Annotated in this window: 52 protein-coding genes (1 of these 52 running past the window's edge); 21 read left to right on the top strand and 31 right to left on the bottom strand. The window is 71.9% G+C overall.

The annotated features are described in order from the left end of the window. From AB0M80_RS04380 to AB0M80_RS04370, 3 genes are all read right to left on the bottom strand, one after another. On the bottom strand, positions 1–959 hold the 5' portion of the coding sequence (locus AB0M80_RS04380) for a cystathionine beta-synthase (protein ID WP_364558725.1). 412 nt of this gene lie to the left of the window's left edge; 959 of the gene's 1,371 nt are visible here — the first part of the coding sequence; its start codon is at positions 957–959; the stop codon falls past the left edge of the window. Between the two features lie 126 nt (positions 960–1,085). Beyond that, positions 1,086–1,247 carry a hypothetical protein gene (locus AB0M80_RS04375; RefSeq protein WP_364558722.1) on the bottom strand — a complete coding sequence of 54 codons (162 nt, stop codon included), beginning with the start codon at positions 1,245–1,247 and terminating at the stop codon, positions 1,086–1,088. Between the two features lie 53 nt (positions 1,248–1,300). Then, positions 1,301–2,245 (bottom strand): pentapeptide repeat-containing protein, encoded by a 945-nt coding sequence (locus tag AB0M80_RS04370; protein ID WP_364558719.1) that lies wholly within the window; start codon positions 2,243–2,245, stop codon positions 1,301–1,303. Positions 2,246–2,362: 117 nt separating this feature from the next. Here AB0M80_RS04370 and AB0M80_RS04365 point away from each other — a divergent pair, with 117 nt between their 5' ends. Next, positions 2,363–3,583, top strand: a complete 1,221-nt coding sequence (locus AB0M80_RS04365; RefSeq protein WP_364558716.1) for an acetyl-CoA C-acetyltransferase — start codon at positions 2,363–2,365, stop codon at positions 3,581–3,583. A gap of 52 nt (positions 3,584–3,635) precedes the next feature. On the opposite strand, the gene AB0M80_RS04360 is transcribed toward AB0M80_RS04365, so the two are convergent. From AB0M80_RS04360 to AB0M80_RS04340, 5 genes are all read right to left on the bottom strand, one after another. Continuing rightward, positions 3,636–3,965 carry a hypothetical protein gene (locus AB0M80_RS04360; RefSeq protein WP_364558713.1) on the bottom strand — a complete coding sequence of 110 codons (330 nt, stop codon included), beginning with the start codon at positions 3,963–3,965 and terminating at the stop codon, positions 3,636–3,638. 9 nt (positions 3,966–3,974) lie between these two features. Further along, a complete protein-coding gene (locus tag AB0M80_RS04355) occupies positions 3,975–4,283 on the bottom strand; it encodes an MFS transporter (protein ID WP_364558712.1) in 309 nt (102 codons plus the stop codon). 50 nt (positions 4,284–4,333) lie between these two features. Beyond that, positions 4,334–5,602, bottom strand: coding sequence for a YeeE/YedE family protein (locus tag AB0M80_RS04350; protein ID WP_364558709.1), 1,269 nt, complete (start codon positions 5,600–5,602; stop codon positions 4,334–4,336). A gap of 179 nt (positions 5,603–5,781) precedes the next feature. Next, positions 5,782–6,534, bottom strand: a complete 753-nt coding sequence (locus AB0M80_RS04345; RefSeq protein WP_364558706.1) for a hypothetical protein — start codon at positions 6,532–6,534, stop codon at positions 5,782–5,784. A 155-nt stretch (positions 6,535–6,689) separates the two neighbouring features. Continuing rightward, positions 6,690–7,523 (bottom strand): Bax inhibitor-1/YccA family protein, encoded by an 834-nt coding sequence (locus tag AB0M80_RS04340; protein ID WP_364558703.1) that lies wholly within the window; start codon positions 7,521–7,523, stop codon positions 6,690–6,692. A gap of 319 nt (positions 7,524–7,842) precedes the next feature. On the opposite strand from AB0M80_RS04340, the gene AB0M80_RS04335 reads away from it, so the two are divergent. From AB0M80_RS04335 to AB0M80_RS04320, 4 genes are all read left to right on the top strand, one after another. Then, on the top strand, positions 7,843–9,303 hold the full coding sequence (locus AB0M80_RS04335; protein ID WP_364558701.1) for a hypothetical protein: 1,461 nt from the start codon (positions 7,843–7,845) through the stop codon (positions 9,301–9,303). Positions 9,304–9,308: 5 nt separating this feature from the next. Beyond that, positions 9,309–10,127, top strand: coding sequence for a class F sortase (locus tag AB0M80_RS04330; RefSeq protein WP_364558699.1), 819 nt, complete (start codon positions 9,309–9,311; stop codon positions 10,125–10,127). 101 nt (positions 10,128–10,228) lie between these two features. Then, on the top strand, positions 10,229–12,223 hold the full coding sequence (locus AB0M80_RS04325) for an SDR family oxidoreductase (RefSeq protein WP_364558696.1): 1,995 nt from the start codon (positions 10,229–10,231) through the stop codon (positions 12,221–12,223). A gap of 118 nt (positions 12,224–12,341) precedes the next feature. Continuing rightward, positions 12,342–13,535 (top strand): cell division protein DivIVA, encoded by a 1,194-nt coding sequence (locus AB0M80_RS04320; RefSeq protein ID WP_364558693.1) that lies wholly within the window; start codon positions 12,342–12,344, stop codon positions 13,533–13,535. A 135-nt stretch (positions 13,536–13,670) separates the two neighbouring features. Here the strand turns inward: AB0M80_RS04320 and AB0M80_RS04315 are convergent, their stop codons facing one another. From AB0M80_RS04315 to AB0M80_RS04300, 4 genes are all read right to left on the bottom strand, one after another. Further along, positions 13,671–14,996 (bottom strand): amidase family protein, encoded by a 1,326-nt coding sequence (locus AB0M80_RS04315; protein WP_364558690.1) that lies wholly within the window; start codon positions 14,994–14,996, stop codon positions 13,671–13,673. A 69-nt stretch (positions 14,997–15,065) separates the two neighbouring features. After that, positions 15,066–15,668 carry a response regulator transcription factor gene (locus AB0M80_RS04310; protein ID WP_364558687.1) on the bottom strand — a complete coding sequence of 201 codons (603 nt, stop codon included), beginning with the start codon at positions 15,666–15,668 and terminating at the stop codon, positions 15,066–15,068. Positions 15,669–15,692: 24 nt separating this feature from the next. Continuing rightward, positions 15,693–15,965, bottom strand: a complete 273-nt coding sequence (locus AB0M80_RS04305) for a hypothetical protein (RefSeq protein WP_364558684.1) — start codon at positions 15,963–15,965, stop codon at positions 15,693–15,695. Further along, positions 15,962–16,219, bottom strand: a complete 258-nt coding sequence (locus AB0M80_RS04300; protein WP_364558681.1) for a WXG100 family type VII secretion target — start codon at positions 16,217–16,219, stop codon at positions 15,962–15,964. Before AB0M80_RS04300 ends, AB0M80_RS04305 begins: the two co-directional genes overlap by 4 nt. A 172-nt stretch (positions 16,220–16,391) precedes the next feature. Here AB0M80_RS04300 and AB0M80_RS04295 point away from each other — a divergent pair, with 172 nt between their 5' ends. Continuing rightward, on the top strand, positions 16,392–19,652 hold the full coding sequence (locus AB0M80_RS04295; RefSeq protein WP_364558678.1) for a BTAD domain-containing putative transcriptional regulator: 3,261 nt from the start codon (positions 16,392–16,394) through the stop codon (positions 19,650–19,652). Positions 19,653–19,849: 197 nt separating this feature from the next. Then, the gene (locus AB0M80_RS04290; RefSeq protein ID WP_364558675.1) at positions 19,850–23,479 is read left to right on the top strand and encodes a BTAD domain-containing putative transcriptional regulator; all 3,630 of its coding nucleotides are present in this window, start codon (positions 19,850–19,852) and stop codon (positions 23,477–23,479) included. Here AB0M80_RS04290 and AB0M80_RS04285 read toward each other — a convergent pair. The 5 genes from AB0M80_RS04285 to AB0M80_RS04265 are packed head-to-tail and all read right to left on the bottom strand — an operon-like array spanning position 23,438 to position 28,407. Continuing rightward, positions 23,438–24,832, bottom strand: coding sequence for a GH1 family beta-glucosidase (locus tag AB0M80_RS04285; protein WP_364558672.1), 1,395 nt, complete (start codon positions 24,830–24,832; stop codon positions 23,438–23,440). The two genes, AB0M80_RS04290 and AB0M80_RS04285, sit on opposite strands and share 42 nt — an antisense overlap. Further along, positions 24,829–25,653, bottom strand: coding sequence for a carbohydrate ABC transporter permease (locus AB0M80_RS04280; RefSeq protein ID WP_364558670.1), 825 nt, complete (start codon positions 25,651–25,653; stop codon positions 24,829–24,831). Before AB0M80_RS04280 ends, AB0M80_RS04285 begins: the two co-directional genes overlap by 4 nt. Next, positions 25,650–26,555 carry a sugar ABC transporter permease gene (locus AB0M80_RS04275; protein WP_364558667.1) on the bottom strand — a complete coding sequence of 302 codons (906 nt, stop codon included), beginning with the start codon at positions 26,553–26,555 and terminating at the stop codon, positions 25,650–25,652. Before AB0M80_RS04275 ends, AB0M80_RS04280 begins: the two co-directional genes overlap by 4 nt. Before the next feature lie 6 nt (positions 26,556–26,561). After that, positions 26,562–27,818 carry an extracellular solute-binding protein gene (locus tag AB0M80_RS04270; RefSeq protein ID WP_364558664.1) on the bottom strand — a complete coding sequence of 419 codons (1,257 nt, stop codon included), beginning with the start codon at positions 27,816–27,818 and terminating at the stop codon, positions 26,562–26,564. A gap of 10 nt (positions 27,819–27,828) precedes the next feature. Beyond that, a complete protein-coding gene (locus AB0M80_RS04265; RefSeq protein ID WP_364558662.1) occupies positions 27,829–28,407 on the bottom strand; it encodes a LuxR C-terminal-related transcriptional regulator in 579 nt (192 codons plus the stop codon). Positions 28,408–28,589: 182 nt separating this feature from the next. On the opposite strand from AB0M80_RS04265, the gene AB0M80_RS04260 reads away from it, so the two are divergent. The 5 genes from AB0M80_RS04260 (at position 28,590) to AB0M80_RS04240 (ending at position 33,559) form a co-directional block, all read left to right on the top strand. After that, a complete protein-coding gene (locus tag AB0M80_RS04260; RefSeq protein WP_364560314.1) occupies positions 28,590–29,738 on the top strand; it encodes a glycoside hydrolase family 3 N-terminal domain-containing protein in 1,149 nt (382 codons plus the stop codon). Positions 29,739–29,795: 57 nt separating this feature from the next. Further along, a complete protein-coding gene (locus tag AB0M80_RS04255; RefSeq protein ID WP_364558659.1) occupies positions 29,796–31,220 on the top strand; it encodes a serine hydrolase domain-containing protein in 1,425 nt (474 codons plus the stop codon). A 24-nt stretch (positions 31,221–31,244) separates the two neighbouring features. Further along, entirely contained in the window at positions 31,245–31,958 is a 714-nt protein-coding gene (locus AB0M80_RS04250; protein ID WP_364558657.1) for a MerR family transcriptional regulator, read from the top strand. A 279-nt stretch (positions 31,959–32,237) separates the two neighbouring features. Continuing rightward, entirely contained in the window at positions 32,238–33,107 is an 870-nt protein-coding gene (locus tag AB0M80_RS04245; RefSeq protein ID WP_364558654.1) for an oxidoreductase, read from the top strand. A gap of 44 nt (positions 33,108–33,151) precedes the next feature. Further along, positions 33,152–33,559, top strand: coding sequence for a hypothetical protein (locus AB0M80_RS04240; RefSeq protein ID WP_364558652.1), 408 nt, complete (start codon positions 33,152–33,154; stop codon positions 33,557–33,559). 7 nt (positions 33,560–33,566) lie between these two features. Here AB0M80_RS04240 and AB0M80_RS04235 read toward each other — a convergent pair whose 3' ends face one another. Further along, positions 33,567–34,913 carry an MFS transporter gene (locus tag AB0M80_RS04235; RefSeq protein ID WP_364558650.1) on the bottom strand — a complete coding sequence of 449 codons (1,347 nt, stop codon included), beginning with the start codon at positions 34,911–34,913 and terminating at the stop codon, positions 33,567–33,569. Positions 34,914–35,023: 110 nt separating this feature from the next. On the opposite strand from AB0M80_RS04235, the gene AB0M80_RS04230 reads away from it, so the two are divergent. Further along, positions 35,024–35,971, top strand: coding sequence for an AsnC family transcriptional regulator (locus AB0M80_RS04230; RefSeq protein ID WP_364558647.1), 948 nt, complete (start codon positions 35,024–35,026; stop codon positions 35,969–35,971). Between the two features lie 7 nt (positions 35,972–35,978). Here AB0M80_RS04230 and AB0M80_RS04225 read toward each other — a convergent pair whose 3' ends face one another. Together AB0M80_RS04225 and AB0M80_RS04220 are read right to left on the bottom strand one after the other, a co-directional pair. After that, a complete protein-coding gene (locus AB0M80_RS04225) occupies positions 35,979–36,620 on the bottom strand; it encodes a methyltransferase domain-containing protein (RefSeq protein ID WP_364558646.1) in 642 nt (213 codons plus the stop codon). Positions 36,621–36,664: 44 nt separating this feature from the next. Then, positions 36,665–36,841, bottom strand: a complete 177-nt coding sequence (locus AB0M80_RS04220) for a zf-HC2 domain-containing protein (RefSeq protein WP_364558644.1) — start codon at positions 36,839–36,841, stop codon at positions 36,665–36,667. 314 nt (positions 36,842–37,155) lie between these two features. On the opposite strand from AB0M80_RS04220, the gene AB0M80_RS04215 reads away from it, so the two are divergent. Beyond that, positions 37,156–37,404, top strand: a complete 249-nt coding sequence (locus tag AB0M80_RS04215; protein WP_364558643.1) for a hypothetical protein — start codon at positions 37,156–37,158, stop codon at positions 37,402–37,404. A gap of 567 nt (positions 37,405–37,971) precedes the next feature. After that, entirely contained in the window at positions 37,972–38,988 is a 1,017-nt protein-coding gene (locus AB0M80_RS04210; RefSeq protein WP_364560311.1) for a glycoside hydrolase family 19 protein, read from the top strand. 58 nt (positions 38,989–39,046) lie between these two features. Here AB0M80_RS04210 and AB0M80_RS04205 read toward each other — a convergent pair whose 3' ends face one another. From AB0M80_RS04205 to AB0M80_RS04175, 7 genes are all read right to left on the bottom strand, one after another. Beyond that, positions 39,047–39,793: an alpha/beta fold hydrolase gene (locus AB0M80_RS04205; RefSeq protein ID WP_364558641.1), complete on the bottom strand. Its 747-nt coding sequence runs from the start codon at positions 39,791–39,793 to the stop codon at positions 39,047–39,049. Between the two features lie 115 nt (positions 39,794–39,908). Beyond that, positions 39,909–40,727 (bottom strand): carbohydrate-binding protein, encoded by an 819-nt coding sequence (locus AB0M80_RS04200; protein WP_364558639.1) that lies wholly within the window; start codon positions 40,725–40,727, stop codon positions 39,909–39,911. Between the two features lie 78 nt (positions 40,728–40,805). Next, the gene (locus AB0M80_RS04195; protein WP_364560308.1) at positions 40,806–41,633 is read right to left on the bottom strand and encodes an AraC family transcriptional regulator; all 828 of its coding nucleotides are present in this window, start codon (positions 41,631–41,633) and stop codon (positions 40,806–40,808) included. Positions 41,634–41,826: 193 nt separating this feature from the next. Beyond that, positions 41,827–42,957 (bottom strand): Cys-Gln thioester bond-forming surface protein, encoded by a 1,131-nt coding sequence (locus tag AB0M80_RS04190; RefSeq protein WP_364558637.1) that lies wholly within the window; start codon positions 42,955–42,957, stop codon positions 41,827–41,829. A gap of 212 nt (positions 42,958–43,169) precedes the next feature. Further along, complete coding sequence (locus AB0M80_RS04185; protein ID WP_364558634.1) at positions 43,170–43,982, bottom strand: serine hydrolase; 813 nt, start codon at positions 43,980–43,982, stop codon at positions 43,170–43,172. A gap of 133 nt (positions 43,983–44,115) precedes the next feature. Next, positions 44,116–45,630 carry a cellulase family glycosylhydrolase gene (locus AB0M80_RS04180; RefSeq protein WP_364558632.1) on the bottom strand — a complete coding sequence of 505 codons (1,515 nt, stop codon included), beginning with the start codon at positions 45,628–45,630 and terminating at the stop codon, positions 44,116–44,118. A 233-nt stretch (positions 45,631–45,863) separates the two neighbouring features. Next, complete coding sequence (locus AB0M80_RS04175; protein WP_364558629.1) at positions 45,864–46,784, bottom strand: aminoglycoside phosphotransferase family protein; 921 nt, start codon at positions 46,782–46,784, stop codon at positions 45,864–45,866. A gap of 83 nt (positions 46,785–46,867) precedes the next feature. Here AB0M80_RS04175 and AB0M80_RS04170 point away from each other — a divergent pair, with 83 nt between their 5' ends. From AB0M80_RS04170 to AB0M80_RS04160, 3 genes are all read left to right on the top strand, one after another. Next, positions 46,868–47,947 carry a HAMP domain-containing sensor histidine kinase gene (locus tag AB0M80_RS04170; RefSeq protein ID WP_364558626.1) on the top strand — a complete coding sequence of 360 codons (1,080 nt, stop codon included), beginning with the start codon at positions 46,868–46,870 and terminating at the stop codon, positions 47,945–47,947. Between the two features lie 128 nt (positions 47,948–48,075). Then, entirely contained in the window at positions 48,076–49,359 is a 1,284-nt protein-coding gene (gene eno, locus AB0M80_RS04165) for a phosphopyruvate hydratase (RefSeq protein ID WP_364558623.1), read from the top strand. Positions 49,360–49,870: 511 nt separating this feature from the next. Then, a complete protein-coding gene (locus AB0M80_RS04160) occupies positions 49,871–51,022 on the top strand; it encodes a N(5)-(carboxyethyl)ornithine synthase (RefSeq protein ID WP_364558621.1) in 1,152 nt (383 codons plus the stop codon). Between the two features lie 9 nt (positions 51,023–51,031). On the opposite strand, the gene AB0M80_RS04155 is transcribed toward AB0M80_RS04160, so the two are convergent. Continuing rightward, the gene (locus AB0M80_RS04155) at positions 51,032–52,633 is read right to left on the bottom strand and encodes a GAF domain-containing protein (protein WP_364558619.1); all 1,602 of its coding nucleotides are present in this window, start codon (positions 52,631–52,633) and stop codon (positions 51,032–51,034) included. A 172-nt stretch (positions 52,634–52,805) separates the two neighbouring features. On the opposite strand from AB0M80_RS04155, the gene AB0M80_RS04150 reads away from it, so the two are divergent. Further along, positions 52,806–53,708, top strand: coding sequence for a hypothetical protein (locus AB0M80_RS04150; RefSeq protein ID WP_364558618.1), 903 nt, complete (start codon positions 52,806–52,808; stop codon positions 53,706–53,708). On the opposite strand, the gene AB0M80_RS04145 is transcribed toward AB0M80_RS04150, so the two are convergent. After that, positions 53,668–54,348, bottom strand: coding sequence for a response regulator transcription factor (locus tag AB0M80_RS04145; RefSeq protein ID WP_364558615.1), 681 nt, complete (start codon positions 54,346–54,348; stop codon positions 53,668–53,670). The two genes, AB0M80_RS04150 and AB0M80_RS04145, sit on opposite strands and share 41 nt — an antisense overlap. A 255-nt stretch (positions 54,349–54,603) precedes the next feature. On the opposite strand from AB0M80_RS04145, the gene AB0M80_RS04140 reads away from it, so the two are divergent. Beyond that, entirely contained in the window at positions 54,604–55,104 is a 501-nt protein-coding gene (locus AB0M80_RS04140; protein WP_364558613.1) for a GNAT family N-acetyltransferase, read from the top strand. A gap of 24 nt (positions 55,105–55,128) precedes the next feature. Here AB0M80_RS04140 and AB0M80_RS04135 read toward each other — a convergent pair whose 3' ends face one another. Further along, the gene (locus AB0M80_RS04135) at positions 55,129–55,299 is read right to left on the bottom strand and encodes a hypothetical protein (protein ID WP_364558610.1); all 171 of its coding nucleotides are present in this window, start codon (positions 55,297–55,299) and stop codon (positions 55,129–55,131) included. A gap of 56 nt (positions 55,300–55,355) precedes the next feature. Between AB0M80_RS04135 and AB0M80_RS04130 the strand changes: the two genes are divergently transcribed. Next, entirely contained in the window at positions 55,356–55,952 is a 597-nt protein-coding gene (locus AB0M80_RS04130) for a hypothetical protein (protein ID WP_364558607.1), read from the top strand. Between the two features lie 2 nt (positions 55,953–55,954). Here the strand turns inward: AB0M80_RS04130 and AB0M80_RS04125 are convergent, their stop codons facing one another. After that, positions 55,955–56,611: a phosphoribosyltransferase family protein gene (locus tag AB0M80_RS04125; protein WP_364558604.1), complete on the bottom strand. Its 657-nt coding sequence runs from the start codon at positions 56,609–56,611 to the stop codon at positions 55,955–55,957. Positions 56,612–56,870 lie beyond the last annotated feature (259 nt).

Raw genomic sequence — 56,870 nt, 5'->3', positions numbered from 1 at the left:
TCGGGCGGCAGGAAGCCGTAGGAGGACATCCAGGTGTCGTTGAACACCTTCGTCAGGTAGCCGCGGCCGCCGTCGGGCAGCAGCACGACCACGACGTCGTCCTCGGTGAGCCGCTCGGCGAGCTTCAGCGCGGCGGCGACGGCCATCCCGCAGGACCCGCCGACCAGCAGGCCTTCCTCCAGCGCGAGGCGCCGGGTGACCTGGAACGAGTCGGCGTCGGAGACCGGGATGATTTCGTCGGCGATGTTCCGGTCGTAGGTGTCCGGCCAGAAGTCCTCGCCGACGCCTTCGACGAGGTACGGGCGTCCGCTGCCGCCGGAGTAGACCGAGCCTTCGGGGTCGGCGCCGACCACCTGCACGGCGCCGTCGCTGACCTCCTTGAGGTACCGGCCGGTACCGGAGATCGTGCCGCCGGTGCCGACGCCCGCGACGAAGTGGGTGATCTTGCCCTCGGTCTGCTTCCACAGCTCCGGGCCGGTCGAGCGGTAGTGGCTCTCCGGGTTCTGCGGGTTGGCGTACTGGTTGGGCTTCCAGGCGCCGTCGATCTCGCGGACCAGCCGGTCGGAGACGTTGTAGTAGGAGTCCGGGTGCTCGGGCGGCACCGCCGTCGGGCACACCACGACGCGGGCGCCGTACGCCTTGAGCACGTTGCGCTTGTCCTCGCTGACCTTGTCCGGGCAGACGAACACGCACTGGTAGCCCTTGCGCTGGGCGACGATGGCCAGCCCGACGCCGGTGTTGCCGGACGTCGGCTCCACGATCGTGCCGCCCGGGCGCAGCTCACCGGAAGCTTCGGCGGCTTCGACCATGCGCAGCGCGATGCGGTCCTTGACCGAGCCACCCGGGTTCAGGTATTCGACCTTGGCCAGCACGAGCGGCTTGAGCCCCTGGGTCAACGAATTCAGCTTGACCAGGGGGGTGTTGCCCACGAGGTCGGCGATGTGCTCTGCGTACTCCACGACCGCCAGCCTAAACGGCGCACCGGTGGCGTTGTCCACTCGTGCGGGATCGAGGCCCGGCGGCCTCCGGGTGCGCGTCGGCGATGCCGGGGCAGCGAGCGCGAGGTCGGACCGCCGGCGAAGACCTCAGGCGGCCACCAAGCCGCGCGTCCACACCGGTGCCGGCCCGAGGGCCGCGGCACGCTGAGCCGTCATCCCGTCCCGGAGGTCCCGCCCGGCGTCGATGACCGTGCGGCACCCCGTCTTCAGGGCGAAAGACGCCCAGTAGGCGGTCCGACCGATAAGCATCGCCAGTTCACCTCCCGTGTGGAATGGCGACTTCGTCTCTTGGTGGGACGATCCTAGCGGGCCGCCGGTTGCCCCGGTTCGTCCTTTCGTGTCAATTGTGCCCGGTCCGGACGATCGGCGATCGGCCGTTCTTCCCAGCCCGGCGGCCAGGTCCGGGGAAACCCCAGCTGTGCCTCGGCGCCCGCGAGCCGAGCCGCGGACTTCTTCCCGAAATCGGCCGGACCTGCGAAAACGGCGCCGTTGAAACTCTCGAGCTCGCCGCCGAAAACGGTGCCGCGGAAATCGGCCCGGTCGCGGAACTCCGCCTTGTTGAAGTCGGCTTTGGTGCGGAATTCGGTGCCGCGGAACGAGGCCAGTTCGAGAAACTTCGCGCCGTAGCAGGTGATCGACCGGATCGAGCAGTGCGTCAGGGTGAGCCCGACGAGCGTCGCCCCGGAGAAGTCGAGGTCGATGCCGGGCCAGAAACCGCTGTTCGGCTCCCCCTCCGAACCGGGGCGCAGGTGCAGCAGCAGGATGCGCTGGGCGGTCTTGCGGACCTGCAGCTCCTCGTCGTCCTTCCCGTGCTTGTACGGCATCCGCAGGTAGGCGCAGAGGACGTTGACGATCGTCTGCCGGTGCTCTTCGTACCCGCCGGCCAGCCGTTCGAGGGCGTACAGCCCGGCGAGGCGGACCGGGGCCTTGTCGCTGCCGAGCTGGTCGGCGGCCTTGCCGTAGATCTCGGTGATCCGGCGCTCGGTGGCGTCGTGGTCCTTCTGCACCAGGTCCAGCTCGGCCGACCGCTGCCGCCGCGCGGCGAGCAGCAGGGCGGCGGCGCCCCCGGTGCCGACGACGATGCTGGCGGCGGTCCGCAGGGCGTCCAGCCGGGCCGTGTCCTCCGGGCGGCCACCGCCCAGCAGCGTCAGCAGCGCGGCGGCGGCGATCCCGGCCACCACCAGCAGCCCGGCGCTCCACAGCACGATCGTCCTGGTCCGCAGCACCCGGTGCAGCTCGTTCCCCACCCCGCCGATCCTGCCAGCCGCCGGAGAAGCTCACACCTGCTTCGGCTTTCTCCCGGGCGCGGGACGCGGCAGTATGTGAGCAACCGCTTAGCTCGCGATACGAGGATGTGTCACGTCATGCCCGAAGCCGTCATCGTCTCCACCGCGCGTTCGCCGATCGGCCGCGCCAACAAGGGTTCGCTGGTCAGCATGCGGCCCGACGACCTGACCGTGCAGATGGTCCGAGCGGCGCTGGCCAAGGTGCCGCAGCTCGACCCCGCCGACATCGACGACCTGATGCTGGGCTGCGGCCTGCCGGGCGGTGAGTCCGGGTTCAACATGGGCCGCGCGGTCGCCGTCGAACTGGGCTACGACCACCTGCCCGGCTGCACCATCACCCGGTACTGCTCGTCCAGCCTGCAGACCACCCGGATGGCGTTCCACGCGATCAAGGCGGGCGAGGGTGACGTCTTCATCTCGGCCGGCGTCGAGACCGTCTCCCGGTTCTCGAAGGGCAGCTCGGACTCCTGGCCCGACACGCACAACCCGCTGTTCGCCGACGCCGAGCAGCGCACCGCCGCGACCGCCGAGTCGGGCGCCGACAGCTGGACCGACCCGCGCACCGAGGGCAACGTCCCGGACGTCTACATCGCGATGGGCCAAACCGCGGAGAACCTGGCGCGACTGAAGGGCGTCACGCGCGAGGAGATGGACGAGTTCGGCGTCCGCTCGCAGAACCTGGCCGAGAAGGCCATCGCGGACGGCTTCTGGGCCAAGGACATCACCCCGGTGACGCTGCCGGACGGCACGGTCGTCTCGAAGGACGACGGCCCGCGCGCCGGCGTCACCGTGGAAGGCGTCTCCGGCCTGAAGCCGGTGTTCCGCCCGGACGGCCGGGTCACGGCGGGCAACTGCTGCGCGCTCAACGACGGCGCGGCGGCGCTGGTCGTCATGTCCGACACGAAGGCGCGCGAGCTGGGCCTGACGCCGCTGGCGCGGATCGTGTCCACCGGCGTCACCGGGCTTTCGCCGGAGATCATGGGCTACGGCCCGGTCGAGGCGTCCAAGCAGGCACTTTCGCGCGCGGGGCTGTCGATCGGCGACATCGACCTGGTCGAGATCAACGAGGCGTTCGCGGCGCAGGTCATCCCGTCGTACCAGGACCTGGGCATCGACCTGGACCGGCTGAACGTCAACGGCGGCGCGATCGCGGTGGGCCACCCGTTCGGCATGACCGGCGCCCGGATCACCTCGACGCTGATCAACTCCCTGCAGCACCACGACAAGCAGTTCGGCCTCGAGACGATGTGCGTCGGCGGCGGCCAGGGCATGGCGCTGATCATCGAGCGCCTTTCCTGACCCCGTGACGTCGAAGGCCACCACCGGAAGTTCCCGGTGGTGGCCTTCGACGTCAGTGGAGCATGACCGGCGGGGTGATTTCGTCCTCCGATGCGGTGGCCGGGGCGGCCGGGCGCAACTTCGGGAGGAACAGCGCCGGGATCACGCACAACACCACCAGTGACCAGAAGAACGTCGTCGAGAACGCGTCCGCGGCCAGGCCCGTCGCCGCTTCGTGCGACGCGGGGTTCATGATCGCCGCCGTCGCCGCCAGCTGGCCCTGGGCCGTCGGGACGCCGAACTTGCCCGCCGGCAGGGCCGCCAGGATCGTCGCCATCACCGCCGAGCCGATCGCGCCCGCCGTCTGCTGGACGATGTTCGTCGCCGTGGACGCGCGGGCCATGTCCTTCGGCTACAGGGTCTGCAGGGCCGACGTCGTGATCGGCATCATCGTGCGGCCCATTCCGAGCCCCATCACGAACAACGCCGAGAGCAGGATCCAGTACGGCGTGGTCGCGGTGACCTGGGTCAGCATCGCCATCGAGCCGACGAGCAGCACCATGCCCGGCAGCACGATCCTCCGCGCCCCGACCCTGTCGGCCGGTGCACCGGTGAGCGGCATCATGATCATCGCGCCGAAGCCCTGCGGAGCCAGCAGCAGCCCGGCGTGCAGGGTCGTTTCGCCGCGCACCAGCAGGAAGTACGTCGGCAGCAGCATCATCCCGCCGAGTCGCAAGAGTACTGGGGGACCCCGACAAGAACCGCAGGGTTTCAGCAGACGCTGTCGGCCGGCTCCGGGTTCGCCAGCCCGAACAGCGGGCGCAGCTTCAGGCCGATCCACGTGCCGCCGAGCGCGAACACGCCCCACAGCCAGCCGTGCAGGCTGCCGGTGGAGATGCCGCCCAGGTACGCGCCGATGTTGCAGCCGCCCGCCATGCGCGCGCCGACGCCCATCAGGACGCCGCCGAGGAGCGCCGCGGCCGCCGTGCGCCACGGGATCGAGCTGTGGATCTTCCACGCGCCCGCGGCCGCGGCGGCCACCGCGGCGCCGATCATGATCCCGATGTCGGTGAGGCTGGTCTTGTCCCGCCAGATCGGGCCGGCCAGCGAGGTCGCGTTGGCCTTCTGCCGCCAGAACTCCCACGTCTCCGGGTGCAGGCCGAACACCTGCAGGATTTTCGCGCCCCACAACGAAAACGCGCTCGTGACGCCCCAGATCCCCCCGGAGACGAGGAACACCGCGCCGGCCAGCACGCCCAGCACGACGGCACCGACGAGCATCGGCCAGGAGCCGCGGAAGATCCGGGCGAAGCCGTGCGCGGTCGGGACGGCGTCCACCGGCGGCGGCGTGCGGCGGCGCTGCACCGCGCGGGTCACCAGCACGATCGCGGCGAGCACGGCGATCGTGATCGCCCACGAGCCGAACCAGCCGACGTGCTCGGCCAGCAGCACGCCCTTCAGCTCGGGCCAGCCGGACAGCACCGGGTACGCCCACGTGTAGAGCACCGAGCCGGCGATGAAGCCGCCGAGGGTCAGCACGATCGCCGACTGCCCGGAGCCGACCGCGAACAGCGTCCCGGACGCGCACGCGCCGCCGAGCTGCATGCCGATCGCGAAGAGCGTCGCGCCGACGAAGAGGGCGAGGCCGAGCGCGCCCGCCGTCGGCGCCGGCTTGCTGCCGAAGAGCCCGCTGCCGGTGCCCGCGATCAGCGCGATGAGCGTCGCGGCGGTGCCGAGCAGGAGGGTGTGGGCCCGCAGGCCCTGGCCGTTGCCGACGGCGATCAGCTGCCGCCACGCCGACGTGAAGCCGAACCGCGAGTGGAACAACGCCAGCCCGAGCCCGAGGCCGAGCAGCAGGAGCACGCCGAACTTGGCGCCTTGGCTCGCCCAGACGTACCAGGTCAGCCCGGCCGCGAGGACGCCCGCGACGGCCAGCGGGACCACGCGGACGGGATCTTCGGGCCGCGGCACGGGCGCGGCGCAGGACGTGGGGAAATCGAGGAACTTCTTGTCACCGATCGGGGATTCGGTCGTCGCCACCGGTACTCCAGGCTCGGGCGGGCAGGACGATCAAAGTTATGTCCGGTGACGGGCCCGTCGCAGCCCGTCGCACAGTGTGGGACGAACACACTGTGCGACCAACGGAGCAATCCGGTACCCCTGAACGCGGCGAAGGCCCCCTCGCCGGCGTGGCGAGGAGGCCTTCGTGAAGCCGGTGGTTATTCGTTCGTTTTGACGCACATCGTCGTCGCGGGCTCCGGGTACACCGCGACGCGCGTGGCGTCGGTGCCCTCGCAGACGTTCTTGTCGGCTTGACCCGCCACGACCTTGACGAGCTCACCGTCCTTGCTCGGGTCGGTGCACGGCACCTTCAGGTAGCCCTTGGTCTGCGACGTGAAGTTCGCCAGGCAGTCGCCCTGCTTCGCGTTGATCATCAGGCACAGCTTGTACGAGCTGCGGCCGCTGACCGAGTAGGTGTCGTAGCCGCCGCCGGAGCCGCCGGGGCAGTCGTCGGAAGCGCTGTCCAGCTTCTTGGCGATCTTCACGTTCGCCTTGGGGTCGTTGCAGTCGGCCTTCGCCGGGTCGTCGCCGCCCTGGGTGAACTCGGTGATCGTGAGGCAGTCACCGGCGTTGGAGGTGGCGGGCGACTTCATGAAGGAGACGATCCCCACGATGACCAGCGCGATCACCACGATCGCGCCGATGCCACCCACGATCAGCTTGACCTTCGAGCGCTTCGGCGGAGCCGGCGGCGCGGGCGGGAACCCCTGCTGGCCGGGCGGGAAGCCGGGCTGCCCGGGCGGGAACTGGCCGGGCGGCGGACCGTACTGGCCGGGCTGACCCTGCGGCGGCGGGCCGTACTGGCCCGGCTGGCCGTACTGCTGCTGCGGCTGGCCGCCCGTGGGCGGACCGTAAGGATCGGGCTGACCCACCGGCTGCTGGCCCCCGGGGGCCGGAGGGGGAACGCTCACTGTGAACCTCACACATGTGAAATGAAAACCGACCCGGCACATCAAACACGCAGGGTGAGCGCGGGCGGCAGCGGGGTCCACAAAAGCACGAACTACCGACAGAAAAGGCGCCCCGTCGGTTACGGAGCGCCTTCACTGCGGAACTGTGAGCCAGGTTACTCGCGGAAGTACGAGAGCAGCCGGAGGATCTCCAGGTACAGCCAGACCAGCGTCGTCATCAGGCCGAACGCGGTGTACCAGGCCCACTTCGACGGCATGCCCTCGCGGATCATCCGGTCCGCCTGGTCGAAGTCGAGCAGGAAGCTGAAGGCCGCGATGCCGATGCAGAGGAGGCTGAAGGCGATGGCCAGCGGACCGCCGTCGCGCAGCGGGTTGAAGCCGAAGACCAGCGAGCTGATCAGGTTGAACAGCATCAGGATCGCGACACCGACGACGGCACCGACGATCCACTTGGTCAGCTTGGGCGTGACCTTCACCGCGCCGGTCTTGTAGACCACCAGCATGCCGATGAAGACCCCTGCGGTGCCGATGATCGCCTGCAGCGCGATGCCGGGGTAGATCACCTCGAACACGCCGCTCAGCGCGCCGAGGAAGAGGCCTTCGGCGGCCGAGTACGTCAGCGTCAGGGCGCCGCTGGGCTTCTGGCGGAAGATGATGACCAGCGAGATGACGAGCCCGACGATGAGGCCACCGAGCATCGCGCCGATGAGCGCGCCGGACAGCCGGCCGGTTTCGGTCAGCTCGGTCTGCGCCCAGATCGCCGTGATCACTCCGACGAGCAGCGCGACGCCGAGGGACATGCCCGTCTTGACGACGACGTCGTCGACGGTCATCGGGCGGTCGCCTTCGCCGGAGGCGGTCTGCCCGGGGCCGTACCCGGGCACGCCGCCCTGGGGTTGGTTGAAGCCCACCGGGGGCCCGTACTGCCCATAAGTCTGGGTTCCGCCGTGGGGCAGGTTGCGGAACGCCGGGTTGCTACTGGAACGCACCTGATCCTCCTGGATCTGCTGCTTCGTGGATCATCGCTGCATCGGGTTCAACGACCGCCGGGGACAAGCGGTTCCCGTCGAGTAAAGACGACTTTACTCGACGGACGCCCACCGGCTCCGGCAGACACGGTAAGCGACGCGGGTCACGGCCGTTCGGCGACAGCCACCCGAAGAGCGGTAGACAGTCCCACCCCCTTGGCGCGACGCTCACTTCGCGTGCTCGGACGTTCACCGAATGCGTGTCGGGGACCTGATCAGTCGTGTGACCTGCAGAGACGCGCGGGCGCTCCCGCGCGTCGAACGAAGGAGCATTGACACCATGGGGTGGTCAACACGCCCGCGCGCGGGCGTCCGCGCGCTCACCGGCCTGGTCGCCGCGACCCTGCTCGGCACGCTTTCCGCCACGGTAGGCGCCGCCCCGGCCGCGGCCGCCGGCCAGGAAGGCATCGGCTACCCGGTCGAACCGGGCCAGGACATGCACCCGCGACCGGACCACGACTGGCTCGGCTCGTACGTCCTCGGCGGGGAGCAGGTCTTCTGCGTGAGCTTCCAGCTGCGCGCCCCCGACACCGACGAGCCGTACAAGCCGGGCGACGAGCTGCTCACGAAGTGGGGCACGAAGCTGCCCGCCGACCAGGCGGCGAACATCTCCTACCTGCTGCTGCGCTACGGCGCCACGAAGAAGCCGGACGAAGCCGCGGCGCTCGCCCACCTGCTGCACTCGTGGACCGCCGCCCCGCGCACGCCGGCCGACCTGGACTCCTCGCTCACTTACGACAAGATCGGCTACGACGCGAACTACCACCTCGAGCGGCTGCCCGCGGACGCCAAAGCGGCCGTCGAGCGGATGCGCACCGAGGCCGAGGCCGGGCGCGGCCCGTGGACCGCGTCGATGACCACGCCGAAGGGCGACCAGCACCCCGGCGAGGCCGCCGAGTGGACGGTCACCGTGAAGAACGCCAAGGGCCGGGGCGTCCCGGACGTCCCGGTGAAGCTGACCGCGACCGCCGCCACCCTCGGCGACGAGAAAGCGGATTCCGCCGCCGGGAACTCGAGCCCGCAGGGCGCCGCCAAGAGCGTCACGCTCAAGACGGACGCCGACGGCACCGTGCGGGTGAAGCTGACCCCGGCCGGCGACAAGCCGAGGCTGAAGGCGTCCCTGTCCGCTCCGGCCGACCGGCCCTACGTGCGGGTGCCCGTCGACATCAAGACCCAGCGCGTCGTCTCCACCGGCGGCGAGAAGGAACTGACGGCGCAGGGCGTCGTCGCGATCGCCAAGCCGGGCAAGGTCGCGGTGACCAAGACCGACGCGAACTCCGGCAAGGGCGTCGGCGGCGCCGTCCTGCGGATCACCGGCACGGACAAGACCTCGCCCGCGCTCGGCCAGGACGGCAAGCCGCTCACCGGCGCCGACGGCAAGCCCGCGGTCGTGACCACCGACGGCAAGACCGGCGGCGTCACGGTCGAGAACCTTCGTGCGCCGCAGGAGATCTGCGTCGTGGAGGCGAGCCCGCCGCCGGGCTACACGAACGCCTACGACCCGAAGAACCCGCCGTCGGCGTGCGGCACGGTGCGGCCCGGCGAGACCCTCGCCCTGACCGTGACGAACAAGCCGAACGAGGTGCCGCGCGCGATCCCGGCCGGCGACCAGCCGGTGGCGCAGGCGCGGGGCGTGGTCGAAACGCGCTACTCCGTGCCGGGCCTGGCCGGGCTCGCCCTGCTCGTGCTGCTGGGCGCCGGACTGACCGGCTTCGCCGCGCGGCGGGCGTCGCGCAGGTAACCGGCATGGCAGGCACGAATAGGCAGCACTACGGCGACGAGTGGCCGGACGACAACCGGCCCGGCTGGCACGACGAGTGGCCGGACGACAGCCGGCTGGGCGACGGCCGCCACTCGGCGGTCTTCCCGCCGGCGACGAGGGGTCGCGGCCGGCTGCTCGCCGGCTTCACCCTCGGCGCGGCGACGGTGCTCACGGTCCAGTTCGGCGCCGCCGCGGTCACCTCGCCGCCCGTGGCCGTCGTGGCCGGCACGGCGCTGCCGGCCTCGGGTGCCGCCGCGGCCGCGGCCGCGTCACCGTCCCCGCCACCGACCGTCCGCGCCCCCGCGGCTCCGGCCGCCCGGACGCCGCCGCCGACGTCGGCGGCGCCACCGCCGTCCCCGCCGCCGCAGCGGCCGGGCACCCTCCGGCTGCCCGACGGCGGGACGGCCGCGCTCGTGCGCAAGGACCTCGGCCCGGGCGGCGAGCTGCCGATCCCGGAGGACCTCGGCCAGGCAACGTGGTGGGGCGCCGAGCTCGACGCGGCCGGCGGGGCGAGCGTCTTCGCCGGGCACGTGAACTGGCGGGGCGCGACGGGGCCGTTCGCCGAGCTGTGGACGGCCGGGATCGATGACGTCGTGACCATTGTGGACAGTGCGGGCAAGACGTGGCGCTACCGGATCGCCCAGCTGGTCACGGTGCACAAGAACGACCTGGCCGCCCGGGCCGACGACCTGTTCGGCCAGTCCGGTCCGCACCGCGTGGTGCTGGTCACGTGCGGCGGTCGCTGGGTCGGCGGCACGTACGGCTACGAAGAGAACCGCGTCGTCATCGCGGACCCGGCCTAAGTTACTCGTGGGTAACATCACGTTTCGACACGGTGGTCACTGACGTCGTCATGCAGCAGAATGCCCAGGGTCCGGGCGGTGCGGTGAGAGGTGTGAAGACCATGGCGACGTTCTTGGTGACCGGGGCGACCGGATTGATCGGGCGTCACTTCACCCGGCTGCTGCTCTCCCGCCCCGACGACGACCGCGTCGCACTCGTCGTGCGCGCGTCCTCGCGGGCCAAGCTGGCCGCGTTGGTCGACCAGTGGCCGCACTCCGACCGCGTCACGCTGATCACCGGCGACCTCGGCGAGCCGCTGCTCGGCGTGTCCGAAGCCGACCGCGACGAGCTGCGCGGCGGTGTCGACCACGTCGTGCACCTCGCCGCGCTCTACGACCTCACCGCCGACGACGAAGCCAGCATCAAGGCCAATGTGGACGGCACCCGGGCCGTCGTCGACCTCGCCGCGGACCTGCGTGCGGGCTGCCTGCACCACGTGTCGTCGGTGGCCGTCGCGGGCGACCACGAAGGCGTGTTCACGGAGGAGATGTTCGACGCCGGGCAGCGGCTGGTCACGCCGTACCACCGGACCAAGTTCGAAGCCGAGAAGATCGTCCGCGAACAGGACGAGGTGCCGTGGCGGGTCTACCGGCCCGCCGTCGTCGTCGGGCACTCCGAGACCGGCGAGATGGACAAGATCGACGGCCCGTACTACCTCTTCCCCGCGATCAACCGGCTCGCCGGGCTGCCGGACGTGCTGCCGGTCGTCGGCCCGGACCTCGGCGACACCAACATCGTCCCGGTCGACTACGTCGCGAAGGCGCTGCTGGAGCTGGTGGTGAAGCCCGGGCTCGACGGCCACGCCTTCCACCTGGTCAACCCCGAGCCGCAGCCGGTCGTCTCGGTGTACAACGCCTTCGCGAGGGCCGCGGGCGCGCCGACGATCACCGTGCAGCTGGGCGAAGGCCTCTCGAAGCGGATCATCGGGCTGGTCAAGCTGACCGAGCACATCCCCGGCGTCACCATCGCCCGCGACGCCGTGCTGGAGCGCTTCGGCATCCCGCCGGTGCTGCTGGACACCATGGCGTTCCCGTCGGTGTTCTCCTCGGCCGAGACGCGCAAGGCGCTGGCCGGCACCGTCGAGGTCCCCCGGCTGGAGGAGTACGCGCCGACGCTGTGGCGCTACTGGCGCGAGCACCTCGACCCCTTCCGCGCGCGCAAGCACGGCCCGCGCGGCGAGCTGGACGGCCGCCGCGTGATCATCACCGGCGCGTCCTCGGGCATCGGCCGCGCGACCGCGTTGAAGGTGGCGGCGGCAGGTGGGGTTCCGTTGCTCGTCGCGCGCCGCCAGCACGAACTCGAAGAGGTCCGCGACGAGATCGTCGCCGCCGGCGGCACGGCGTCGGTGTACCCGGCGGACCTGACCGACGAGGACTCGGTGCGCAAGGCCGTCGACGCGATGCTGGCCGAGCACGGCCGGATCGACATGCTCGTCAACAACGCCGGCCGGTCGATCCGCCGGTCGATCAGGCTGTCCTACGACCGGATGCACGACTACGAGCGCGCGATGGCGATCAACTACTTCGGCGCGGTCCGGCTGATCCTCGCGGTGCTGCCGCACATGTCGGAGCGGAAGTTCGGGCACATCGTGAACGTGTCGTCGATCGGCGTGCAGGGCATCGCGCCGCGCTTCTCGGCGTACGCGGCGTCGAAGGCGGCTCTGGACTACTTCTCGCGCATCGCGGCGACCGAGACGCACGGCGACGGGATCACGTTCACCACGATCCACATGCCGCTGGTGCGCACCCCGATGATCCGCCCGACGAAGATCTACGACGCGTTCCCGACGAAGTCACCGGAACAGGCCGCGGACATGGTGATGAAGGCGCTCGTCGAACGGCCGAAGCACATCGGCACCCCGGCCGGGCAGGCGATCGGGCTGGCCTACACGCTCACGCCGGGCCTCACCGACGCCGTCGCGTACCAGGGTTTCCGGATCTTCCCGGATTCGGCCGCGGCGGGCGGTTCGGGGGAACTGAAGATCGGACGTGGCGAGAAACACCTCTCGCGCGCGGCGATGGCGCTGGCCCGGCTTTCGCGCGGCTTCCACTGGTGACTTCCACTGGTGACACAGCGTTTCCGGGGTGAGGCCATTCCGGCGACGCGGCGACACGTGTCGGTGATTCGTTAAGCCGGACGGCGGAGCCGGACGGTCCCCGGGTACCGTCGGGCGCATGGTTCCTGAGCGCGACCCCGCCGCAACCGCCCTCAACGGCCTCCTTCCCCTCCGTCGTGAATACACCCAGGCCTGGCACGGCTTCGACCGCAACGAGGTCCGGCAGTACCTCGACCACGTCGAAGCCCAGCTGCGCCGGGTGCTCAGCGAACGCGACGCCGCGGCCGCGCAGGCCGCCGCGGCCGCCCGCGAGGTCGAGTCCGTCCGGCAGCAGGTCGCCTCTCTGGAAGCGCGCGTCGAGGAGCTGAAGAAGCCGCCGGAGCGGCTCGAGGACCTCGACGAGCGGATGCAGCGGACGGTCACGCTCGCGCAGGCGCGCGCCGACGAGATCATCAAGCGCGCCGAGGTGGCCGCGGAGAAGACGTGGGCGTCGTCGACCGAGGCGTCGAAGAAGCTGCGTGACCGGTACACGAAGCTGGTCGCGGAGCTGGACAAGCAGGCCGACCTGCTGCACTCCGAGCACGAGAGCGCGCTGGCGGAGACGCGCGCCGAGGTGCAGCGGCTGACCGTCGAGGCGGCCCAGCGGCGGGAGCTGCTGGACAACGAGGCGGAGCGGAAGCGGCGGAAGCTCGAGCGCGAGTTCGAGGCGTCCCTGGCGGCCCAGAAGGCGGCGCTGGAGAAGCACGTCGCCGACCAGCGCACGGCGAGCAAGAACCAGGCCGAGCGCCGGCTCGCGGAGGCGACGGCGGAGGCCAAGCGCCGCCTCGACGAGGCCACGGCCGAGGCCAAGCGCCGGCTGGACGAGGCGACCACCCAGGCGGCCCAGCGCACGACGGCGGCCCACCGCAAGGTCGAGCGGCTGGCGGAGATCCGCGAGCAGGCGCGCAAGAGCCTGGCGATGGCGGAGGACATCCTCAACCGCAGCGAGACGCAGCTCGCGGCGCTGCCGGAGGAAGCGGTGATCCCCCAGGCTTCGAAGCTCGTCGGAGGCGACTCGGCCGCGGACTCCCCGACGACCCCGGCCGCGCCGGTGGTCCCGCTGGTCCAGCCGCAGATCCCGGCATCGGTGAAGCCGGCGGCGAAGGCCGCTGCGGCTCCGAAACCGACGCCTGCGGCGGCCAAGCCTGCGCCTGCGGCGGCCAAGCCGGGGAACGCACCGGCGAAGCCGAACGGCCCGGCGACGAAGCCGGCGAACGGCAACGGGAACGCGGCGAAGCCGCTGGCGCCGTCGGCGAGCAAGCCGGGCTCCTGAGCCACGCCGTCCGGCCTCAGCCGGGTAGTTCGCAGCCGGTCAGCCTGCCGAGCACCCGACTTCCGTGAATGCCACCTTCAGGGTCTTTACGTCTCTGAAGGTGGCATTCACCGCTTTTCGGCCGCCGGCCGCACCTCAGTTGCGGGCCGTGCGGGGCCACGGGTTGGCCGACTCCAGCTGGGCCGCCAAGCCGAGCAGCAGCGACTCCCCGCCCGGCCGCGCCACCAGCTGGACCGACGTCGGCAGCCCCGACGCCGTCGACCGGCCCATCGGGACCGTGATCGCCGGGTAGCCCGCGAAGTTCCACTGGCCGGTGAACCCGGCCAAGCGCGTCGACGGGAAGACGTTCGCCGGCCACCGGCGCTCGTGCCAGCGGCCCGCCTTCACCGGCCAGTGCGACAGCGTCGGCGTCATCAAAACCTCGTGGGAAGCGAAGAACTCCTCCGCCCGCGAGAGCCAGCGCTGCCGCGTCCGGTCGCTGATCAAGCCCGCTCGCTGGACCAGCCGTCCCGCGCGGACGTGCGCGCGGGTCCGGCGTTGCAGCCGGCGGAAGTCGAAATCGCGAGCTTGGAGTGCCGGGCCCGCCAGCCAGCGGGCCGTCATCCCCGGGACCATCGTCTTCGGGTACCTCGGTGCGCCCGGTGCGACCGTGTGCCCGGCCGCCCTCAAGAAGCCCGCCGCCTGCTCGACCGCCGTCACCAGCTCCCGCGGCACCGGGGTGTGCAGCAACGGCACCGTCGTCGTCATCGCGATCCGCACCCCGGACGGCGAAGGCACCGAAGCCAGCGCGGGCGCGTCCGCCAGCACCGACAGCAGCACCGCCGTGTCGGCGACCGTCGTGGCGATCGGCCCGTGCACCGACATGCCGAACCAGCCGCCTTCGGACAGCAGGTCCGCACCCGGCTTGAGGCCGACGAGGCCGCACATCGCCGCCGGCAACCGGACCGAGCCCATGCCGTCGGAGCCGTGCGCCACCGGGACCAGCCCGGCCGCCACCGCCGCCGCGCTGCCGCCGGACGAGCCGCCCGAGGCGTACGTCGGGTCCCAGGGGTTGCGGGCGATGCCGTCCGGGGTGTCGCTCATCGGCCAGATGCACAGCTCCGGCACCCGCGTCAGCCCGACGAGCACCGCGCCCGCCGCCCGCAGCCGCGCCGCGATCACGCCGTCCGAACCGGCCGGCGCGGACGGCCCCGCCACCGAACCGTGCGACGCGCATTCGCCGGCGATGTCCGTGACGTCCTTGACCGCGACGGGTACCCCGGCCAGCGGGAGCGACGCGAGATCGTCCCGCGCGGCGAGCTCCGCGGCTTCCGCCAGCGCCTCGGCGGCGCGCACCCGCCGGAAGGCTCCGATGACGCCGTCCGCCGCGGCGATCCGGTCCAGTGCCTCCTTGGCCACGCTCACCGGATCGAGGGTCCCGGCCCGGACGGACGCCGCGATTTCCACTGCGGTCAGCACCATGATCGTGACCCTAACCCCGTTCAGGTCCTCGGGAAGCCACGAATGGGTGACAGTGGCGCGGGAAACGTCTCAGATCGCGCCCGCTCGCAGCGCGTAGGCGACGGCGTGGGCCCGGTTGTTCAGGCCGCACCGCGTCATCAGGCCGTACAGGACGTTCTTCACGGTCCGCTCGGAATAGCACAGCTTCGCCGCGATCTCCTCGGTCCCGAACCCCTCGGCGACCAGCCGCAGCACGTCGCACTCGCGGGCCGCGAGCCCGGACAGCGTGAGCCCGTTGGGTTCCAGCACGTCCTTGCGCATCCGCTGCACCTGCGCGAGCAGCGCGCCCTGCAGCCGCGGCGGCAGGTTGGCCGTGCCGTCACCCGCGGCGAGCACCGCCGTCACCAGCTCGGCGCCGCCCGTCTCGCGGCGCGGCAGGATGGCCACGACGCCGCTTTCCAGCACCGCCATCAGGTCGCTTTCGCGGAAGTGCTCGACGACCAGCACGACGTGGGACGCCTTGGCCGCCCGGATCTCGCCCAGGACGGTCTCGTTGACGTGGTCCTCCATCACCAGCAGCACGTCCGGCACGAGGTCGGTGACGCGGACGTCCGGATGCGCGTCCAGCAGGCTCACCGCGCCGGCGTGCGTGATCGGGTCCGAGGCGAGGACGCTCACTTCGACGGGCTTCATGGAGGCAGTGTGGCCGGGGTGTCTTCACGCCTTCCCTATTCCGTCTTCACGCGCGTGAAGACGGAATAGCTCGCCCAACGCCGCCCGCGCCCGCTCCAGGCACCCGGGCATCCGCTCGGCCGCGCGAGCCCAGTCGCACCGGGCGCGCGAGTACTCCTCCCGCGCCTCGGGGGTCCAGCCGGCCTGCCCCGGCTCCACCTGGGATTCCAGGTCGGCCAGCAGTTCGCCGAGCTCCCCGCTGATGGCGCCCAGCCGGTCCAGCACCAGATCGGCGAAGCTGAAGTCGAGCCGCGTCACGGCAGGCGCGGGCGCGGCACCCGGCCGCCGGTCGTCTCCAGCAGCTCCGCCAGCCGCGAGAGGATCACGTCGAACTCCTGCTCCCAGTCGCTCATCGCCTGCCCGAACCGCACCGAGGCCTCACCGCGCCACGACGCCTGCACCATCGCCATTTCGCTGTTGACGTCGCGAAGGCGGGAGCGGGCAGCTTCGATGGCGTACGCGAAGCAGGCGGCGGCCCGCTGCATGTCTTCGGTCGACGTGGCTGACGCCATGCGGAGCTCCTCTCGGGCTTCCCGAGCGTGGCGCACCCCGGTGCGCGGCGAAACCCCGCCCGGGTGCCGTTGCCCGAATGTCCGCGATCCTTGCCTGCCGGTTCACGACGTCCGCGTATGCTCACGGCAGGCATCCGGCGCGTGACGGTTCGTCGCGCACGAAGGGAGACCGATGTCGGCCGCGGACGGCTCCGCACCGAGACTCCAGCTGCTGGGCCCCGTCAAAGCCTGGCAGGACGACGTGGAGCTCGACCTCGGCTCCGCGCACCGCCGGACGGTCCTCGCCGCACTGGCGATGCACCCGAACCGCACGGTTTCGCGCGAGGAGCTGATCGACGCCGTCTGGGGCGACGCGCCGCCGCAGAGCGCGCAGGGCTCCATCTACACCTACGTCTCCGGGCTGCGGCGCGCGCTCGAACCCGGCCGCGCCAAGGGCGAAGGCCCGCAGCTGCTCGCGTCGATCGGTTCCGGCTATTCGCTTCGGCTGGCCGCCGAAGCGATCGACGTCCACCGGTTCGAGGCCCTGCGCGAGCAGGCACAGCGCAAGCAGGCGGTGGGCGATCTCCGTGGTGCGCGCGAAACTTTCGACGAAGCGCTGGGGCTCTGGCACGGCGTCCCGCTGTCCGGCCTGACCGGGCCGTTCGCCGCCGCCCAGCGGGCCCGGCTCACCGAGGTGCGGCTGGCGACCATCGAGCGGCGCGCCGAGGTCGTGCTGGAATCGGGCGGCCACGACGAAGTCGTCGCCGAACTGACCGCGCTGACCCGCGAGCACCCGTTCCGCGAAACGTTGCACGGGCTGCTCATGCGGGCTCTGGTCCGGGCCGGCCGGCGGACCGAGGCGATCGCCGTGTACGCCGACGTCCGCGCCCGGCTCGTCGAGTCGTCGGGCACCGAACCCGGCCCGGCCCTGCGGCGGCTGCACGACGAACTGCTGGAAAAACCCGCCGCGGCACCGGAACGGCAACAGCCGCCGGCCCCACGGCCGGCGCGGTTTCCGGCCGTGGCACTGCCGGAGCGGGCGGAGATCTTCGTCGGCCGGGAGGCCGAACTGGGCCGGCTGCACGAGGCCGTCGCCGCCCTGGGTGAAGGAACGGGCCGGTCGGTGTGGCTGGAAGGCGAGCCGGGCAGCGGCCGGACCGCGCTGCTCGCCGAATTCCTCACCACGGCTCAGGACCTCAACCCCGCCTTCGCCGCCGCGGACGCGCTGGACCAGCGGTTCTCGCTGCGGCCGTTGCTCGACGCGCTGGGCGTGCACCCGCGGGCCGCCGACGAGCGCCGGGCCGCCCTGGCCGTGCGGCTCGCCGAGCAGCCCGGCGAGGACCCCCTCGACGGTGTTCTCGGGCTGGTCCGCGAGCTGTGCGCGGAGGCCCCGCTGGTGCTCGTGGTCGACGACCTGCAGTGGGCGGACGACACCACGCTGCGGGTCTGGCGCTACCTGAGCCGGGAGACGCGGCAGCTGCCGTTGCTGCTCGTCGGCGCCTGCCGTCCGGTGCCGCGGCCGGCCGCGCTCGACGACCTGCGCGCCGAGCTTGACAACGATGACATCACCCTGCTCTCGCTGGCGCCGCTGGCCGAAGACGCCACGCGCGAGCTGGCCACCGAGCTGGCCGGCGCGCCGCCCGGGCCCGGGCTGCAGCTACTGGTGTCCTACGCGGCCGGAAACCCGCGCTACCTCCGGGAAATCGTCGAGACGCTGCTCGCGCAGTCGATGATCGTGCTCGACGGCGTCCACGCGCACCTCGACGGCAACTCGGACGAGACCATCCCGCCGCCGCTCGGTTCGCGGATCACGCTGTACCTGAGCTTCCTGTCCAGCGGGACCCGCGACACCCTGCGCTGGGCCGCGCTGCTGGGCGGGGAGTTCTCGCTGGCGGACATCGCCGTCGCCACCGAACGGCCGCCGACGGCGCTGGTCGGCGCGGTCGACGAGGCGATCGCGTCCGGGGTGCTCGTCGAGTCGGGCGACCGGCTGGCGTTCCGGCACCCGCTGGTGCGCCGCGTGCTCTACGAAAAGACCCCCGCCGCGATGCGGGTCGCGCTGCACCGGCAGCTGGCCGAGGCCTTCGCCGCCTCGGGCGCGCCCGCCGAGCGCGTCGCCGAGCAGCTCGCCGCCGCGCCCGCGCAGGTGGACCCGTGGGTCACGGCGTGGCTGCTGGAGCACATCGGCACGGTCGCCACCGAGACCCCGCGGGTCGCGGTCGACCTGCTCCGCCACGCCGTCACCCAAGGGACGCTGCCGCCGGACGCGCGGGAGACGCTGACCGCCACCCTGGCCCGGCTGCTGTTCTGGCTCGGCCGGGAACCCGAAGCCGAGGCCCGCTCGGTCGTCGCGCGGACGTCCGACAGCAGGCGCGCGGCCGAGATGCGCTGGATCCTGGCCTACGTCTACTACCGCCGCGGCGACTTCTCCGAGGCGACCGCCGAGCTCAAACGGACCCTCGCCGACGCCGACGTCCCGGAAATGTGGCGCGGGCGGCACGAAGCACTGCTGGCCACGCTGGAGAAGCTCGGCGAAGAGACGGCCTTGGCGCCCGCCGGGCTGCACCCGCTGGACGACGCGGCGCTGGCCGTGCCGAACCTCGACAGCCTCGACGACGCCGCCGAGCCGCTCGACGCCGCCCGGCGGATCGCCGCGACCCGCGCGGTGCCGGGTGAGATGCACCTGGCCGGCGCGGTGCACTACTACTGGCTGGGCCGCTGGCCGGAGGCACTGGCCGAGCTGGACGCGGTGATCCGCGACGGCGCCGAAACCGCGTCCTACGTCCTGCGCAGCCCGGGCTCGGCACTGCTGGTCCACGGCGTCGGCGCGCTGATCGCCGGGCACCGCGGCGAACCGGCCCAGGCCCGGGCGCACCTCGACGCGGCCGACCGTCAGCAATGGCCGCCGGGTCTCGAGCCCGACGGCGGCGACTTCCTGCTCGCGGCGCGGGCGCTGCTGGCCGAGCAGGACGGCAGGCCCGAAGCCGCGCTGGCCGCGTTGTTGCCGCTGCTGGATGACAACCACCCGCCCGCCGCCCGCCACCAGTGGCTCCCCGACCTGGTCCGCCTCGCCGGTCTGCTCGGCGACCGGCAGCGCACGCACCAGGCGCTGCGCCTGCTCGAACCCGACGGTGACGTCCCGCCCGCCCACGCCGCGGCGGCCGCGCACTGCCGCGGCCTGGTCGCCGGCGACCCCGACCCGGTCCTGACGGCCGCCGGCCACTACCGGGCCGCCGGCCGGCTGCTCAAGCAGGCCAAGGCGACGGAGGACGCGGCGATCCTGCTGGCCGAGTCGGGCGAGCTCGCCGAGGCGCGCACGGCGTTCCGGGCCGCGCTGACGGCGTACACCGGCATGGGCGCGGTGTGGGACGTCCGCCGCGCGGAGGCCCGGATGGGCCCGTTCGGCATCCGGCGGGCCAACCCCGCACGCCCCCGCGCGGCCGCCGGGGACTGAGGCCGCTCCGCCGCCCCCACCCGCCTCCGGCCTCCCGCCAAGGTCCGTCAAGGTGGCATTCACGGATTTGGAGTCGGTCGGCGGCGAGCAACCTCGGGCGGGGTTGCCACGTCGGTAAGGTCACCGGAGTAGCCGGTACCGAGATGTCCCTGGGGGATGGGGTCTGGGGCGCCAAGCCCCAGAGGGGACGGCACGACATGCCAGGCGATGCGGACACCGGCCTGCGGGTGGGCGTGCTCGGCCCGCTGCGGGCCTGGCGCGGGGCGGCCGAGATCGGTCTCGGCCCCGCTCGTCAGCGCGCCATCTTCGCGGTGCTCGCGGTCAACGCGGGCCGCCCGGTTCCCCGTGCCGAACTGATCGCCGGGGTGTGGGGCGACTCCGCGCCGGCGAGCGTCGAAGGCAGCGTCCACACCTACGTCTCCGGGCTGCGCCGGGCCCTCGAACCGGACCGGTCGCGCTGGTCGGCGGCCAGTGTCCTCGTGTCGGATCCGGCCGGGTACTCCCTGCTGCTCGGCGAAGACGCGCTCGACGCGGCCCTGTTCGAGCGGCACCGCGAACGCGCGCAGCGGCACCTCGACCGGGGTGATCCGCACGCGGCGGTCACCGAGCTGGACGACGCTCTCGCGCTCTGGCAGGGCGAGGCCCTCTCCGGAGTACCCGGCGGGTTCGCCGAGCGGCACCGCGAATACCTCGCCGAGCTCCGGCTGAACACCATCGAACGGCGCGCCGAAGCCGTGCTGGCGCTCGGCGGGCACCTCGACCTGGCGCCGGAACTGGCGGTGCTGGCCGGCGAGCACCCGCTGCGGGAGTCGCTGCGGGAGTCGCTCATGCTCGCCCTCTACCGCAGCGGACGGCCCGCCGACGCCCTCGACGTCTTCCGCGACACCCGCGCCACGCTCGTCGCGGAGCTCGGCGTCGAACCCGGCCCGGCGCTGCAACGGCTTCAGCAGCAGATCCTCGCCCAGGACCCGGCCCTGGACGCCCCCGCGGCGCCGGTCGTGGTCATCGGGCACCGGCTGTTCGGCCGGGACGCCGAGACGGCCCGGCTCGCCGAGCTCGTCGCCGACGTCCGCGCCGGCCGCGGCCGGGCCGTCTGGATCGAGGGCGAGGCCGGGATCGGCAAGTCCGCGCTGCTCGCCCGCTCGCTGCCGGACGGTCCCGGCTTCCAGCGGCTCTGGGCCGCTGCCGACGAGCTGAGCACCCGGTTCCCGCTGCAGGTGGTGCTGGAGTGCCTGGCGATCGACGCGCATTCGCCCGACCCGCGGCGCGCACGGGTGGCGAAGGAGCTCGCGGGCGAGAGCCCGGTGCGACGCAGCTGGGGCCCGCCCGACCCGGTGCTCGGCGCCGTCGACCGGCTGCTGGCCCTGGTCGACGAGCTGTGCGCGCAGTCGCCGCAGGTGCTGGTGCTCGACGACCTGCAGTGGGCGGACGAGGCGTCCGTGCTGGTCTGGCACCGGCTCTGCGCGGCGACCCGGCAGCTGCCCCTGCTGCTGGTGGCCGCGACCCGCCCGGCGCCGGACCGCGCCGAGCTCGCCCAGCTGCGCCGGGGCGTCCGGGCGCGCGACGGGGTCGTCCTCGACCTCGCGCCGCTGACCGGCGAGGACATCGGCCGGCTGATCGAGGACCAGATCGGGGCGCCGCCCGGGCCGGGGCTGCGCGAGCTGGCCACCCGTGGCGCGGGAAACCCGTTGTACGTCAAGGAAATGGTCGAGGTCCTGCAGCGCGCCGGCGCGGTGGCGGTGAGCGGCGGCGAGGCCGACGTCGACGACCCGGCGGAGTTCGAGGCGCCGCGATCACTCGTCGCCGCGGTCGACCGGCGGCTGGACTTCCTGACGGCGCGGACGCAGGAAGTGCTGCGCTGGGGCGCGCTGCTGGGCATGGAGTTCGCCGTCGGTGACATCGCCGCGGTGCTCGGCACCCGGCCGTCGGACCTGCTGGCGCCGCTGGAAGAAGCCGTCACCGCGAACGTGCTGATCGACACCGCGACGCAGCTGGCGTTCCGCCACCCCCTGCTGCGCCAAGCGCTTTACGACCGGCTGCCGGCCGGAATGCGGGCGGCGCTGCACCGGCAGGCCGCCGAGGCGCTCGCCGGGATCGGCGCCCCGGTGAAACGCGTCGCCGAACAGCTGGTGGCGGCGCCGGCGACGGTGGACGAGTGGGTGCTCGACTGGCTCGCCGGGCACCACCCGGCCGTTTCGACCCGGGCGCCGCTGATCGCCGTCGAACTGCTGGAACGGGCGCTGGCCGCGTGCGCCGGCTCCGACCCGCGCCGGGAGACCCTGCTCGTGGCGCTGGTCAAGGTGCTGTTCCGGCTGGAACGCAACCCGGAAACCCTGGCGCGGCAGGCTCTCGACGTCGCCACCGAACCGGACGCCGTCGAGGAGATGCGGCACCTGCTCGCCGCGATGCGGCACCGCCGTGGTGACACCGAAGGCGCTGTCGCGACGCTCGCCGCGTCCGTCGACGACCCGGCCGTGCCGGAGCTCTGGCGGGTCAAGCACCGGCAACTGCTGGCGAACTTCCGCCGCGGCGATCTGTCCGATTTGGACACCGCGGAGAGGACGGCGCACGAGACGAAGTCCCTCGCCGGCGGTGACCGCTACCTGACCGCGCACGCACTGCAGTCGTTGTGGCTGGTCGATTCGGTGCGCCGCGAGCACGACCGCGCGCTCGCCCACATCGACGCGGCGATCGAGGCCGTCGGCGACGACCACGAGCTGGCCGACCTGCACCTGGACCTGCTCGACAACCGCGTGTTCACGCTGCAGAACCTCGACCGGCTGGCCGAGGCGGGCGACGCCCTGCGCGCGGCGGGCGAAGTCGCCGCCCGGCACGCGCTGCCGGTCGGGCTGCAGGTGTCCGCCGCGGTGCACCGGTACTGGGAAGGCCGCTGGGACGAGGCACTGGTCGAGCTGGACACGGTCATCGAGGACGGCCCGGCGATCACGTTCTACGGCCTGCGCGAGCCCGGCCCGGCGGCGCTGCTGCTGCACGGTGTCGCGGCGCTGATCGCGGGCCGCCGGGACGACCGGGCCCAGGCCGCGGCCCACCTCGACGCGGCCGAGGAGTACGCCCCGGCGACCGGCGCCGAGCGCGAAAGCTTCGACTTCCTGCTGGTCGCCGACGCCCTCGCGGCCGAGCAGCGCGGTGACCGGGCCCGCGCGCTGGCCGTGCTCGAGCCGATCCTGAACCCGACGTACGCGCAGATGATGCTGCGGCACCAGTGGCTGCCGGCGTTCGTGCGGCTGGCGATGGACCAGGACGACGTCAGCCGCGCCCGGCGGGCGTTGGCGGTGTGCGAGGAAGAAGCGGCGAAGGAACGGCGTCCGGCGCGGGCGCACGCGGCGGCGTCGTGGTGCCGCGGGCTGATCGAGGAAGACCCGGCACCGGTACTGGCGACGGCCGAGCACTTCCGCGCGGTCGGCCGCCGCCCCGAACTGGCTTCCGCGCTCGAGGACGCGGCTGTGCTGCTGGCGCGCGCGGGCCGGCTGGACGCGGCGCACGCGGCGTTCGAGGAGGCCGCCGAGCTGTACACGGCGTTGGCCGCGCGCTGGGACCTGCGCCGCGCGGAAACCCGGCTGCGCCGTCTCGGCGTCCGCCGCGGTGCCCTGGTCTCACCGATCCGGCCCGGTCACGGCTGGGAGTCGCTGACGCCGATCGAGGTCCGCATCGCCGGTCTGGTCGCCGAGGGCCGGTCCAACCCGGACATCGCGGCCGAGCTGTCGTTGCCCCGCCGGACGGTCCAGGCCCACGTGGCCCGGCTGCTGGGCAAGCTGGAGACGCCGTCACGCTCCGGCGTCGCCGACGCCGTCCGCCGTCGGCCCTAGGGCGTTGGCCTTCGCGACCCGGCCGAGGAAGCGGCCGGAGTCCTTGACCGTCCGCCGCTGCGTCTCGAAGTCGACGTGCACCAGGCCGAACCGCTGCGAGTACCCCATGGCCCACTCGAAGTTGTCCAGCAGCGACCACGCGAAGTACCCGCGGACGTCGACGCCGGCACGGATCGCCTTGTGCACCGCCGCGAGGTGGTCCATGAAGTAGTTCACCCGCGCCGCGTCGTACACGCGGCCGTCGACCACCTGGTCCCCGAAGGACGCGCCGTTTTCCGCTACCACCAAGGGCAATCCCGTCTGCGAAGAAAGCCACTTCAGCAGCGAAGTGAGCGTCGAGGGCGACTGTTCCCAGCCGAAAGCCGTCAACGGCCCCTCCGCCGGCAGCACATCCATCCCCCGCAACCCCGGCAGCGGGCAGTTGCTCGGCGAAAACGGGTCGGCAAGCGGCGTCACCCTCGCCGGCGCGTAGTAGTTCACGCCCAGCCAGTCGATCGCCGCCGCGATCACGTCCGTGTCGCCGTCGAGCACCGAAGCCGCAAAGCGACCGCCGTGGTACTCCACATCGGACACCACGTCCGCCGGGTACCCGTGGCCCAGCACCGGTTCCAGGAAGAACCGGTTGTGGATGCCGTCGAACTTCCTGGCCGCTTCGAGGTGCGCCGGGGTGTTACCGTCCGGGATCACCGGGGCGAAGTTCAGCGCCAGCGAGAACTCGTGGCCGGGCCTCGCCTGCGCGGTCAGCGCCCGCGTCGCCAGCCCGTGCGCCAGCAGGAGGTGGTGGGCCGCGACGAGCGCCGTGTCGTGGTCTTGGACGCCCGGCGCGTGCACCCCGCTGCCGTACCCCAGGAACGCCGCGCAGAACGGCTCGTTGATCGTCGTCCACTGGTGCACGCGGTCGCCCAACGCGTCGTGGACCACGGAGGCGTACTCGGCGAACCGGAAAGCCGTGTCGCGCGCCGGCCAGCCGCCCGCATCTTCCAACGCCTGCGGCAGGTCCCAGTGGTAGAGCGTGAGCACCGGCACGACGTTGCGGCCGAGCAGTTCGTCGACCAGCCTGTCGTAGAAGGCGAGACCGGCCCCGGACGTCGTCCGGCCGTCCGGCATCACCCGTGGCCACGCCACCGAAAAGCGGTACGCGTTCAGGCCGAGATCCGCCAGCAGGCCGATGTCCTCGGGGTAGCGGTGGTAGTGGTCGCAGGCGACGGCGCCGGTCGCGCCGTCGAGCACCTTGCCCTCGGTGGCCGCGAAGGTGTCCCAAACGGACGGTCCGCGGCCGCCCTCGGCCACCGCCCCTTCGACTTGGTAGGACGCGGTCGCCGCACCCCACAGGAAGCCTGACGGGAAAGTCATACCGGTGCCCCTTTCAGGATGCCCCGCACGATGTAGCGGCCCAGCAGCAGGAACAACGCGATGACGGGCAGGACGGCGAGGGTCGCGCCGGTGAGCATCAGCGCGTAGTCGGTGTAGTAGCCGCTGGCCAGCTGGGACAGGGCGACCTGCACGGTCGGCGTCTCGTTGGGGTCGAGGACCACCAGCGGCCAGAAGTAGTCGTTCCAGGTGGCCATGAAGGTGAGCATCGCGAGCACTGCGGCCGGCGCCCGGAGGGCGGGCACGGCCACGTGCCAGTAGGTGCGCAGGATCGAGCAGCCGTCGACGGTCGCGGCGTCGACGAGGTCCGCGCTGATCGCGTTCTCGCACGCCTGGCGCATCCAGAACACGCTGAAGGCGCTGACCAGCGCCGGCACGATCACCGCCTCGAGCCGCCCGTACCAGCCGAGGTCGCCGACGACGAGGTACAGCGGGATGACGCCGAGCTGCGCCGGCACCATCGCCGTGCCGACGACCAGCAGGAACAGCGTGTTGCGGCCGGGGAACCGCAGCCGCGCGAAGGCGAACCCGGCGAAGCCGGCCAACACGACGTTGGCCACCATGACGGTGCCCGCGACGATCAGCGAGTTCCCGATGGCCAGCCAGAAGTCGACGGTGCCGAAAACCCGCCGCACGTTCTCGGCCAGGTGCCCACCCGGCAGCAGCAGCGGCGACGTCTCCCCGATCGCCGAGTTGTCGCGCGTGGCCACGACGAACGACCAGTACAGCGGGAACACGGAGGCGCCGAGCACCCCGGTCAGCACGGCGTACACCCAGCCGCCCGGCCGGCGCCGCGCCGTCACGCCGACCTCACGAACCGGCGCACCAGCCGGTAGTTGACCAGCGCGAACAGCGCGCAGATCACGAACATCACCCAGGTCAGGGCGGCCGCGTAGCCGGCGTCGAAGTGCGTGAAACCCCTCTCGTACAAGTACATGACCAGCGTCTGGAACTGGCGGTCGTTGCCGCCGGTCCCCCCGGTGCCGCCGGCGTCGAACAGCTGAGGCTCGGCGAACAACTGCAGGCCGTTGACCGTGCCGGCGATGGCGGTGAAGGCCAGCGCGGGCCGGATGCCCGGCACGGTGATCGACCAGAACGTCCGCCACCGCGAGGCGCCGTCGAGCTCCGCGGCTTCGTACAGATCGCCGGGGACGGCCTGCATCGCGGCCAGGTAGATCAGGGCGTTGTAGCCGGTCCAGCGCCAGAGCACCATGCTGGCCACGGCGAAGTGCGACGACCAGGTCGTGGCCTGCCAGTTGACCGGCGCCACGCCGAACCAGCCGAGGACCTCGTTGACGACGCCGTAGTCGCGGCTGAACAGCTGCCCGAACACCAGCCCGACGGCGACGACGGACACGACGTTCGGCAGCAGGACCCCGGTGCGCCACCAGGTCGCGGCCCGCAGCGGCCGGTCGAGCAGCGCCGCGATGCCCAAGGCCAGCAGGAACTCCGGGACCGCGGCGAGCAGGAAGATGGCGACCGTGTTGGCGAGCGCGTTGTAGAACCGCGGGTCGGTGAGCAGGTCGCCGTAGTTGGCGAGGCCGAAGGCGCCCTGATCGCCTTCGAGGAGGTTCCAGTCGTGCAGCGAAACCCAGGCCGTGTACAGCAGCGGAAAGGCACCGAAGACGACGAACAGGGCGAAGAAGGGCGCGACGAGCAGCAGCGGCGTGACCTTGCGGTCGAAACGGGCGAGCCGGTGCTGCACGCGCGGCTACTTCAGGACGGCCAGGGCCTGCTGGACGGCTTTCGTCCAGGCCTGGTCGACGTTCTCGGTCCGGTCCTCGATCCGCCCGAGGGCCCGGCCGAACTCCGGCCGGACGTCGGCGTCGCGCAGGCCGCGGTAGTTCGGGCGCAGCTGGTCGGCCGAGGCGGCGAAGATCCGCCCGATCGGCGCGTCGCCGAAGTAGGGGTCGGTGTGCGCGACGACCTGCGGATCCTCGTACACCGCAGGTTCGCTGGGCAGGATGCCGTCGGAGAGGAAGAGTTTCTTCTGCTGTTCCGGGGCGGTCAGCCAGCGGGCGAGCTCGTACGCCTCCTTCTGGTGTCCGCCCTGCTTCGGCACGGTCAGGAACGAGCCGCCCTGGTTGCCGCTCTTGCCGGGCACGGTCGTGACGTCCCACTTGCCGCGGTTGGCGTCCCCGCCGGCTTCCTTGATCTGGCTGAGCATCCACGCGGGACAGGCGACGGTGGCGAAGGACCCCTGCTTGATCGCCACGTTCCACGCCTGGGTGAAGGTGGTCGCCGCCGCGGTCTGCCCCCTCGCGGCGAGGCCGCCGGAAAGGAAGAAAGCGGTGTGCACGCTCGGGTTGCGATCGGCGATGAAGGAGTCGTCCCGCTGCGAGAAGTAGTTCTCCGGCGACTGGTTGAGCATCGCCGTGTAGACGGTGCCGGCCGAGTCGGCGAACTTCACGCCCGGCGTCTTCGCGGTGAACCGTTCGGCCGTGGCGGCGTAGGCGTTCCAGTCGGGCATCAGCTTGGCGACCTCTTCGCGGTCCGTCGGCAGGTCCGCGGCCTGGAACAGATCGCGTCGGTAGCAGAGGGCGAGGCTGCCCATGTCCGTGCCGAGGCCCAGCACGAAAGCGCCGTCGGTGCCCTGCGCCCACTTCCACGGCACCCATTGGTGTTCGAGGTCGCGCGCGCCGTAGGTGGCGAGATCGGCGAACTTGTCCTTCGCCTTGCGGTACTGCGGCATGTACTGCTCTTCGATCGCGACGACGTCGGCGGCGCCGTGCCCGGTGGCGAGCTGCGTGGCGAGGCCCTTGTGGTGGGTGTCGAAGTCGGTGACCCGGTTCTGCACCGTGATGTCCGGGTGCAGCTTCTCGTACTCGGCGATCAGGGGCGCGTAGCCGAATTCACCGAAGGTCGCGATGGTGAGCTTCGTCTTGTCCCCGGCGTCACCCGGACTGCAGGCGGCGAGCGGGATCAACGCGGCGACCACGATGGCGGTCCGGCGGACGATCGTTCGCAACAGGGCTTCCTCAGATCACACCGGCCCGCACGGCGTACGCGACCGCGTGCGGCCGGTTGCGCAGGTTGAGCCGGTTGGTCATGGCGTAGATGACGTTCTTCACGGTCCGCTCCGAGTAGCAGAGCTTGCCCGCGATCTCGGCAGTGTCCCAGCCTTCGGCCATCAGGCGAAGCACATCCACCTCGCGCGGCGTCAGCGTCGCCCCGCTGCCCTCGTGGGCCAGGGCTTCGACCTGCTCGCGCAGCGACGACGAGCGGCCCCGCGCGGCGGCGAGCACGCTCCCGGTGAGCCCCTCGAGCGCGGTCCGCGGCAGCACGGCGCAGACGTGGCACTCGGCGAGCAGGCTCAGGTGCGCGGGGTCGACGTGCCCGGCGACCAGCACGATCGCGGCGGGCGACTCGGCGGACGCGGCCCGCAGCGCGGCGACGGCCTCCCGATCGACCTCCCCGACGGCGAACACCAGCACGGCTGCCTCGGCCCGGCGGGCGGGGGGCAGGACCAGCAGCTCCGGGCGGGCCTTCAGGTGGTTGATCAGCCCGGTCAGGGCGATCGGGTCGGACGCCCACGCCGCCACTCGCACCTGGTCCACTCGAATCCTCCTCCGCCCACGCCGAATCCTGACCTGCGCCAGTCTGCTGAGGACGCCTTCACGAATTCTCTAACGCCGGTGAGCCATTCTTCACGCCGTGAAGTTTGGCCGTCGACTACGGTCAAGGGACACACGGACGAGTGAAGGGACCGATGAACCGCCGACGTCTTGCCGCCCTCGGGGTGGCGTTCTGCATCGTGGCCGGGTGTCTGCTGGTCGCAGGCCTGCAACCGCGGACCGTGTCCGGGCTGGCGCTGCCTTTGACGTCCGCTCGGTCTGCCCCTGCTTCGGCGGCTCCTGCTCCGGCGCCTTCCGCTCCCACCTCGCGGCTCGCGCGGCCGGGCGACTGTGCGTCGCTGGTGGACGGACTCGACGTCCGCGGCCAGGTCGCGCAGCTGGTCATCGTGGGTGTTTCCGGCGACAACCCCGCGGCGACGGTGTCCCTGGTGCGCGATCACCAGGTCGGCGGGATCTTCATCGGCGGTAACGCAACAGCGTTGTTGAAAGATCGCTCCCTGGCCGCGGTCCAGGCCGTGGCCCGGGTGCCGGTGGCGGTGTCGGTCGACGAGGAAGGCGGCCGCGTCCAGCGCATCGACGACCTCGACGGAGACCTGCCGTCGGCCCGGACGATGGCCGCGACGAAGTCCCCGGACGAGGTCCGCGCGCTGGCCGCCGAGCGGGGCCGCCAGTTGCGCGCCCGCGGGGTGACGGTGGACTTCGCCCCGGACACGGACGTCACGGACGCCCCGGACGACGACGTGATCGGCGACCGGTCGTTCAGCCCGGACCCGGCCCGGGTGAAGACGTACGCGAAAGCGTTCGCGGCGGGTCTCCGCGACGCGGGTGTCCAGCCGGTGCTGAAGCACTTCCCCGGCCACGGCCACGGCTCGGGCGACTCCCACAAGGGCACGGTGGTGACACCCCCGCTCGACCGGCTGCGGGCGGTCGACCTGGTGCCCTACCGCGGCCTGGCCGACTACGGCCCGGTCGCGGTGATGGTCGGCCACCTGGACGTACCCGGCCTCACCGACGGCGTCCCGGCTTCCGTGTCGCCGGCCGCGTACCGGTTGCTGCGCGGCGAGTTCGGGTTCACCGGGCCGGTGGTGACGGACGACCTCGGGGCGATGAAGGCGATCACCGCGCAGTATTCGCTGCCGGAGGCGGTGCTGAAGGCCCTGCAGGCCGGGGCGGACGAGGCGTTGTGGTCCTCCGGGGGCCGGGTGGACGCGGTGCTGGACCGGCTGGTCACGGCCGTGCAGGCCGGGGAGCTGCCGAAGGCGCGGGTGCAGGAGTCGGTGGCGCGGGTGCTGCGGGGCAAGGGCCTCTGCTGAATTCCCGGGGCGTCCGGCTTGACCTTGCCCCTGGGGCAAGGTTCGACGATCATCCGCATGACCGAGAACGCATTGCACAGCATCGAAGCCCGGATCCGCGAACAGGTCGCCGCCTCCTGCGAGGCCGACCACGTCCCCGGGTTCGTCGCCGGCGTCCACCACGCCGGCGAGCAGATCGTCTTCGCCCACGGCACCGCGAACGTCGCCACCGGGGCGCCGATGCGCGAAGACACCGGATTCCTCTTCGGCTCGGTGACCAAGGTCCTGACCACCACGCTGGTCCTCCAGCAGGTCGAACGCGGGCAGCTGGACCTCGACGCACCGGTCGCGAAATACCTCCCCGAATTCGCACTGAGCACGCCCGGCGCGGCGGACCGGATCCTCGTCCGGCACCTGATCTCGCACACCAACGGCATCGACGCGGACCTCTACTTCCCCGACGCCCGGGGCCGTGACGCCCTGAAGACGTACGTCGAGGGTCTGGCGAGCAGCTGCGGAACCCTCTTCGAGCCCGGCGAGCACCTCAGCTACTCCAACGGCGGCATGATCGTCGCGGGCCGGCTGCTGGAGGTGGTGACCGGCCTGACCTTCCCGGAACTGCTCGAACGCGACGTCTACGCTCCCGCCGGCATGGAGAACGCCGGCACCTCGGCCGCCCAGGCCATCCTGCGCAGCACCGCGATCGGCCACTTCCCGGCCCCGGGCACCATGGCGGCGAAGCCGACGGACATGTTCATGCTGCCCGACACCTGGGGCCCCGCCGGTGGCACGCCGATCGGCACCGTCGCCGACCTGCTCGCGTTCGGGCGCACCCACCTCGCGGGCGGTGTGTCGCCGTCCGGCACCCGCGTCCTGTCGGCCGGGTCGGTCGCGTTGATGCAGCAGGTCTCGCACGACATGGCCACGCCGAACGTCCCGCCGATGGGCCTGGGCTGGGTCCGGTACCCGTTCGGCGACACGACCGTGCTGGCCATGTCGGGCGCGTCGCCGGGTGGGGTGTCCATCCTGTGCGTCGTGCCCGCGCACGACCTGGTCTTCACCGCCTTCGGCAACACTCCCGGGGCGATCGTGCTGCAGGACCGCATCCTGCAGCTGCTCCTGAGCGAGCACCTCGGGATCCCGGTCCCCGCCCTGCTCACCGAACCGGAGCCGGACGTCGACCTCGCCCCCTACGTGGGCACCTACCGCTCCGACCAGCTCCGCATCGACGTCAGCATCGTCGACGGCCAGCTCGAAGAGCGGATGACGTACGAGCCGGCGGACGAGTCGCAGGAGCGGATTTTCACCGCGTTCGCCGGTGGGGCGACCTCGGCGCCGCCGCAGCGCTACGTACCGATCCGCCCCGGCCTCTTCGCGCCCGCCGGGTACCCGCCGGAGACGTTCGACGGCTACCTCCGCCTGCTGCTCGTCTCCTACCACGACGTCCGCGACGGCCGGGCGCGTTTCCGCAACGGCGGCGGCCGCCTGACCCGTCGAGTCTGACCCGTTCCCTGGAAGGATGCCCGCATGATCACGATCGGCCGGCTCGCGGACTACGCCGGAGTGACCACCAAAGCCGTCCGGCACTACCACGAGCGTGGCCTGCTCCCCGAGCCCGGCCGCGACTCGTCCGGCTACCGGCGTTACACGGCCCAGCACGCCATCGACCTGGTCAAGATCAGGACGCTGACTGCCGCGGGTGTGCCGCTGGCCCGGATCAAGGGCCTCCTCGACGCCGACGAGGACACGCTCGCGGCCGCCATCGCCGAGATCGACGACGATCTCGAGGACCGCATCGAGCAGTTGCGGCGGACGCGCGATCAGCTCGCCCAGCTGCGCGGCGGCGACCGGCTGTTCGTCTCGCCGGAGGTCGCCGGCTACCTCGACGAGCTGCGCGAGCTCGGCGTCAGCGAGCGCCACCTGCGCCTGGAACGCGACGGCTGGATCCTCATGCAGACGGCCTCGCCCGAGGACGCCGCCCGGTGGATCGCCGAAAAGCGGGATCTCTTGGCGGACCCCGAATTCCGTGCCCTCTGCCTCGAGCACGACGTCGCTTACGACTGGTCGCCGGACGATCCGCGGCTTCCCGCGCTCGCGGAGCGCACCCGGAGCTGGTTCGCCGGGCGAGCCGAGCCCCAGGCGCTGGGAAACCCGGACATCGCACGGCTGGCCGCGCAGTCTTTGCCCGGAGGGTCTTCGCCGGCCTGGGAGCGTCTGGCCCGCCTCATGGAAAGGCCGTGAGGCCTCGCCTGCCGGCCGGATGTGTTGCGGGACAAGCAAAAAGGACTGAGTCGTGGTGGTCATGCCAACGACGTTACCGAACACAGGTTCGAAGGTCACCACTGAATCGGGTGAAACCCGGGAATAAGTTCGCGCCGCTGTTTTCCTTGCGGCATAGGGGAAACAGCGGCGCGGCGACGTGAGCAGCCCCCGATTTCCACGCTACCGGTGGCCACCGACGAAAACGGAAACCGGATCGCGCCTAGACTTTCGGCAAGAGCACCCGGAGCAAGGAGCAGCATGGCGAATCTCGGCGGCACCTTCACCCTCGGCGGCGAACTGCCCGTGACGCGCATGGGTTACGGCGCCATGCAACTGGCCGGTCCCGGTGTGTGGGGGCCGCCGCGGGACCACGACACCGCCGTCGCCGTTCTGCGGGAAGCCGTCGAGCGCGGGGTCACCCACCTCGACACCAGTGACTACTACGGCCCGCACACCGTGAACGCGCTGATCAAGGAAGCCCTGCACCCCTACCCCGGATCGCTCGTCATCGTGACGAAGGTGGGGGCCCGGCGGAGCGAGGACAAGGGCTGGCCGCCCGCCTTGTCGGCCGAGGACCTCACCCAGGCCGTGCACGACAACCTGCGGAACCTCGGCGTCGACGCGCTCGACGTCGTCAACCTGCGGCTCAGCAACGCCGCCGGGGACTACCCCGTGCCGATGTCGCTCGCCGAACCCTTCGGGGTGCTCGCCGAGCTGCGGCAGCAGGGCCTCGTGCGGCACCTCGGCGTCAGCCACGTCAGCGCCGAGCAACTGGACGAAGCGAAGGCGATCGCGCCCGTCGTCTGCGTCCAGAACCAGTACAACCTCGCCCACCGCGAAAACGACGACCTCGTCGACAAGTGCGCGGCCGAGGGGATCGCCTTCGTGCCGTACTTCCCGCTCGGCGGGTTCAGCCCGCTGCAGTCGGGGCTGCTCGACGACTGCGCCGCCCGCGTCGGTGCCACGCCGATGCAGGTCGCGCTCGCCTGGCTGCTGCAGCGGTCGCCGTCGATGCTGCTGATCCCCGGCACGTCGTCGCCCGAGCACCTGCGGGAGAACCTCGCCGCCGCCGAACTCGAACTGCCCGCCGACGTTCTCGCGGATCTGGACCGGATCGGCGCCGCCTGATCGCTACGCTGAGCGCGCAAGCAGACACGAGGACGGAGAAAAGCGTGGCGCAGTGGGGCGATCTGGTCGCATACATCAGGCAGTCGTACCGGGTGGTGCGCGACGAGCCCGACGAACTGCGCATCCGCCTGATGTTCGGCGACGATCCCGACACCGAGCAGCGCGCCCAGATCGTGGTGATCGCCCACGAGATCCTCGACCAGCGCGAGGACTGGGTCCAGATCGCCACGCCGTTCGCCCGGCACGAGGAGGTCGACCTCCTCGAGGTGCTGACCGAGGTCGGCGAGGCGATCGTGGTGGGCGGGCTCGCCGTGATGGGCGAGCACGTCGTGCTCCGCCACTCGCTCCCGCTGATCAACCTCGACATCAACGAGTTCACCGACCCCCTCGAGCTGGTCGCCGGCGCGGCCGAGCTGCTGGAGCAGCAGTTCACCGGCCGCGACGACTATTGAACCGGCGCTATTCCCCCGGCCGGGTGCTCCCGGACGACAGGGGGATCACCGCGACGGCGGCGGCCACGGCGAGCCCGGCTCCCACGCCGAGCGCCGCGGTCGCCGTGCCCGTGCCGAGGTAGAGCCCGCCGAGGAGCGCGACACCCAGAGTGCCGCCGAGCTGCTGCACCGCGTTGAGCAGCCCGGCCGCCGAGCCCGTCTCGTGGGGGCGGACCCGGTGCAGGGCCGCGGTGAAGAACGGCACCGTGAACGTCCCCATGCCGAGCCCGCACAACGCCAGCGCGCCCAGCAGCGGCCACGGGTACCCACGCCCCCCGAAGGCGTACCCGGCGACGGCGGCGAGGATCCCCGCCGGCAGCAGGGCCAGCCCGGCGAACATCACGCGCGCGCCGAACTTCGGCACCAGCCGGGCGCCGGCGAACCACGACGACACCGCGAGCCCCGCCGAGAGCGGCAACAGCGTCAGGCCCGCGGTCCGGACGTCGACGCCGAGCCCGAGCTGCAGTTGCATCGGCACCACCTGCATCAGCCCCGTCATCACCGCGAAGAACAGCAGTGACCCGGCAAGCGCCGCCGGGAACCCGCGGTGGGCGAACAGGCTCGGCTCGACCAGCGGCGCGGCCGCGCCGCGCTGCTGGAAGCCGAACACCACCAGCAACGCCGCCCCGGCCGCGAGCAGCCACCGGTTCGTCCCGGCGGGGTCGATCAGCGGATACACGAGCAGCCCGGCACCGGCGACGACGAGCACGGTGCCGGCGAGGTCGAGCCGCGGCCGGACGGCGGCCCGGTCCTCCTGCAGCAGCCGCGCGGCGAAGAGCACCGCGAGCCCCAGCGGGACGTTCACCAGGAACACCGCCCGCCACGACACCGCCTGCGTCAGCAGCCCGCCGAGCAGCGGCCCGGTGACCGCGGACAGGCCCATCACCGGCCCGATGCTGCCCAGCGCCTTCGCGAGTTCGTCACCGTCGAACAGGGCGCGGATGAGGCCGATGGTCTGCGGGATGATCAGCGCCGCCGCCGCGCCTTGGACCGCGCGCGCCCCGATCAGCAGCCCGGCCGTGCCGGAGAGCGCGCAGACCAGCGAAGCGAGCACGAAGCCCGTCACGCCGATCCGGAAGACCCGGGCCCGGCCGAAGATGTCGCCGAGCCGGCCGCCGGTGATCAGGAAGACCGCGAACGGCAGGGTGTAGGCCGCGCTGAACCACGGGATGTCGACGGCGGGGCCGGGCAGATCGACGTGGATGGCCGGGCCCGCGACCTGCACGATCGTGGCGTCGAGCAGGTTCATCGCCTCGGCGACGAGCAGCACGGCCAGTGCGGCCCAGCGCCGCCGGTAACGCGTCATGGTCGGCAAGGGGTGGCTCCTTTCGTTCGGCGCCCACCTTGACGACTGGTCTACGGTTCGTTCCAGCCACTCGGACCAATTAGCGAATTTCTTCCATCCCGTGCGGTTGAATGAGAAATATGACCACCCTGGACGAGGTCGACCGTGCGCTGATCCACGCGCTGCACATCGACGGCCGGGCGCCGTTCACGAAGATCGGCGACGTCCTCGGCGTCTCGACGCAGACGGTGACGCGGCGCTACCGCCGTCTGCGCGCCGAGGCGTCGCTTCGCGTCGTCGGCCTCCCGGACCCGCAACGCGCCGGGCAGGCCGAGTGGATGGTCCGCCTGACCGCAACGCCGCACAGCGCGCAGGACCTGGCCCACGCGCTCGCGCGCCGCGCCGACACCGCGTGGATCAAGCTCATGTCCGGCGGCACGGAGATCTGCGTGAACGTGCACACGCCGGCCGCGAGCGACCACGGGCTGCTGCTGCGGGACATCCCGCGCACCGCGAGTGTCACGGCGGTTTCGGCGCACCAGCTGCTGCACCGCTACTTCGGCGGCCCGACGGCGTGGCTCGGGCGGGCGAACGCCCTCGACGCGGCGCAGATCGCGGCGCTCACGCCGGCGCGTTCCGGCCCGGGCAAGCCGCTGACCGGCGACGACGACGCGCTGATGGCCGCGCTGCAGCAGGACGGCCGCGCGGGCCTCGCGGAACTGGCCACGGCCACCGGCTGGTCCGCGGCGACCGTCGCACGCCGGCTGGCGGATCTCCAGGCCGGTGGCACGGTGTTCTTCGACCTGGAGATCGACCCGGCCCCGCTGGGCGCCACGACGCAGGCGCTGCTCTGGATGGCGGTCGCCCCGGCCCACCTCGACCGGGTGGCGAAGACGCTGGCGACACACCCGGAGCTGGCGCTCGTCGCCGCGACGACCGGCCCGGCGAATCTGGTCGCCCTGGCGCTCTGCCCGGACGCGGCGGCGCTGCACCACTACCTGACCCACCGGCTGGGCGCGCTCGACGCCATCCGGACGTTGGAGACCGCGCCCGTCCTGCGCACCGTCAAGGCCGCCGCTTCCCGCTGAGGGCGCGTCAGGCCGGTTTGCGCGCCAGCACCCGCCCTTGGGGCACCCGCGCGGCCGGGTCGCGCAGCACCTGCGTCAGGACTTCGAACCCCGCGGCGGTCACCAGCTCGCAGACCCGGTCGACCGGCAGCCAGTAGATGTCCAGCGAAAACCCTTCGTGCCCGTAGCCGTCGGTCCGGTGGTGCCGGCGGTCGCCGACGTGGAAGGCGAGCTGCAGGTGGCCGCCCGGGCGCAGGACGCGGAACAGCTCGGCGCACACGGCAGGCAGCCGCTCGGTCGGGGTGTGGATGATCGAATACCAGGCCACCGCACCGGCCAGGCCGCCGTCCGGCAGGTCGAGCGCGAGCAGCGACCCTTCGGAAAACCGCAGGCCAGGGTGGTCGCGGCGGGCGACGGCGAGCATCTCCGGCGACAGGTCGACGCCCGAGACGTCCAGGCCCGCCTCGGCCAGGTAGGCGGTCACGCGGCCGGTGCCGCAGCCCAGGTCGGCGACCGGCCCGCCGCCGTCGGCGCGGACGAGGTCGGCGAACGCGGTGAGCAGCGCGCGGTCCTGGACGTCTTCGGCGATGGGTGGCGCGAACCGGTCGTAGCTTCCGGCCACGATGGCGTAGGTGGCGCGGGTCGGGTTCAGGAAGTGGTCGTCGGTCACGACGCGCACCGTACCGGCGGGCACCGACAATTCCCGACAGTGTCCTAAGTGGACTTCGCCTCGACCAGGTGGTCGAGCATGCCGCGGACGGCTTCGAACTCCCGGACCTCCTGGCGGCAGTCCGGGCACGCCGCGAGGTGCCGCTCCACCCGTGCCGTCTCGGCGGCGTCGAGCAACCCCAGGGTGTACGCCCCGAGGTCGGTCCGGTCGTACCGGCCCATGTATCGCGTCTCCGTTCCGCATCCCGGCAGGGAACGCCCGCACTATCCGATGTCTCCAGGGTCCGGATCGGGACGCGTCATTGGCAAAGTTCCGAGGATTTCTACCCGAACGGCCGACACCTTCAGGCGCCGAACAGCCCATGTGAGTGACAGTGATGGTCACGGATATCACCCGTTCGAACACGCAAAGCTTTTGTGCGACGAACTTCGCCGATTCGGCGTCATGGCTCCCGCACTCGCTCGTCGGACTCGCGTCGGGCAGGGATTTTCCGGCTTCGACCTGAGCAAGAAGGCGATCCGAAACGAGGAGAGCGATGACCGTACGGAGCCACCGGGCGGACGACGTCGTAGACGAGGTCGGGGTGTGGCTGGCCGGGGAGTTCGCGGGGCGGCTCCCCGCCTCGGAGATCGACCGCGTCGTCCGGACGACGCGGCTCGACCTCGAAGAGAGCATCGCGCCGGAGGAGCTCGGGGAGATGCTCCACCGGCTGGGCCGGGCCAGGCTGCAGCGGATCCTGCACCTCCCCCCGGCCGCGCGGGTGAGGATTCCGCAAGCGCGGTGACGGGCCGGGCGGGCCACGCGGACCACAGTGCCGCGTCGCCCGCCTTCGCGGGAAGGTGCCCGTTCCCCGGGCGCCTTCCAAAGGAGCTCAGCCGTTACGTCGCACGTTCGACAAACCCGGCCGTCGGACGCCTCTCCCCGTGAGCGCACGGGGGGCGAAATGAACCACGGCAAAACCGAACCGTGGACGGCCGCGGGAACGTGGTTCACGGCGCTCGTCCAGCGCGAGCATCCGCCCGGGCTGACGTCACCGCAGAAGGTCCTTCGCTGGTTCACCCACCCGCTGCGCAGATCGGCGTGGCGCCGGCTCTTGGGGTTCCCCTGCCGAACTGAACAACGCGGCAGGGACGTTCGCGCAAACCCGTTGCCCGGAACGCCGAAAATCTTGACTGGACTAGACCAATCTGCTCTAGTGACCGTGTCCCGTTCGTCTCGGCCGGATGAGCACACCCACCTTCGACGCCGGGCGCCTGCCGCGCCCGGGTTCCGTCGTGGCCGAAGGAGTGAGCGAGTCTTGAGAAGACGTCTTGTCGCGGTCCTGTCCGCTGTCGCCGCCGTAGCCGGGCTCGTGTTCGGCGTGCCCGCGTTCACCGGGCAAGCTTCGCAGGCGGCCGCCGCCGCGTGCAGTGCGCCGAACTGGGTTGCGGGCCAGTGGTACGACGTCGGCGCGGTCGTGCGCTACACCAACGGTGGCTACTACCGGGCGAAGAACGCCAATCCGGGTTACGACCCGATCATCAGCACCTGGTACTGGGAGCCCTACAGCTGTGACGGCGGGGGCGGCACCACCTGCAGCTACCCGAACTGGGTGGCCGGCCAGTGGTACGACGTCGGTGCGATCGTGCGCTACACCAACGGTGGCTACTACCGGGCGAAGAACGCCAATCCGGGTTACGACCCCGTCATCAGCACCTGGTACTGGGAGCCCTACGACTGCGGCGGCGGCACGAACCCCGGCAACCCGGGCGCGTTCGTCGTGAGTGAAGCCCAGTTCAACCAGATCTTCCCCGGCCGGAACTCCTTCTACACCTACAGCGGCCTCACCGCGGCCCTGTCCGCCTACCCCGGCTTCGCCAACACCGGCGACGACACGGTGAAGAAACAGGAAGCCGCCGCGTTCCTCGCCAACGTCAGCCACGAAACCGGCGGACTCGTCTACATCGTCGAACAAAACACCGCCAACTACCCGCACTACTGCGACACCAGCCAACCCTACGGCTGCCCGGCCGGCCAGGCCGCCTACTACGGCCGCGGCCCGATCCAGCTGAGCTGGAACTTCAACTACAAAGCCGCCGGCGACTCGCTCGGCATCGACCTGCTCGGCAACCCCTACCTCGTCGAACGAGACGCGGCCGTCGCCTGGAAAACCGGACTCTGGTACTGGAACACCCAAAGCGGCCCCGGCACCATGACCCCGCACAACGCCATGGTCAACGGCCGCGGGTTCGGCGAAACCATCCGCAGCATCAACGGCTCCATCGAATGCAACGGCGACAACCCCGCCCAGGTCGAGAGCCGCGTCTCGAAGTACCGGCAGATCAGCTCGATCCTCGGCGTCGACCCCGGCGCGAATCTCTACTGCTGATCCCGCTGAACTGACGCGGGCGGGGTGCGCCGGGCCGCGGCGCACCCCGCCCGCTTGCTCAGCGGGCGAGCCGGTCGCCGATCAGCCGGATGACCGCCGCGGCGTGGTCGTTGAGGTAGAAGTGGCCACCCGGGTACGTCTTCAGCTCGAAGCCCGCGGAGGTGCGCTCCGCCCACTGCCGCGCCTCGGCTTCGGTGACCTTGGGGTCGCGGTCGCCGACCAGCGCGACGATCGGGCAGCCGACGTCCGGGCCGGGGCGGTAGTGGTAGAGCTCCGCGGCCTTGTAGTCGCTGCGCAGCGCGGGCAGCACCATGCGGCGGATGTCCACGTCGTCCAGCACCGACGTGTCGGTGCCGCCGAGCCGCTTGACCTCGGCCAGCAGTTCTTCGTCACCCTTTTCGTGCACCCGCTCGTCGCGGGACGCCGACGGCGCTCGGCGGGCGGAGACGAACAGGCAGAGCAGCCGCGTGCCCCGCGCTTCGAGCCGCCGCGCGACCTCGAAGGCCAGGCTGGCGCCCATGCTGTGGCCGAAGAACGCCACCGGCCCGGTGGTCTCCGCGGCGAGCACGTCCGCCAGCCGGTCGGCCAGCACGAACAGGTCGTCCACCGGCGCTTCGGCGTGCCGGTCCTGACGGCCCGGGTACTGCACGGCCAGCACCTCCACCGCGGGCGCCAACGCCGCCGAAACCGGGTGGAAGTAGCTCGCCGATCCCCCGGCGTGCGGGAAGCACACGAGCCGCGCCGCGGCGGCCGGCGCCGGGTGGAAACGCCGGACCCACTCCGAGGCGTCGAGGGAAATCGTCATGGCCCCCAATCTGGCAGGCCGCCGGGGCGGCGTCGACCCCTAACGTGCGCAGTACTGGGGTGGCCGGCCCCGGGATGCGGCCGGGGCCTGCCGGTCCTCCCTCCTCAGCCGGGGTTCACTCCGCCCGCCACAGCGCCGGAACGGCCGGAGGCTCCCAGCCCGGCTGGGCGGTGTGCGCCTGCAGGCAGACGTAACCCCGGCCGCCGTAGGTGACCCGGATACCCGCCGCGTACGCGGTGCCCGCCGCCCACGACGTGCCCCCGGGCGGCGTGGAGGGCGGTGTGGAGGACGGCGTCGACGTCGGGGTCTGCGGGACGTCGAGCACGAAGTCGAAGGCGGCCTCCTTCGCGGAGCCGTTGTCCCGCACGGTCATCAGCAGCCGGGCGTCGAAGATCGTGTCGGTGTTGTTGCGCGGCTCGCCGGGGAAGTAGAGCTGCGTGGTCAGGACCGGCCGGCCGGGCGCCTGGACCTTCACGTGGATGTGCCGGGTCCGGCCCGGGTAGAGGCCCGGCACGATCGTGGACAGCGTGAACGCGCCCTGGGCGTTGGTGTACTGGTGCCCGCGGAAGGTGTAGCCGGTGTTGTCGTACGCGCCGTTGACGTCGGCCTGCCAGAAGTCCAGCAGCGCGCGGTTCACCGGCAGGCAGGCGCGGCCGAAGACGTACCCGGTCACCGTCAGCCGGGTCCCCGGCGTTCCGGGTGTGACGAGGTTGGTCCGTTCCGGTGAGTTCGGCTTGAAGTAGGGGCCCTCGGTCTGCGCGATCGTCGGATCGTCGTCGTCGTGGCACGCCGGGGTCAGCTCCGGGACCTTCCCGCCGGCGGCGTTCGTGCGGGCGAGCGCCGGGCCGCCGATCAACGCGACCGGCGCGGCGACACCGGCGGCGAGCGCGGCCTTCAGCACCGTTTTGCGGCTGAGCTTGTTCTCTGCGTCCATGCCTGCTCCTCGTGGGGGCCTCTGGGATGCCCTTGAACGTAGGCAGCGCACCGGGTGGGCGGCGATGGACTGGATCGGTCAGTCGTGGTGAATCTCGCCGCCGCGCCGGAAGTCGCCGGGGCTCAGCCCGGTTTCCCGGCGGAAGAACCGGCAGAAGTAGGCCGGGTCGGTGAACCCCACGCGGCTGGCGACCTGCCGGACCGTGAGGTCCGTCCGGAGCAGGAACCGCTGCGCCTCCCGGGTCCGGGCCTCCCGCAGCAGCTGCGCGGCGGTGCGGCCGGTCGCGGCCTTCACCGCCTCGGTGAGGTGCCCCGGGGTGACGCCGAGGCGGTCGGCGTGCGCGCGCACCGACCACAGCCCCGGCTCGGGGCGGCCGGCGAGCCGGACGAATTCCGCCGCCACCGCGCCGGCGGGCGCGGACGACGGCGGGCCCAGCAGCCGTCCCGCCCGCACGACCAGGACGTGCACCAGCGCCCGCAGCACCGACTCGGCGCCGTCCCCGCCGCGGCGGTATTCGTCCTCCAGATCGGCGATCACCCGCGTGATCCGGGCGTCGGCGTGGTCGTCCAGGCGCAGCCACGGCCGTTCGCTCAGCCGGCGCAGGAGCTCGCGATCGGCCGGGTGGTCGAGGAGGAAGTCGTCGGTGAACAGCACGACGTGCCCGGTGAGGTCCCGGATGCCGGCCCACTGGTGCACCTGCCCGGGCGCGATGACGCCGAGGTGCGGCGGCCGCAGCGGCCAGCGCGCGGTGTCGACGACGTGCGCGCCGGTGCCGCCGGTGACGTGGACGAGCTCGTGGAAGGTGTGCCGGTGCGGGAACTCGGCCCGCGACAGCGGCCCGATCGTGTCGAACGTGCCGACGGCGAACGGTGGCGCGTGCGGGGCCGGCACCTCCAGGCGGTGCATCGGCAGCTCCCCCGCCCGCGGCGGCGGGCAGGGCGTCCCCGGCGGAACGGTCGTACCGCGCATGGCCGAAAAGTCTAAACCAATGCACGGGCGCTGCGCCGGTTTTGCCCCGAAGATCGCAATCCGATCGTCGGGTGCCGGACACGAAAGCGGGGCCGGTCCACAATGGACCGGCCCCGTTCGGTGGTACTGGTTACGCGCGGCTGCGGCGCCGGTTCAGCAGCAGCATCAGCGCGCCGCCGCCGAGCAGCAGGCCGCCGATGGTGAACGGAACCGCGGCGTCGACACCGGTGTTGGCCAGGTCGCCGCCACCGGACTGCGCGCCACCCGGGGTGGTCGGCGCCGGGCTGGTGGCCGGGGCACCCGCCTCGGTCCAGCTCGCGGCCGCCTTCGCGGTCACCTGGGTCTTCTCCGAGTCGGCGACGATCAGCGACTGCGCCGGCTTCTTCGCGTAGTTCTCGGCGACGAACAGGCGGCCGGTGTCCAGCTCACCGGTGACCTTCAGCGAGAACGAGCCCTTGCCCGGCTTGGTGCCGGCCGGGACGTCGACGAACAGCTTGCTGCCGTCCTTGACGTCCGCGGTCTTCAGCTCCTTGCCGTCGGTGTCGGTGACCTTGACGCCCTCGGGCAGCTCGGTCGTGAGCGACGTGATGTCCCCGGACGTGGCCACCTCGAACGGGCCGATCTTGGTGCCCGCCTGGCCTTCGGTCTTCGGCGACGCGACGTTCAGCGTCGGCTTCGGCTGCGCGCCGAGACCCTTGTTCTGGTCGCCGATCAGGTAGCTGTACAGCGCGGCGACGTCCGCGTTGGCCTCGGCCGGGTTGTTCTCGGCCAGCGGCTTCTGCAGGTTGAGGTTCACGCCGTCGCTGAAGTGCCACACCGCCGCCTGCGTCGCGGCGATCGCCTCGCGCTCGGAGATGCCGTCGTGCGCTTTGACGCCCTGCTTGCCGAGGGTGCCCTCCAGCGCGTCCAGCTTGACGCCCGGGTAGCCGTGGTGCAGCACCCAGTTGATCTTGTCGCTGTTCTTCTGGAAGGGCGAGTCGGCGGCGGGGTACTTGTTCCACGGCCGCTCGACCATGTCGACGTCGGTGCGCATGCCGACGGTGATCTGCACGCAGTAGAGCTTGAGCGAGCTGCCGTCCGACAGCTTGAAACCGAACAGCTTGGTGATGTAGTCACCACCGCCGTCGAGGTTGATCCGGTAGCCGACGGTGCCCGCGTTCTCGCTGACCCGGCCGCGCGCGGCGCCGTCATCCGCGAGGGCCGAGGGAGCGCCGACCATGACCGCGGCGGCCGCGGCGAGCACCGCGATCCCGCCACGCACGAAAGCTGACCTGACCTGCATAAATCTCCTATCCGTGCCCGAACCACGCCGTTAGGGCCGCGTGAGAACAATCCCCGACCACGGCGGCCACCGATTCGGGTGAGTGATCACCCGGTCAAGCGACATCGGAGCATACACAGACCACACAGGGGCTACGGAGGGTGCCCCCGCAAACACGGATTCCCCAAAAAACGCCACTAAATGGCGTGAGATCAGGCGCCGGAATACCCCTTGAGCAAAATCTCGGCGATCCTGGTGGTGGTCTCCCTGCCGACCTCGTCGCCGTCCCGGATGACCTGGGTGTTGTTCATCAGGGCCAGGGTGTACCGCTCGTCCGGCCCGGCGAAACCGACCGAGTTCATGATCCACGAGCCGTCGTCGTTGTCGTCGGACCAGCCGTTCTTGTTCCCCGGCCGGGCGGCTTCCCCGGCGCCCCAGACCCCCCACTGCTGGTTGACGTCCACCGTGCGCAGCTCCCGCACGAGGTAGTGGCGGTGCCGCGCGGGCAGGCGGGTCAGGACGTAACCGATCAGCCGGTCCAGGTCGTCGGCGGTGGTGAGGATCCAGCCCCAGTGGTGCGGGTGCCGGTCGCTGAACCGCATGTCGGCCAGCCCGTAGGCCGGGAACCGCCGGGCGAACTCGGCCTCGCCGCCGTAGCGGGTCCACAGCACGTGGGCGGCGTCGTCATCGCTGGAGTGCAGCATCCGGTGCATCAGGTCGCGGTCCTCGGCGGTCAGCGTGACCGCGCCGGAATCGTCCCGCAGCAGCAGGTCGACGGCCATGGCCAGCTTCGGCGTCGAGCAGGCCCAGATCAGCGTGCCGGCGGCCGGGTTGCGGTAGACGGCCCCGGTCCGCCGGTCCCGCAGCACGATCCCGGTCACCCCCGGCCGGCTGTCGGCGTAGGCCTGCGCGCGCCCCATCCGCACCCGCAGCTCCCGGTCGACGGGTGCGGATGGGGTGCCCGGGTCCGCCGCGGGCAGCAGCGCGAAGGCCGCCAGTACCGCGGTGAGCAGCAGTTTGCCCATGAAGTCCCCCGGCGAAGACGAGCGGGTGTTTCCACCCTGAAGACTCGCACGGACAGCGGGGAGCGCGCTCAGCGCGTCGGCACCGGATCCCTCGTGCAGGCGCTCGCCGACGTCCCGGTCAGCCGGGCTCCACTCACGGCTTGACGGCCAGCAGGTGGGCCCGGAAGCCCTCGCCGTACGTCTTGGTCGGCGTGCCGTTGTAGTCCTCGATCAGCACGTTGCCGCCACTGCAGCCCCACGGGTTCCACGTCCAGGCGGTGTAGCCGAGGCCGTGCGCGTCCAGCCAGGCCAGCACCTGGTCGATGTAGTCGTGCGCGCAGCTGTTCTGGCCGATTTCGCCGGCCTGCACCGGGACCTGCGCGGCGACCGTCCCGATCTGGCTGTCCCAGCAGGACACCGTGACGCAGGCGTTGAAGTTGTAGGAGTGCCAGGACGCCACCACGTTGCCCGCCGGGTCCACGGGGCGGTAGGCCAGCCACTGGGTGAGGTCGTTGGTCCAGGTCAGCCCGGCGGTCATCACCACGTTCTGCGCGCCGGTCGCGCGGACGGCGTCGACCAGTTCCTGCATCCCCGCCACGGGGTAGCCGATCCCCGTGCAGGTGCCGCCGTCACGCAGGCACCGCCACGCGGCGGCCGCGTCGGACCAGTTGGCGGCCGCGTCCGGGTAGGGCTCGTTGAACAGGTCGAACACCACGGCGTTGTCGCCCTTGAACGCGGTGGCCACCTGGGTCCAGAAGGCCGGCGCGTACTGCCGGTCGGGCATCGGCTTCTGGCAGGTCGCGTTGACGTCGGTGCAGGCGGAGCTGGTGCCGGTGTACTGGCCGTGCGTCCAGTGCAGATCGAGGATCGGGTTGATCCCGTTGGCCTCCAGCAGCTTCGCGTAGTCCTTGACGGCCTGCTGGTAGGGGGCGCCGCTGGGCGAGCCGGACAGGCCGAGCCAGCAGTCCTCGTTCAGCGGGATCCGCACCGCGTGGATGTTCCAGGCCTTCATCGCGTCGACCGACGCCTGGTCGACCGGGCCGCTGTCCCAGACGCCCTTGCCCTGCACGCAGGCGAACTCGCCGCTGGACCGGTTGACCCCGAGCAGCCGGTAGGTCTTCCCGTCGGCGGTGAGCAGCTTGTTGCCCGAAACGTGCAACGCGGGCGCCGGACCGGGCGGCGGTGGCGTCGTGGTGGTGGTGGTGGTGGTGGTGGGCGTGGTGGGCGTCGTCGGTTTCGTGATGGGGGTCGTCTGCGTGGTCGGCGGCACCCCGGTGCACATGGCGCCGTTGACGGCGAAGTCGGTCGGCGTGGTGTTGGTGCCGCTGTAGGAGAAGTTCGCGCCGGTGCTGACGGAGCCGTTCGCCGGGATGGTGCCGTTCCAGCTCGCGTTGGTCACGGTGACCCGGTTGCCGGCCTGCGTCCACGTGCCCATCCAGCCCTGCTGGAGGGTCTGGTTCCCGGCGTAGGAGTAGGTCAGCGTCCAGCCGTCCACGGCCGAGGAGCCGAGGTTGCTGATCCCCACCGCGAGGCTGAAACCGCTTCCCCAGTCGTTGGCCGAGTAGGTGACGCGGCAGGCGAACGCCGCGCTCGTCTCACGCGCCGACGACACCGCGGTCGTCGACGTGACGACCCCGGCGGCGGCCGCGAGCCCCGCAACCGCAAGCACGACAGAACGTTTTCCGGCTCTTCCCCACATCGGCACTCCCTTGTGCACACTGACGGCAAGAACGGCACGCGCCGTCTGGGAGCGTTCCCAGACGTCCGCCCACACCGTCGCTTCCCGGCCCGGCGTTGTCAATCACCAAGGTCGGGAAACCGGCCGATTCCGGCGAACAGCCCCCGGCGCCTTCGACCATCGACCGCAGGCGGCTCCCCCGGCCGGAGTCACCGGCTCGAAGGTCAACTGCCGGTCCGGTATTCGCCGAAGACCTCGGCGAGGACGCGACGCGCGTTCACGGCTTCTTCGCCGGCCCGGCCCAGGGTCCGGGCGCAATCGGCGAGCGTCTTCCACAGCGCCCAACCGCGGCCACGCGCCCAGGTCTCGTCGTCCACGGACAGGCGCTCGCGGAACGCCTGCCTGCCGTCGGCGGTCAGCAGCGTCCAGGCGATGGCCGTGTCACAGGACGGGTCGCCGACACCGCAGGTCCCGAAGTCGATGACGGCCGCCAGTTCCCCGGCGCCGAGCAAGAGGTTTCCCGGTGCGACGTCGCCGTGGAACCAGACGTCCCGGCCGTCCCAGCGCGCGTCCAGCGCGGTCTTCCAGATCTCGCGGGCCAAGGCGACGTCGACGTGACCGTCCAGCGCCGTGAGCGCGCGCTGGACCACCGGCTCGTAGGTGCGCAATGTGGCGCCCCGGAACCAGTTGTGCTTTCCCGGTTGTGGACCACCGGCGGGATCGACGTCCTGCAAAGCGGCCAGGAACCCGGCCAGGTCGACGGCGAGGCGGACGGGGTCGGAAATCCGGTCCGGGCTCGCGGGTTCGCCGTCGAGCCACCGGTGAACCGACCACGAAAAGGGGTACTCCGCGCCGGGTTTCCCGTGCGCCAGCGGGACGGGGATGGGCAACGGCAGCCGGGGCGCGAGCGCCGGAAGCCACCGCTGTTCCTTGTCGACCGCCAGAGCGTATTCGGACGCGCTGGGCAGCCGCGCGAGCATTTCGTCGCCGAGGTGAAAGGTGAAGTTGTCCCAGCCGCCCTGGGAGACGGGCCGGACCGGGAGGCCGGCCCATTGCGGGAATTGACCGGCGATCAACCGGCGGACCAGGTGCGCGTCGACCGTGACGCGCTGGGGCACGGGACCGAGATCCGGGATGCTGTTCAAGAAACGTCCTTGCCTGATCAGGGAAATCGAAGAATGCGTCGAGCATATGCCGGCGATATCCCGCGCTGCCTAGGCTCCGGCTCATGAACAGGCGCCCCTGGCTCAGCGCGCGGCTGAAACTCACCATCAGCTACGCCGGGTTGCTCCTGATCGCCGGCGCCGTCCTGCTGGCCGTGGTGTGGGTGTCCCTGCTGCGCTACGTACCCGACAACGACCAGGGCCTGCTCGGAATCTCCCCCAACCGCTACCTGCTGGTGCGCATGTTCACCCCCGCCGCGGCCACCGCGCTCGCGTTCCTGCTGGTGTTCGGCATCCTGGGCGGCTGGCTCCTCGCCGGCCGGATGCTCGCCCCGCTCACCCGGATCGCGGACGCGGCCCGGCTGGCGGCGAGCGGCTCACTGGCCCACCGGATCCGCCTGGGCGGCCCCGGCGACGAATTCCGCGAACTCGCCGACGTGTTCGACACGATGCTCGAACGACTCGAATCCCACGTCGGCGAACAGCAGCGGTTCGCCGCGAACGCCTCGCACGAGCTGCGCACCCCGCTGGCCATTTCGCAGGCCATCCTCGACGTCGCCCGCAACGACCCGACGTACGAAAGGGGCGAGCTGATCGAACGCCTACGCACGGTCAACACGCGGGCGATCGACCTCACCGAAGCCCTCCTGCTGCTCAGCCACAGCGACCGCAGGAACTTCACCCGTGAGCCGGTCGACCTTTCCCTCATCGCCGAAGAAGCCGCCGAAACGCTGCTCCCCCTGGCCGAACAGCGCCGGATCACGCTCGCCGTCACCGGCGAGGCGGCCCACGCGGCCGGGTCCGCGGCGCTGCTCCTGCGTATGGTGACGAACCTCGTCCAGAACGCGATCGTGCACAACCTCCCGGCGGGCGGCACGGTGACGGTCCACACCGAACCGCGGCGGTACGCGAGCGTGCTGCGGGTGGAGAACACCGGCTGCCCGCTGCCGCCGGAACTGGTCCCGACGCTCACCGAGCCCTTCCAGCGGGGAACGGAACGGGTACGCACGGACGAGCACGCGGGCGTCGGCCTCGGGCTGGCGATCGTGCACAGCATCGTCGGGGCACACGACGGAATGCTCGAGCTGGCTCCCCGCCCGGCCGGCGGGCTCGTCGCCACGGTCCGCCTTCCGGCCCACCGGTAGGGGCCGTCGCCAGGGCGCTTCCGGTCGGTCGAAAAGTTCGGGATCGATTCAGTAAATTCTGCTAGCCTCGCGCTGTCTCGCGGCTCACCGTGGCGCCGCCCCGCTACGTGAACTCACCGAGGAGCGCAATGACCGCCATCGTCCGGACCAAGGGCCGCGAAGTGCTGGACAGCCGGGGCAACCCGACCGTCGAGGTCGACGTCGAGCTGGCGGACGGTTCGCTCGGCCGGGCCGCGGTGCCCTCGGGCGCCTCCACCGGCACCAAAGAAGCGGTCGAGCTGCGGGACGGGGACGAGTCGCGGTTCCACGGCAAGGGTGTGCGCAAGGCCGTCGACGCGGTCAACACCGAGATCGCCGAGGCGATCGTGGGCATGGACGCCGAAGCGCAGGCGGCGGTCGACCGGACGCTGATCGCGCTGGACGGCACCGCGAACAAGGCCCGGCTCGGCGCGAACGCCACCCTGGGCGTATCGCTCGCCGTGGTCAAGGCCGCCGCGGCCGCCCATTCGCTGCCGCTCTACCGGTACGTCGGCGGGGTGTTCGCGCACCTGCTGCCGATGCCGATGATGAACATCATCAACGGCGGCGCGCACGCGGACAACCCGATCGACTTCCAGGAGTTCATGATCGGCCCGGTCGGCGCGACGACGTTCGCCGAGGCGGTGCGGATGGGTTCCGAGGTGTTCCACACGCTGCGCAAGTCGCTCCACGACGCCGGGCACAGCACCAACGTCGGCGACGAAGGCGGGTTCGCGCCCAACCTCAGCTCGGCCGACGAGGCACTGGAGTTCGTGTTGCGGGCGATCGAGCAGTCCGGCTACACCCCCGGCGAGGACATCGCCCTGCTGCTCGACCCGGCCGCGTCGGAGTTCTACACCGGCGAGGTCTACGACTACACGGGTGAAGGCCGCAAGCGGAGCGTCGAAGAGCACGTCGCCTACCTCGCCGAGCTCACCACCCGCTACCCGATCGTGTCCATCGAGGACGGTGTCGCCCAGGACGACTTCGCCGGGTGGACGCAGCTCACCGAGACCATCGGCGAGCGCGTCCAGCTCGTCGGCGACGACGTCTTCTGCACCAACGTGAACCTGCTGACCGACGGCATCAAACGCGGCATCGGGAACTCGATCCTGGTCAAGGTCAACCAGATCGGCACGCTGACCGAGACGCTGACCACCGTCGAGACGGCGCACAAGGCGGGCTACTCCGTGGTCATGTCCCACCGCTCCGGTGAGACCGAGGACACCACGATCGCCGACCTCGCCGTCGCCACCAACTGCGGCCAGATCAAGACCGGCTCGCTGTCCCGCGCCGATCGCACCGCCAAGTACAACCAGCTCATCCGCATCGAAGAAGAGCTCGGCTCCGAGGCGCGCTACGCCGGCGCGAGCACGATCAGCGGCCGCCGCTGACTCACCGCGGCCCGCGGGCGGGTCTCACCGGTGGTGGCGCGGCGCCCGGACGGTTCGGGCGCCTGAGCGCTGCTCGCGCCGGGGGGCCGGTGCGGAGGCGGGTTCGGTGTCGGTGTCGTCGTCGGCCCAGAGGCCCGGGGTGTACACCGGCTGGCGGAACAAGCTCCCGTACCGGCTGTCCTGGGGCGTGGTGAGCGCTCCGGGGGCGGGCTGCTCGATGACGGGGTGGCTGAACAGCGAGCTGTGCAGTGTGGAACTGGTAATGGGAGGATCCTTTCGTGGCCGCCACCAGTGGTGGCGTAGTTCAGGAGGCAGCGATACGCCGCCGTCGGTCTCGAGAGCGTGCTGCGTGACTTCGCGGCTGGTTTGCAACGCGGTCGGGTCACGGAGTGCGGAGCCGAGGCAGCGCGGGCTTGACCACTTGCGCACGAAATGCTCTCGGACACCACCCAGCGTACACGACGACCGCGCTGGGTGTGTTAAGACTGGTGTTCTAGCAAAGGGGCCCCCCGTGGACCAGCTCAGTCTCGGCGTCGTCGCGCATTCCCGGAAAGAGAACGAACGGCGGCTGCCGATCCACCCGCACCACCTCGACCGGATCGACGCCGATCTCCGGGAAACCATCTACCTCGAACACGGCTACGGCGAACCCTTCGGCGTGCCCGACGAACAGCTGGCGGGCGCCGTCGCGGGCCTGCGCACGCGGGAGCAGCTCATCGCCGAGTGCGACGTCCTCCTGCTGGCCAAGCCGTTGCTCGAGGACGTCGCCGAACTGCGGACCGGTCAGGTGCTGTGGGGCTGGCCGCACTGCGTGCAGGACGCCGAGCTGACCCAGCTGGCCATCGACCGGCAGCTGACCGTGATCGCCTTCGAGGCGATGAACCACTGGCGGCGCGACGGCTCGTTCGGACTGCACGTCTTCCACAAGAACAACGAACTGGCCGGCTACTGCTCGGTACTGCACGCCCTGCAGCTGATCGGGTCGACCGGGGACTACGGCCGCCGGCTGCGGGCCGTGGTGATCGGCTTCGGTGCGACGGCACGCGGCTCGGTGACCGCGCTGAACGCCCACGGCATCCACGACGTCGAAGTCCTCACCGCCCGCGGCCTCAGCGCGGTCGGCTCGCCGATCCACTCCGCGACGATGGTGCACTTCGACCACGACGTGAACAACCCGGGCGACCCCCGCCGCAGCCACGCCCACACCGACCACGGCCGGGTGCCGCTGGCCGGCTTCCTCGCCGAGCACGACATCGTCGTCAACTGCGTGCTCCAGGACACCGACGCGCCGCTGACCTTCCTCGTCGAAGAGGACCTCGCCGCCTTCGCCCCGGGCAGCCTCATCGTCGACGTCTCCTGCGACGAAGGCATGGGCTTCAGCTGGGCCCGGCCCACGACCTTCACCCAGCCGGCCTTCCCGGTCGGCAACGGCGTCACGTACTACGCCGTCGACCACAGCCCGTCCTACCTGTGGAACTCGGCGACCTGGGAGATCAGCGAAGCGTTGCTGCCGCACCTGCGGGCCGTCCTTTCCGGACCGTCCAAATGGGACGGCGACGAAACCCTCCGGCGCGCCATCGAAGTCCGGGACGGCACGATCCGCAACCCCGCGATCCTGTCCTTCCAGCGGCGCTCACCGGATTACCCGCACCCCCACCGCTGAGCGCCGGCTTCAGGGCACCGGGACCGTCCACAGCAGACGGGTGCCGCCTTCGGCCGCGCGATCGAGCCGCAACGACCCGCCCGCTTCCGCGGCACGCTGCCCGAGGTTGCGCAGCCCGCTGCGCGCCACGGATTCCGGCATCCCGATCCCCGTGTCCGAGACTTCGATGACCAGATCCCCGTCCACGGACACGGTGACCGCGAGCTCCGCCGCACACGCGTGCCGCAGGACGTTGCTGACTGCCTCGCGGACGACGGCCTCGGCGTGCTCGGCCAGTCCGGCGGGCACCCGGTCGAACGCTCCCGCCAGCCGGACCGTCGTGCGGATCGCGGAATCGGCGCACGCGTCGGTGATCGCGTTCTGCAGGCGGGCCCGCAGGCCCCGCCCGGCACCCGGCTGGGCGTGCAGGGCGAAGATCGCGCTGCGGATCTCCTCGATGACGTCCTGGAGCTGGTCGATGTGCTGGGTCAGCCGGCCGGTGACCGCGGGCGAGTCCGTCCGGCGGCGGGTGCCCTCGAGCCCGAGGCCGACCGCGAACAGCCGCTGGATGACGTGGTCGTGCAGGTCGCGGGCGATCCGGTCGCGGTCCACCACCACGTCCAGCTCCCGGCGGGCGGCCTGGCTTTCGGCGTCCCGCAGCGCCAGCGCGGCCTGGTCAGCGAACGCGGACAGGACCTGCAGCTCATGCTCGTCGAACCGCGCCGCCCCGGGAGCGCGGATCGCCAGGAGCACCGCCGCGCCTGACCGCGAGCCGGACCGCAACCGCACCACCAGCGCCGGCCCGAGGCCCACGCCGAGGCCGTCGGCCAGGTCGTCCACCAGGGTCGGCACGCTGCGCGGCACGTGGTCGCGCAGCACCGCCCCCGACGTCGACCCGTCGAGCGGGATCCGGCGGCCGGTCAGCGCTTCGGCGTCCGGGCCGGCGCACACCGTGACGACCAGTGCCCCACCGGGCGACTCGGGCAGCGCGATGAGTGCGTCGTCGGCGCCGGTGAGTTCGGCGGCGCGGCTCGCGACCAGGCGCAGCACCTCCCGGACGTCCGCGCCGCCCAGTAGCTCGGCGGCGATCTCCCCGGTCGCTTCCAGCCACCGCTGCCTGTTCCGGCTCTCTTCGTAGAGCCGCGCGTTGTCGACGGCGATGCCGGCCGCCGCCGCGAGCGCGACGATCGCCCGTTCGTCGTCGCCGGTGAACGGCTGCTCGCCGCCGAGGTACAGCCGGCCGAGGATCGCGCCGCGCACCAGGAGCGGGACACCGAGGAAGCTCCCCATCGGGGGGTGGCCCGGCGGGAAGCCGCACCCCCGGCCGGCGGCCAGGTCGGCCGCCCGCACCGGCGCCCCGCCGGTCACGAGCGCGCCGAGCAGCCCGTGGCCGTCCAGTGGCGGGCCGATCCGGTCGCGCGTGGCGTCGTCGACGCCGGTGACGGCGAACGCGGTCGTCCGGCCGTCCTCGTCGAGCAGGGCTAGCGCGCCGTACCGGGCGCCGACCAGGCCGGCGGCTTCGGTGACGATCCGGTGCAGCGTGGTCTCGAGCTCCAAACCGGCGGAGAAGGCGAGGACGGCCGCCGGCAGCGCGTCCATCCGGTCCCGGCCCGACGTCGTTGCTTCGGGCATGTCACCACAGTGGCACAGGGACCCGGCCCGCGGCGGGATCCGGGCGTACCGAACCGGGTTCGCAACCGACGACCTTCGCCCGGCCGCGGAGGCCGTTCGGCACTTGGCGAAGCCCCCGTCCCCGGCGGACGGTGAAAGCGCATCCAGCAATCCAGGAGTTCGGAGCCGTCCCATGAAGACCGGTGTCATGCCCGTCGGGCACCTCAGCGAAACCCAGGTGCGATCGGTCCTGCTCGCGGCCACGGCTCCACCGCCCCTGCGGAACGCCCGGCCGTGGCGGTTCCAGTGCACGCCGGACTCCATCGAGCTGTACGCCGACCCGCTCACCACCGGCACCGACAGCGAGCAGCGGGAACGGCTCCTGGACTGCGGGGCCGCGCTGCTGAACCTCCGGCTCGCGATCAAGGCGCAGGGCAGCCACGCCGACGTACAGCTGTTCCCCTCCGCGGGCCGGCCCGACCTGCTCGCCGTCGTGCGGCCGCAGGGGTACGAAACGATCGCCCCGCTCGACGGGGAACTCGTGGCGGCCATCGCCGACCGGCAGAGCAACCGGCGGCCCTTCACCGCCGCTGTCGTGCCCGCCGCGGTGCAGCGGCAGCTCCGGCGGGCGGCCGAGGTGGAACGCGCGTGGCTGGCCACCATCACCGCCGAGCAGGTGCCGCAGCTGCGCGAGATCATGCGCCACACGGAAGTTCCGCCGGCGACGCCCGGGCCCGGCGGCGGGACGGACCTCGACCTCGAACCCGACCGGCTGGTCGTGGTCATCGGCTCGCTGCGCGACACCGCGCTCGCCCGGTTCCAGGCCGGCCAGGCCATGCAGCGGGTCCTGCTCACGGCCACCGCGGCGGGGCTCTCGGCGGCGCTCTCCTCGCAAGCGATGGCGGTGCCGGCGACCCGGCGCGAGCTGCGCCAGCTGCTCGGCGGCGGGCTCTGGCCCCAGATCATGCTGCGCCTCGGCCACGGCACCGCCGTGCCGTCCCTGGCGCCCACGCAGCTCGAGGACGTCGTGATCAGCGACGAGCACCCGTTCCCCGCTAGCCGCCCGGACGGCGTTGCGCGCCGTGGATTCCGGTGACCAGCACCGCCGCCTGGGACCGGCGCTCCAGCCCGAGCTTCGCCAGCAGGCGGGACACGTAGTTCTTGACCGTCTTCTCGGCCAGGAACATCCGCTCGGCGATCTGCCGGTTCGTCAGGCTTTCCCCGAGGAGGTCCAGGAGGACGAGCTCCTGCTCGCTCAACCCCGCGAGCGGGCCCGGCTTCCCGGTCTTCGCCCGCAGCTCGGCGACCAGCGCGGCGACCGCCCGGCCGTCCAGCAGGGTCTCCCCCGTCCCCACCCGGCGGATGGCGTCGACCAGCTGCAGCCCCTTCACGTCCTTGATCACGTACCCCTCGGCACCGGCCAGGACCGCCTCGACCATCGAATCCTCGTCGGTGAAGGAGGTCAGCATCAGGCACCGCAGACCGGGCAGCGCCGCGCGCAGGTCGCGGCACAGCTCCACCCCGTTCCCGTCGGGCAGCCGGACGTCCAGCACGGCCACGTCCGGGCGCAGCGCGGGCACCCTGACGATGGCCTCGGCCACCGACGAAGCCTGCCCGACGACGGTGAGGTCGGTTTCGTCATCGATGAGTTCGGCGACCCCGCGCCGCACGAGTTCGTGGTCGTCGACCAGGAAGACCGTGATGACGTGCCGGTCGTGCCGCGTGCTGTCCTCCACAGCCCCAGGCTACGCCCGCCCACGTCGAACGGCCCCGGAACAGAGGTCCCGCGACTCTGGGCCGCGCGGCGCACGGCGACTACGCTGGAGCGACGACACCGCTCCGGGCCCTGCGCGCCGCGACGGGGTCTCGCCGGCCGGGGCCGAGGCACCGGCCGTCGCGGCGACGGCCCGGCGTGCACCCGGGTCCGCCCTTTGCCCTAAAAGGACAGTGCACTGTGGACCCGGCGGCTCGCCGGATCCGTAGGAGGCACCATGAACGGCGTCACTCCGCCGGTGCGAGCGCTGCTCCCGGACGGCGAAGTCGCCTGGGTGCGCAAGCTGGCAGCCCACGACGCCGCCGCGGTCCTCGCCCTGCGGGCCCGGCTCTCCGGGCGTGACCGGCACCTGCGGTTCTTCGGCCTCGGCGTGGCCGGGCTGGCCGAGCTCTCGACGCAGCTGTCCCACGGCTCCGGCGTCGGGCACACCGCGGTGGGCTGCTTCCTGCACTCCCGGCTGGCCGGCGTCGCCCGCTACGACGTCCTGGCCGACCCGGCCGAAGCGGAGGTCGCGCTGGCGGTCGACGGCCACGGTCCGACGCTCGGCGTGGCGACCCTGCTGCTCGAACAGCTCGTCGTCGCCGCGGAACACGAAGGAGTGCGGATGTTCGTCGTCGACGCCGACGTGGAGAACGCGAAGATGCTCGGCGTCTTCGCGGCCCTGGGCATCCCGTTCCGGCCCGGCCTGCAGCGCACCCGGTCCTCCGGCGCCGAATGAAACTCCCGCTCCGCTCCGGATGAGTCAATCGTCCGCGTCGTCCCCGGGTGGCGTGGCGTCGAGGCGGGCGTGCAGCCGGCCCCGGATTTCGTCCGGGGTGCAAGCCCGCCGGCGGCGCTCCTCGCGCGCGATCACCACCCCGGTCGCGGCGACCCCGACGAGCCCGGCCAGTCCCACTGTCTTCCACCAGCGCATCGGCCTAGGCTACTGCCGTGCCGGGGAGCGAGCTCGATCTCGACGAAGCTGTGGCCGTGACGCGCACAGGCGACCTGTGGTTGTTCCGCGGCCGGTCCGCGGCCGACCGCACGATCCGCGTCGTGACGAACAGCCCGGTCAACCACGTCGGCATGGCGGTGGTGATCGAGGACCTCCCGCCGTTGATGTGGCACGCCGAGCTGGGCCGCTCGCTGCCGGACGTCTGGTCGGGCAAGCACCAGCGTGGCGCCCAGCTCCACGACCTGCGCCAGGCCGTGCTCGTGTGGGCCGGGAAGTACCACCAGCGGGTCTGGCTGCGTCAGCTCGACCACCCGGTCACCGGGGAGATGGAGGACGCCGTCCTGCGCACGATCGCCCGGCTCGACGGCACGCCGTTCCCCTCGACCGCCCGGCTCGCGACCCGCTGGCTCGGCGGGCGGCTGCCCTCCCGGAAGCGGGACACCCGGGAGGCCGGCCTCGAGACCGGCTTCTGCGCCGAGATCGTCGCGCTGACCTACGAGGCCATGGGCCTGCTGCCCCGGGGCCGCCGGCCGAACTGGTACGACCCCGGCCGGTTCTGGAGCGGCGACGGCCTCGACCTGGCGGACGGCGCGGTGCTGGGCAACGAGATCGCCGTGCGCCTGCCGAGCTGACCTCAGCGGCGAAGCTCGGTCGGCCGGCGCGGTTCACGGTGCAGCAATTCGAGCGCCTCGGTGTCGGCGACGGCGGAGAACCTCCGGTAGCTGTTGCGCACCGCGTGCATCCAGGGCACCGGGCGCAGGCAGACGAACTGCTCCACCTCCCGGGCGAGCCGGTCCAGGACGCGCGCCTGGGCGACCGGCACCGCGAGCACGATCCGGCCGGCTTGGCGGGCCCGCAGGACGCCGATCGCCGTGTGCGCGGTCGTGCCCGTGGCGGCGCCGTCGTCGGCGAGGACGACCGTGCGGCCGGCGATCGGCACCGGCGTCACGGTGCGCCGGTAGACGCCGACCTGCCGGGCCAGGCCGGCCCGCGCCTCGTCCGCGAGCCGGGTGAGTTCCGCCGGCGCGATGTCGAACCGGCGGATGGCACCGTGGTCCCAGACGACCAGGCCACCCTCGCCGACGGCGCCGAGCATCGTCGGCGGCGGCCCGGCGGACTCGATCCGCTGGCTGAGCAGGATGTCCAGCGGCGCGCCGAGGACGCCGGCGATCTCGCCGGCCACCACCAGCCCGCCCGCGGACAGGCCGAGGACCACGGCGCGGTCGCCGCGGAGCCCGCGCAGCCGGAGCGCCAGTCGTTCGCCGGCTTCCCGGCGATCACGGAAACGCATGGGAACCCCTGCCGTCGATGGCCGGTCTCCAGCATCGCGGCCACCGCGTCCGGGGCGCGAGGGCCGTTGGTCACCGCGGGACGATCCGTTCGGCACTTCCGGCCCGCAGGCCGGCCGAAGTGTCTACAAAGGACCGATCAGTGCGCGTCACCCGTCACGAACGAGGCCAGCACGACCGCGGGCGCGAGGTCGCGGTCGGCCAGTGCGCGGGCCACGTCGCTGAGCCGGCGGTTGTTCCGCCGGGCGAAGCCGCGCAGAG

This window comes from Amycolatopsis sp. NPDC051045 (assembly GCF_040682955.1).
Taxonomy (GTDB): domain Bacteria; phylum Actinomycetota; class Actinomycetes; order Mycobacteriales; family Pseudonocardiaceae; genus Amycolatopsis.
Note: the sequence above shows the minus strand (reverse complement) of the source record. Positions and strands in the feature narration are given on the sequence as shown.

What these genes read in the sequence shown, in the direction of transcription:
- AB0M80_RS04375 (WP_364558722.1), bottom strand. Translation starts at nt 1,247, where the DNA reads ATGCTTATCGGTCGGACCGCCTACTGGGCGTCTTTCGCCCTGAAGACG.
- AB0M80_RS04365 (WP_364558716.1), top strand. Translation starts at nt 2,363, where the DNA reads ATGCCCGAAGCCGTCATCGTCTCCACCGCGCGTTCGCCGATCGGCCGC.
- AB0M80_RS04360 (WP_364558713.1), bottom strand. Translation starts at nt 3,965, where the DNA reads ATGGCCCGCGCGTCCACGGCGACGAACATCGTCCAGCAGACGGCGGGC.
- AB0M80_RS04355 (WP_364558712.1), bottom strand. Translation starts at nt 4,283, where the DNA reads ATGATGCTGCTGCCGACGTACTTCCTGCTGGTGCGCGGCGAAACGACC.
- AB0M80_RS04335 (WP_364558701.1), top strand. Translation starts at nt 7,843, where the DNA reads ATGGGGTGGTCAACACGCCCGCGCGCGGGCGTCCGCGCGCTCACCGGC.
- AB0M80_RS04330 (WP_364558699.1), top strand. Translation starts at nt 9,309, where the DNA reads ATGGCAGGCACGAATAGGCAGCACTACGGCGACGAGTGGCCGGACGAC.
- AB0M80_RS04325 (WP_364558696.1), top strand. Translation starts at nt 10,229, where the DNA reads ATGGCGACGTTCTTGGTGACCGGGGCGACCGGATTGATCGGGCGTCAC.
- AB0M80_RS04320 (WP_364558693.1), top strand. Translation starts at nt 12,342, where the DNA reads ATGGTTCCTGAGCGCGACCCCGCCGCAACCGCCCTCAACGGCCTCCTT.
- AB0M80_RS04315 (WP_364558690.1), bottom strand. Translation starts at nt 14,996, where the DNA reads ATGGTGCTGACCGCAGTGGAAATCGCGGCGTCCGTCCGGGCCGGGACC.
- AB0M80_RS04310 (WP_364558687.1), bottom strand. Translation starts at nt 15,668, where the DNA reads ATGAAGCCCGTCGAAGTGAGCGTCCTCGCCTCGGACCCGATCACGCAC.
- AB0M80_RS04300 (WP_364558681.1), bottom strand. Translation starts at nt 16,219, where the DNA reads ATGGCGTCAGCCACGTCGACCGAAGACATGCAGCGGGCCGCCGCCTGC.
- AB0M80_RS04295 (WP_364558678.1), top strand. Translation starts at nt 16,392, where the DNA reads ATGTCGGCCGCGGACGGCTCCGCACCGAGACTCCAGCTGCTGGGCCCC.
- AB0M80_RS04290 (WP_364558675.1), top strand. Translation starts at nt 19,850, where the DNA reads ATGCCAGGCGATGCGGACACCGGCCTGCGGGTGGGCGTGCTCGGCCCG.
- AB0M80_RS04285 (WP_364558672.1), bottom strand. Translation starts at nt 24,832, where the DNA reads ATGACTTTCCCGTCAGGCTTCCTGTGGGGTGCGGCGACCGCGTCCTAC.
- AB0M80_RS04255 (WP_364558659.1), top strand. Translation starts at nt 29,796, where the DNA reads ATGACCGAGAACGCATTGCACAGCATCGAAGCCCGGATCCGCGAACAG.
- AB0M80_RS04250 (WP_364558657.1), top strand. Translation starts at nt 31,245, where the DNA reads ATGATCACGATCGGCCGGCTCGCGGACTACGCCGGAGTGACCACCAAA.
- AB0M80_RS04245 (WP_364558654.1), top strand. Translation starts at nt 32,238, where the DNA reads ATGGCGAATCTCGGCGGCACCTTCACCCTCGGCGGCGAACTGCCCGTG.
- AB0M80_RS04230 (WP_364558647.1), top strand. Translation starts at nt 35,024, where the DNA reads ATGACCACCCTGGACGAGGTCGACCGTGCGCTGATCCACGCGCTGCAC.
- AB0M80_RS04220 (WP_364558644.1), bottom strand. Translation starts at nt 36,841, where the DNA reads ATGGGCCGGTACGACCGGACCGACCTCGGGGCGTACACCCTGGGGTTG.
- AB0M80_RS04215 (WP_364558643.1), top strand. Translation starts at nt 37,156, where the DNA reads ATGACCGTACGGAGCCACCGGGCGGACGACGTCGTAGACGAGGTCGGG.
- AB0M80_RS04205 (WP_364558641.1), bottom strand. Translation starts at nt 39,793, where the DNA reads ATGACGATTTCCCTCGACGCCTCGGAGTGGGTCCGGCGTTTCCACCCG.
- AB0M80_RS04200 (WP_364558639.1), bottom strand. Translation starts at nt 40,727, where the DNA reads ATGGACGCAGAGAACAAGCTCAGCCGCAAAACGGTGCTGAAGGCCGCG.
- AB0M80_RS04195 (WP_364560308.1), bottom strand. Translation starts at nt 41,633, where the DNA reads ATGCACCGCCTGGAGGTGCCGGCCCCGCACGCGCCACCGTTCGCCGTC.
- AB0M80_RS04185 (WP_364558634.1), bottom strand. Translation starts at nt 43,982, where the DNA reads ATGGGCAAACTGCTGCTCACCGCGGTACTGGCGGCCTTCGCGCTGCTG.
- AB0M80_RS04170 (WP_364558626.1), top strand. Translation starts at nt 46,868, where the DNA reads ATGAACAGGCGCCCCTGGCTCAGCGCGCGGCTGAAACTCACCATCAGC.
- eno (WP_364558623.1), top strand. Translation starts at nt 48,076, where the DNA reads ATGACCGCCATCGTCCGGACCAAGGGCCGCGAAGTGCTGGACAGCCGG.
- AB0M80_RS04155 (WP_364558619.1), bottom strand. Translation starts at nt 52,633, where the DNA reads ATGCCCGAAGCAACGACGTCGGGCCGGGACCGGATGGACGCGCTGCCG.
- AB0M80_RS04150 (WP_364558618.1), top strand. Translation starts at nt 52,806, where the DNA reads ATGAAGACCGGTGTCATGCCCGTCGGGCACCTCAGCGAAACCCAGGTG.
- AB0M80_RS04140 (WP_364558613.1), top strand. Translation starts at nt 54,604, where the DNA reads ATGAACGGCGTCACTCCGCCGGTGCGAGCGCTGCTCCCGGACGGCGAA.
- AB0M80_RS04135 (WP_364558610.1), bottom strand. Translation starts at nt 55,299, where the DNA reads ATGCGCTGGTGGAAGACAGTGGGACTGGCCGGGCTCGTCGGGGTCGCC.
- AB0M80_RS04125 (WP_364558604.1), bottom strand. Translation starts at nt 56,611, where the DNA reads ATGCGTTTCCGTGATCGCCGGGAAGCCGGCGAACGACTGGCGCTCCGG.